Raw genomic sequence first — 57,671 nt, forward strand, 5'->3', positions numbered from 1 at the left:
GGTTTTCAAGGGTTAGCTCCAGATAACCGGATTTCTACCTTAGGGCGTGGGGGATCAGATACAAGTGCTGTTGCTATAGCCGCGGCTGTACAAGCTGATCGCTGTGATATTTATACGGATGTAGATGGTGTTTATACAACGGATCCACGTATAGAACCGAAAGCGCGTCGTTTACCAAAAGTAGCTTTTGAAGAAATGCTGGAAATGGCTTCTCTTGGTGCAAAGGTTTTACAGGTTCGTTCTGTTGAATTGGCAATGGTTCATAAGGTTCGTACCTTTGTGCGTTCAAGTTTTGAGGATCCTGATGCGTTAGGTATGGAGGATCCAATGAGTTCTTCTGGAACACTTATTTGCGATGAGGATGAAATCGTGGAACAACAAAATGTTACTGGTATTGCTTTTGCTAAGGATGAAGCGCAAATTTCCCTTCGTCGGCTTGCCGATCGTCCAGGGATTTCGGCAGCAATTTTTGGTCCCTTGGCTGAAGAGCGCATTAATGTTGATATGATTGTGCAAAATATTTCTGAAGATGGCTCAAAAACTGATATGACTTTTACTGTACCATCATCAGATGTAGAAAAAGCCGTTGCACTTCTTGAGAAGAATCGCAAAGAAATTGGATTTGATGTTCTCCAATTTGAAAGTGATCTTGCCAAGGTATCTGTGATTGGTATTGGAATGCGTAGCCATGCAGGTGTTGCCGCTACAGCATTTAAGGCTTTGGCTGAAAAGGGTATTAACATTCAAGCAATTACGACCTCAGAAATTAAAATTTCTATTTTGATTGATAGTGCTTACACTGAACTTGCGGTTAGAACATTACATGCTGTTTATGCACTTGATAAGGGATGAGCATTTTTTAGTTTTAACAAAGTTTCAATAACATAAAGCTTTAATATATATTAATAATTTTTGTTAAGGATAATTTATATTTTTAACTTAAATAGAATATTTAATACAGCAAAACTCTCTTATTTTAAATTTGTTCATGATGAATTTAAAAATGATTACTTATACATGACAAGAGAAAGATGTTTGGGTAAAAACTGTTTAAGAAGGGATATAAAATATGCCGTCTATAAACGTTTAGAGCCTATAGAGAGTGATGGAGAAGTCTTTACAATAAGCTTATAGAATAAGGAACAATGCACTGCGTTTATTCAAAGGATGCATGTGCATGAGGGACAGCCTCGTGCATACAGATTTGATATTATAAATCTTAGAGAAATTTGAGCTCATTGGATTAGTGATGTAATTACCAAAAATAGAATCGAAGATGTATTTTCTAGAGATATTTAACTTGACTCAAATGGTTTTTTATGGCTTTATATATACCTTGTAAATTTAGTTTTTCCGTATTATGAGGCAATAAAAAATATATCTCTGTAGACAATATTTGTGTTACGCTATAAGTTATAAAATTACTATATCTTATGCGTTTACGGCTTATAGCTCTTCAGAAGCATTTTTCATAAAATCATGTAACGATAGATCAAAATTAAATGATAATGTCATAGCGTGTTGCTTGCATGATTTCATTACTTAAATTTTTTCTCATGTCTATTTATCTTTTTTTCAATTATGATTAAGATTTTCAGAGTTTTCGGTACCTCCATATTGTTCTTTAGGTTAACTTTCTTCCCTTGACTACTCTATTAAAAGTATTTTCTTTGTCATCCTGCCAATCACGCATGAAATACATTATTTCTTTTGTGCTGTATATTGTGCTAGTTTCTTATCATGTTTACATATTTTTCAAATGGTTGTTTTTGTAAGTAAAACTCTTCTTGTAAGAAATATAGCCATTTTTATTATTCTAATTTTGTTAAATATTTTTTCCCACAATTTGTTTTTATTATATGAATGCGAAACGTATTCTCTTGTTTTGTAATTGCTTTTTAATAGCATAATGCATTCGAATGAGGATATCCATTTGAGGTGAATATAAGATATGTTATCAAAGTGCAATAATTAATACACTTATTCCCAATAATGCTATTTTTATAAATATTATTTTCTATAGTCTTTTGTATTTTTTTTAGTTTGTGCTTGTCTGGTATCTTTTATTACTCAATTTTTTCTACATATCTCAGTTTTTCAGTATTCTGCAGGTAGAGTGACTCCTTCAACTTGTTTCTTTTGTGCATCTTTGTACGCTTTACCACTGGGAATATTTACGATTCTATATTTTATGTATCTAGGCAGAATAATTGGTTCTTCTATCAATCTTCCACTATATTATTTCAAATATCTTGACTATTAACTTAATATTAGCTGCGATAATAGCAAGCATCTTGAGTACTACAAACTTTAAATTGTAAATATTCTATAGCATTTCATTATATACTTCATCACTAAGGATAAGATAATACGCTTGAGTAACCAGTACATAGAGGTAGTTTAAAATTTCTCTGCCATTATTGGCTGTATTAAATTGCCTACTATTAATTTGTTTCTTTAATAATTCAGAATTATGCGAAATGAAAAAATTATCTTGAGTAGTATAGTCTATAGTTTTTAGATGGTTTACGATTTTTTTAGTTGTAAAGATCTTTTTTGATATACGTATATCTTTGATTTTACAACTTTTGTTATCTGTACCTGTGTAGTATTATGTTCACAAGAAGCAACAAATATTCCTCTGGAGATTACAGCTGGTAGAATAAGGTTTTTAAATATGAGGTGGCTTACTAAATTTTCTTTATAATTTATTTTTATATAATGCGTGTTAATTTTACTTGATTAATATATAAAGATTTTAGTTGAAATATTATTTTACTCTTATTGTATTTAATTTAGCGTTGTATAATTCGAAAGTCTCGGAAATATTGTTTTTTTAATTATCTGTAAAGAGTATTTTATGGTATCAAGAAATATAAAGCTAGCTCTGTAAACAAAAAGAAAATGAATATCAAATAAGGGCGGGAAAAGGGGAGAGCAACGATATATATGCTCTATTTTTCCACTGATCATATGTTTTAGAATAGTCTAAATGACTATGGTTTTCTTTTTTCCCGCGAGTTAATTACGTAAACTAGAGTGCTCTCTATGGAAGCATGCTTCAAGTTTAATTCTTTCATGGGGGGAGAGACAAGCGATGTGTCTATGATAAAAAACGATGATATTTTTCCTCTCCATTGTCAATCTAGTGGTGATTTTATAACGTTGTTATTCCAAATAAATCTTTTGTTTCTTGTTACCTATATCAATATCTAATGTCAGCGCAGATGCATGTTTGACGATATATTGAGATGGATAAGGGGACTACGAGCAACTCCTGTTTTTGTATGCCAGATAGGGACAAGGATGTTGCGTATAACTTGTTGGAGGAATCTCTGAAATGGAGATAAAACCTAATTGGGGAGAATATGAAGCCATAAAAGTGAAAACCAGCTTCCATTTTACAACTTCCTTTTAATTCTGCTTTACAACGTTCAAAGGCATTGACAGCAATATCTTTTAAATAATGGATATTACATATTGATTCACGTTTTTGTTTATCGCGTTATTTAAATCGTATATGCCTTTCACGTAAAACAAAACGCTATTTATTACCAATTTACGCGCTTGTTTTAAAGAAATATTTCTCCCCAAACCCATTACAGCGCCTGTGGATGGCGTAACGTAAAATTTATTGGGAACCATCTCCTTTACTGAAATCAGAGGTGTCAGTTGGTCGTCATCATTTTATTTTTAGTTTTCGTGTTGAACAGCTCTTGTGTTGACATGATGAAGCATTCTTATTTCTTTCTTCGAATAATTTTACTCCATACTCCTCCTCGGTTTGTGACGTGTAAGCGAATAGTCTTGATTGATTGATCATGTACAGATTTGAAATGAGAAAATCTTACGATATTGGGACTCCATTCAAGATTTATAATGATAAATCAAATATTTTTGCAAAAAAATAATGAGCCTTTTAAGAAGATGAAAATTAAAGTTTTTTAGAATACCGGCAATAAAATCAGTAACGAGGAAGGTGGTTTATTGGGAAAAAATAAGCCATGGAATTACTTAACTGATTACGGAATTTTGCTTATTCTTATCTGTTTCGTATAATTAAAGATAAGATATTGATTTATAATAATTAAATTTTTCTTTATAGTGAATAACTTCCCGACGAAAGGCAGCTTCTCTGAAACCACGAAGCCTTTTATATTGAAACAATTAAAATCATTCTTGTGTATATCACGATTGGAGTTAGTGTATGAATAAAAGATTATTGAAGAAAGGAATAAAAATATTTCTTATGAATCTTCTTAAGTATCAAAGGTGTTGCGACATTAGAGACTAGTAAATAGTATGATGATATTAGTTTTCTCCTTCATAAGTGTAAAGATGAGGTGAGACAACGGATTTCACATTAAATATTGTCCGAATCCAACAAATGAGCAAAATCACTTTTTAAGAGTTTTGCATAAAAATGTATTTTCAGTTAGTTTGTTAGGAACTATGAGAAATTCCTTTATTGCGCTTAATATAAATAAATCCATATCCCAGACCGATAAGAGCAGATAAACCAGAGCCACAAAGGACGCCAATTTTTGCAGCATCAAGCAGAATAATATCTTTAAAAGCGAGCATTGAAACAAAGATAGACATTGTAAAGCCAATTCCTGCTAAAAAACCAATGAGTAAAACACCTGTCCATGTCATATGAGGGGGTAGGCGGCATAGCCCTGATTTTACGGCTATATAACTGGCTGTGATAATACCAAGAGGCTTACCAACGAAAAGACCAATGACAACACCCAAAACAATCAAGAATGATTTGTCAGAAGAAAGATCAAAGTTTGCAAAACTTACTCCTGCATTTGCGAAGGCAAAGACCGGCATGATACCGTATGCAACCCATGGATGCAACGCTTTTTGAACGCGTGTTACTGGAGCAATCATGGCCCGTTGTCCTTTGCGCATTTTTTTCAATGCGGTTGAAATATGATGCAGATCTGTTTTTGTATTTTTTTCTTGAAGAATTTGCATAGCGTTACTGAGCATGGTGAGTGGCGCCACAAGAGTACGGGTAGGAAGAACGGGAGTCATCATTCCTAAGATTACACCAGCAAGTGATGGGTGAACACCTGTTACCATTAAACCCCACCAGATGATTGCACCGGGTAAAATGTAAAGCCATGCTGATGCAAGTCCGATCCACTGAAAAAATAGCACCAAAGCAATACCTGCTCCTGCAATCATTAAACCGCTAGGATCAATGTTTGTTGAGTAGAAAAAAGCAATAATAAGAACAGCGATAATATCATCAATAATCGCTAATGATAGAAGAATAATATGAAGATTAGAAGGAATTTTTTTTCCAAGAAGAGCAAGAATACCTAGAGCAAAGGCAATATCTGTTGCTGTTGGCACAGCCCAACCGCGTATATGCCCCTCGTTAAAGTTGAAGATAAAGTAAATAATTGCGGGAACACAAACGCCTCCTATTGCGGCAACAATTGGTAAGATTGCTTGTCTAAAATCGGCAAGAGCACCTTCATGAATTTCGCGTCGAATTTCCATTCCTGCGACGAGAAAGAAAATAGTCATAAGAGCATCATTAACCCAGAAATGTAAATCCCATGAAAGAGTGAAATGACCCAAATTAAAGCCAAGAGGTGTATGCCAAAAAGATTCATAGAAAGCAGCATATTTAGAATTGGCAAAAATAAGTGCAGAAGCAGCAGCTAATAAAAGAACAATACCACTAAGAGCTTCAATATGGAGAAAACGCTCGATAGCAGAAAGCGCTTGATTGGTGACACGAGAAGCGCGATTAGGCAGGCGATTTGAAGATAAATCAGACATGAACAACTCCAAGCATCGACATTTTAGATTCTATATTCTCTGTGTAAATGACTCCGTATGGTACCTTCTGTATCATATAAAAGCAAAAAGAGGAATAAAGTTCTTAATTTATAGACAAGATCATCATATTTAAAGCACAAAATGTTTAAGGTGATGCTTCATTTTTTATAGTGAGATGTACTTTGCTTAAAGCCTTAGATAGATCATTTTGTAGAGCAGATTCGAGATCAACCATTGTGAGCCCCTTATTATCTTTTGCTTTAATTTTAACAATTAATGTTTGTGGATTTTTAGCAAATTCCCCTAAGGATTTTGAAATTTTTTCTGCTTCGTCATGATTTTTTAGCAGCATTTTTGGGGTCTGCGTCATCATTAGATAGAAATCGTCATAGAGTTCTTTTTTAAGATCATGTTGGCTGTCATTAAGATTTTGCGCAAGATAAGAAAAAAGCTTATCAATAAAACCGGCATCCCTATATTGCACATCAATTTCATTGATGCCAAAGTCTTTAGAAGCAGCAATCATTACATTTTTCTGACCAGAAAAAAGCTTTTCATCAACATCAATAACTTTAGCCGATATGTTCCCAGATCCAACGTCTTTCATATTAAAAGACATTGCATCAAGAAGGAGCATACGTTTTTTTTCATCGTAAGAAATATCAATTTTTCCTGAAATGTCAAAGCGCTCAAAGTTCAGATTTTTGAAGAAATCTAAGTCTTTTTCATTCATTTTTTTAGGTAAAACAGAAAGGTTATTGAGAGAAAGAAAAAGCTTTTTGGGGATAGGTTGTTTCCACAAGGTTGGTTTAAATTGGAGTGATTCGAGTGTTGCTTTCAACTGCGGTATATCAACGGTGATATTATCAATTTTGGCATCCGCTGAGGTAATGGCGAGCAGTATGTTTAGAAGAAGACCATTTTGTGCTATTTTTTCAGCGATTTTATTATTCTCTTTTCTTGCATTAAGATAAGCTTTGATCAATTTTTCAGGAGTTTGTTCAAGCGGCTTCATTTTTAAACCAGATGTTTTAAACTGTCCGAGGAAGAAAGAACTGCTTTTTTCCGTTTCTTCAAAAACATCGATACTTACATTATTCAGAGAAATGGGACCAGTAACGGTTTTGCCTTTGTTGAGAGCGTTGTTTTTTCCAAAAATGATAGAATAGGCATAGTTGATGTCGATATCATGGGCTTTTATTTTATCACTTTTAGCCATAAGCTGTATCTGTTTGGCACCATTTACTGCAACTGTTTTAAGATCTATATTTTTAATACTAACTGAACGGATATGGCCATTTTTAAAATCAGAAAGCTGGAAATTCTTGACTTCAACCGTTTCTATTCGGTTATTTTTATTTTCTATAGAAAGTTGTATATTGGGAGCAATAATTGAAGAAAGCTCAATACGCATCATTGATTGTAAAAGCCGTGATGTTATCGTTCTATCTTTTTCTTTTAAGGATACACTCCGAAGAGAAATTTGGGGAATTGTCACATGAATATTATTATGCTTTAAATCAACATTATAAAATGTAAAAGTTCCGGGAATAAAGGAAAGAGGAGGACGGGCAGAAATGGCACCAATTCTAAGTGATGTACCAGTTGGAACGGGTAATGTCACATTCTTCAAATTGACTCTACCTAGAATGCTTACTTCAGATGTTCGGGCTTTTATACCACGACGGGCTATTTCTTGTTTTACAAAACTGTCAAGATAGGGTTTTGCGATATAAAATCCACCAACAATTATAATTGCTAAGATAGCAACAAATCCAATGATGCAAGTGAGCCAATATCTGAGGTTATTTTGATACCCACTATTAAGATTGACCATTCTTTCTTCTTTCATTTTTATCACTCTTTGAATTGAGAGTGAAGATAAATTCTTTTAAGCAACGACAAAGGTTTAAATATAGCGTGTACCAGTTTCAACAATTATCTACTCTCTATATTAGAGTTATTCTCATCTTTTTTGCAATATAGCTTTATCAACTTTTATCAATTTTCTTTGGGTTTAGGTCTTTATAGAAAAGAACGCATAATAAGGAGAGGTAACTTTATGCGCATCATAATTTTTTGTCACTTTAAAACTATCCTAAAATATTCCGATGTCTGTTTTTATCTTGCTGCTGTTTATAGGAATATTTAAAACATAAAAAATATGTTTTTGTGCATTATAATTTAATGGGGAGAGGTGAGTGTTATGACAGAAAATCAAATAATGGCTTTTTCGATCATTGGTCTCATGATGGTTGTTTTTATTTGGGATCGATTTCGTTATGATCTTGTTGCTATTTGTACGTTATTAATAGCTTGTGCTCTTGGTCTTGTCAGTCCGAAGGAAGCTTTTAGCGGTTTTAGTAATGATATTGTTATTATCGTGGGGAGTGTGTTTGTTGTTAGTACGGCCGTATCGCGCTCTGGTATAATGGAATTTATTATTCAACGGATATGGCCAGACGTGAAATCTGTGCGTTTTCAATTAGCTTTTTTAGTTCTTTCTGTTGTCGTATTATCAATGTTTGTTAAAAACATTGGTGCTTTGGCTATTATGCTTCCGATAGCTTTTCAGTTTGCACGTCGTTCTCAGGTTTCTCCTTCTGTCTTTTTGATGCCCATGGCCTTTGGTTCTTTGTTGGGGGGGCTTATGACACAGATAGGAACATCTCCTAATGTTGTTATTTCAGCGATGCAAGAACGTTTAGCAGGAACACCTTTTACTATGTTTGATTTTACACCAGTTGGTGCGGTTATTGCGGCGGCTGGTGTTGTATATTTAGTCTTTTTTTATTGGCTTTTGCCTGTACGTGTGCGTTCAGGTGTATCATTTGATGATGCCATTGATATTCGTAATTATGTTGCAGAAGTGCGTATTCCAATAAATTCACCGATTATAGGGAAAAATATTGTTGATTTGGTTAAGCCATCAAGTGGTGACGTTATGGTAATTCAAATCATCAGAAACAAAGTATCTATTTCACCGTTACCAGATTTTGTTTTGTCTGAAAATGATATTATTTTGCTGGAAGGGTCGCATACAGGGTTAGATAGCGTGATGAACTCTGCTCGTTTAGAGTTTTCTAAGGGGCGAACTATTGCTGCAGGTGATAAGGATAGTGACATCGATATTATTGAAGCAGTCATCACCCATAATTCACCTCTTATTGGTATTAGTGCGAAAGAGTTTTCCCTATTTGATCACTATAATGTAAATTTGCTTGCATTAAGTCGTCAACATGAAAGGGTGCGGGGAAGACTTGATGATATTATTTTCCATCTTGGCGATGTGATTGTTTTGCAAGGACAGGATGCAGTTATTCCAAATTTATTAAGAGAATTGAAATGCCTGCCCCTAGCAAAACGAAATATTGTGTTTGGAAATTTACGACATGGTTTCATCTCTTTAGCTGTTTTATTTATAGCAATTATTTTTACAGCTTTTCATATTGTTCCCGTTGCGTTTGCTTTTTTTTCTGCTGCTGCTGCAATGGTTATCTTTCGCGTTTTGCCCGCGCGTGATCTGTATCAGGCATTAGATGGCCAAATATTAGTACTATTAGCGGCTCTTATTCCAGTGAGTGAAGCGTTAGAAAAAACAGGATGTACGGATCTCATTGGTCAATGGCTGAGCCAATTGGCAATATTTTTCCCACCATCTGGTGCCTTAGCACTTATGTTGGTGACAGCTATGTTGGTCACGCCATTTTTGAATAATGCAGCAACAGTGATGATGGTAGCACCAATTGCGTCAAGTTTTGCTCATTCCCTACATTATAAGCCTGAAGCTTTTTTGATGGCTGTTGCAATTGGTGCGGGCTGTGAGTTTCTTACACCTATTGGACATCAAAGTAATATGCTCGTGATGGCACCAGGAGGATATCGTTTTAGTGATTATCCACGTTTGGGTGCTCCATTGGCGGTGTTGATCGTTATTATTGCTGTCCCAATGCTTATGTGGGTCTGGCCCTTACAATAGGATATTTTTAGAAACTTTAAGGATCAATTACAAAAGGTTGTTAATCGTATAAAGATAAGTTGAAGGGATACATTTTGTATAAAAAGCTTTAACTGAAGATTTGAAATTATACCACACTTTAATTATGGCACTTCGGTATTTTTGATAAAGATAAGATTTATCTATTTGGTTTTAGTAGGTATTCGTGGAAATTTATTTTTTGTTCAAGTTTTTAAAAGAATTGTCTTTTCTACTATAATCCAATATTATCAACGATTGCGTTGAAGACTCTAAAAGATTATCTCCCTATATAATGGGGAGAAAGTCCGTTTGAGATGATAGGCAATCATGATAAATATTAAAACAGTGAATTTTTTATAAGACTCAAGACAATATATAAAAGCTATATAAAAGCTGTAATGTGAACAAACAGGGCCTTTATATCATTTTCGATTAAGACTGTTACAAAAATCCGATTGATTTGGCTACATGTTGATTTAAAATAAATAAACGAGCAATTTAAAGATTTTTAGTTAATTAGGACTACCATCTTTGTGCATTTATGCGTAAAAGCACAGGTAAAGTAACTTTTTTCAAGGTATGAATATATGTCGTATGATAGTTTTATTGCTGAAGTGAATGCAGAATTTCGTCAGGAAAAGGCGCTTGCTTTTTGGAGACGGTATGGTTTTTCAATTATTGGAGCAGCTATTCTTTTTATACTCATGATAGTTGCTTATCAAATTTACCATCATCAGCAAATAAAGAAAGCCGGTTATATTGGTGATGCATTTGTAAAAAGTCTTGATTTTGCGGATACACGTCATTTTGATAAAGCGATAAAGCAATTAGAAACTGTTAAAACCTCTCATTTTGGAGGGTATCCTTTTCTTGCTCGTTTACGTGAGGCTTCTTTACTCATGGAGAAGGGTGACATTATTAAGTCAGTGGAGATTTTTGATTCTGTTGCAGCGGATGAGAAAGCACCAGAGGTTTTGCAGAAAGTTGCAAAAATTCGGGCGGCTTATATCCTAGTTGATACAGGGACATTAGCTGATGTTGAAAAGCGTATCAAAGATATGACAAGTGATACCGATCCTATGCGTATGTCTGCAAGAGAGGCTTTAGGTTTAGCTGCTTATAAGGCGGATAAAATGGATGAGGCGGTTTATTATTTTAAGAAAATTTCTGAAAAAGGTGCTTCGGGTTCAAAAATAACAGATCGGGCTCGAATAATGCTTGAGCTGATACAAGCTGAGGGCAAGGCAAATAAGGAATAAATCGATGAGCCTTACCATTGCTATCGTTGGTCGTCCCAATGTTGGGAAGTCAACACTATTTAATCGTTTGGTTGGGCAAAAATTGGCTTTGGTTGATGATAAGCCTGGTGTAACACGTGATCGACGTATTCATGCGGCAAAACTTCAAGATCTACGTTTTGATGTGATTGATACGGCTGGGCTGGAAGAAGCAGGTGATCATACACTTGAGGGGCGTATGCGTTCTCATACAAAAGCTGCAATTGATGAAGCGGATCTTATTTTATTTGTATTTGATGCAAAGAGCGGGATAACACCAAGTGATTTAAATTTTGCTTCATTGGTTCGCAAATCAGGAAAGCCAATTGTGCTTATTGCTAATAAGTCTGAGTCAAGAGCGGCAACAGGAGGAGAGTATGAGGCGTGGTCATTAGGTTTGGGGGAGCCGTGCCTAATATCGGCTGAACATGGTTTGGGACTTAGTGATCTGCGTGATGCAATTATAGATGCTGTGGGGTCAGAGCGTGCTTTTGGCAACAACAAAGAAGAAGATATTACGATACAGCCTGCATCTGTTGGTGATGATGTAAACGATTTGGAAGAAGAGGAGCTTATTTACGATGAAAGTAAGCCCATTAGGATTGCAATTGCAGGGCGTCCCAATACAGGAAAATCCACTCTTATCAATAGCATGTTGAAACAAGAGCGCTTGTTAACAGGACCAGAAGCAGGACTTACGCGTGATTCTATTTCTGTAGATTGGGAATGGCGTGGTCGTCATATTAAACTTTTTGATACTGCAGGTTTACGTCGAAAATCGAAAATTCAAGAAAAATTAGAAAAACTATCTGTTGCAGATACTTTGCGTGCTATTCGTTTTGCAGAAGTGGTGGTCATTGTTTTTGATGCAACGATACCTTTTGAAAAGCAAGATTTACAAATTGCTGATCTCGTGATTCGTGAAGGGCGTGTTCCAGTTATTGCTTTCAATAAGTGGGACCTTATTGAAAATAGTCAGACCACATTGATTGATTTGCATGAAAAATGTGCGCGATTTCTTCCTCAAGTTCGTGGTTTGAGAGCTGTTCCTTTATCAGGACAATATGGTCAAGGGATTGATAAGCTGATGGAAAATGTCATGATGATGCACCGTGTATGGAATCGTCGCATTTCGACGGCTAAATTGAACCAATGGCTTGGAACTGTTGTTGCACATCATCCACCTCCTGCGGTTTCTGGGCGTCGACTTAAGGTTAAATACATCACACAGGTTAAGACACGTCCTCCTGGATTTATGATTTCTTGCTCGCGCCCCCAAAGTATGCCACAGTCGTATTTGCGCTATCTTGTCAATGGGTTACGTGAAAAATTTGATATGTCTGGTATACCGGTTCGCATATCATTACGAGCCTCTGATAATCCTTTTGCGACACGTCCCAAAAAGAAATGATAACTCTTTAATTTTTTAAATGAATGAAATTTATACTTAAGAATATTAAAAATAAGTTTTTCAATGGTCTTTCTTTTCATAAAAGAAGAAATTTTTATTTGCTAAAGTTTTAATTTTATCGATAATTGTTTACCATGAAGTGCTATTAAATAGAGTTCTCTCATCTTGATAAAGATCATTTATTTGCATGTTATGAGAAGAGTTTAATAGGGAGTATTTAAGAAAGAGTACATCATCCTCTCAATGGGTTATTTAAATGCAAGAATAGATGCAAATATGAGGGTAGGGGAATATAATTATGATGCTCGTTTGAAAAGAAGCATTAAATTATCGTTTCATAAAAACAAAGGTTATGAATAAGCGCTTTTGCTTACAATAGTTTTTTTAAATAAAAAGCAAAAATATTTCCTGAATCTACTGATATTCAATTGTAAAGGGCAAAATTCAAAAAAGTGGATTAAAATTGTATAAAGTGGTATGGTGATCTTATTTAAATTTTATTGTGTTCTATTGGCTTGATCTATTTGAAATTTTAGATTTATTAATATCTCGTATTTACAGAAACCTCTCTTAATACCCTCAAGCTCATTATGTGATGGGTTCTGTGATGGCATATGTAAAATACTTTGCGAATAGGGTCATATAAAAACCATTGATTATTATCATTTTCATAAAATAAAAAGTGCAAGTTTATTTGAATAAAAGGAGCAAACCAACGCTCTCATACTGTTTTTTAGTTTTTTATGTTCTCTTTCAAAGCGAGGATTGATATAATATTGGGAGCCGGAAAATAAGATGGTATCAGTTTACACCTTTTGTTAAGCGTAAAAATGGCTGTTCTATGAGTTTTATATCATTCACGGGAACTTTTCGTTATATATTCACGGGTGCTGTCGTGAAATCGGTTTAGGTGCTCAGAATATCTTTTTAAGAAAGATGTAAATTAAAAAATACGTTATTTATACAATAAAATTTATACGATAATTTGTGATAGATTTCTTTTAGTATCTTGACGAATAAATTCGGGAACAATATGATGCACATGGTTTTATGAAATGCATTCTTACTTTGCTTTTTAATTAAGGAGCCAATGATGGCGATGGGCGAGAAACCCGTTATAAGCCGTAAGGAGGCTGAAGAGGAAAAGCAAGGAGAGTGTCTTCATTCAGAGGATTTGGAATGTCGTAGTAGGAACTTAAGCGTAGCTTTAGTGCGCAAGCAGGCGTTAAAGAAGCGGGAGCATGAGAATAAGCGAGAAAAATCACAAGGAGGGATGGCAAATGCAATTAAGCTTTCCAGTGAATTTCTGGCGAGTGTTATAGTTGGTGTTATTTTAGGGTTAGGGTTTGATAAGTTAGCAGGTTCGTATCCTTGGGGATTGGTATTTTTTCTCTTCTTTGGATTTGCTGCTGGTGTAGTGAGTATTCTTCGGTCTGTAGGGTATGTTTCCTCCAGTCAATTAGGAAAAAAAGGCGTATTGCGCCAAGATAAACAAGATAAAGGGGCCAATAAGAGGTCCGATAAATGAGGTTGAAGTGACAGCGCACGCTCCAGATCCTATTCATCAGTTTGAGGTTTCAAGGCTGATTAAGATTTCCATAGGAAATATGGATTTATCGTTTACAAATGTATCATTGTTTACAGTCCTCACGGTTGTTGTAACTTCTATTTTTCTCTTCATTTCATCATCAAGTCGTGGATTGGTTCCAACGCGGATGCAGTCTCTTTCGGAAATGGCATATGAGTTTGTAGCATCGACTCTGCGGGAATCATCTGGTGTACAGGGAATGCAGTTTTTTCCTTTAGTTTTTTCTCTGTTTACTTTTATTTTGGTTGCTAACTTTATTGGTCTTTTTCCTTATTTTTATACGGTTACATCGCAGATCATGATCACGTTTTCGTTAGCAATGGTGGTAATTTTGACGGTGATTGGTTATGGCTTTTATAAGCATGGGGTCAGTTTTTTGAAACTTTTTGTTCCCAGTGGAGTTCCTGTTGTGGTTTTGCCTCTGGTGACAATGATTGAGGTTATTTCTTTTCTCTCCCGTCCAATTAGTCTTTCTCTTCGTCTTTTTGCGAATATGCTTGCTGGTCATATTACGCTCAAAGTGTTTTCTGGGTTTGTTGTTTCAATGATTGGGGTAGGACTCGTAGGTGTGGGTGGTTCGGTTTTACCGCTTATTATGACTGTAGCGATTACTGCTCTTGAGTTTTTGGTCGCATTTCTTCAGGCTTACGTCTTTACGGTTTTAACTTGTATGTATCTTAATGATGCAATTCATCCAGGACATTAATAGAACTGGCGGTTTTCCGTCGAATAATGCAATTTCGCTTTAAAGGAGAATAACATGGAAATGGTGCTTGCAGCAAAATATATTGGCGCTGGTCTTGCTTGCTTTGGTATGGCTGGAACAGCTTTAGGACTTGGTAATATTTTTGGTAGCTATCTTTCTGGTGCATTACGAAATCCATCAGCAGCAGATAGTCAGTTTGGACGTCTTGTCTTTGGTTTTGCTGTAACAGAAGCTTTGGGAATTTTTTCACTGCTCATTGCTTTACTACTTCTTTTTGGGGTTTAATCATCATCAAAAGGGTATATCATGTTCTTGCATGAGGAAAGATTTACCCTTTTAGCTCTTAACCAGAGAGATGTCAGTCAGTTATCATCGGTTATAGAGGGCTTTAATAAGCTATTTAAAGGATGAAAGAAGATGTTTGTTTCAAGCGCTTATGCACAGAACACTGAAACGTCGATAGAACATATTAAAAAGGTGGCAGAACATGCAAATCGCGTGTTTCCGCCTTTTGATTTTGTACATTTTGGTTCGCATTTTTTCTGGTTGGCGATTTCTTTCGGACTTTTTTATCTTTTTATCTCTCGTGTAATTGTACCACGTATTGGTGGTGTTATTGAAACGCGGCGAGATCGAATCGCATCTGATTTAGATCAGGCAATGCGCATGAAGCAGGAAGCAGACATTGTTGTTGAAACTTATGAGCGGAAATTAGCAGAAGCGCGTTTGAAAGCGCATGCTATAGCGCAGGTAGCTAGTGAAGAATTAAAAGAAAAAGCAGAGCTTGAACGGAAAGAAATTGAAGAGAGTTTAGAAAAAAAACTCGCAGATGCTGAAAAACAGATAGCAAAAATTCGGGATAAAGCGATGCAAAATGTTGGTTCTATCGCTGAAGAAGTGGCTCTTGAAATTGTGAAAAAATTGATTGACGTTGATATTAGCAAAGAGGCTGTTCGTTCAGTTGTTAAAACTGCGGATTATTGAGGAAGACAAAAATGACTGATACTTTTTGGGCATTTGTTGGGTTAGTTCTTTTTTTAGCTCTTTTAGTCTATTTCCAAATTCCACAGAGGGTTATGCACCATCTTGATGCGCGCGCGAAGCGCATCAAAGATGAGCTGGATGAGGCTCTGCGTCTTCGTGAAGAGGCACAGGAAATATTGGCTGAATATCAACGCAAACATGCAGAAGCAGAAAAAGATGCGCAAGAAATTATTGCAGCAGCAAAACATGAAGTTGAATCTGTTATTGCTGAGGCTCGTACAAAAGCAGAAGAATATGTAAAAAACCGCAATAAATTGGCAGAGCAAAAAATTGCTCAAGCAGAAGCGGATGCGATACGCATGGTTTCTTCATCGGCTATTGATTTGGCAATTTCTACAGCACGTATCCTTATTGCAAAGGAATTAGATTCTAACAAGGCAGACGAACTTATTAAAGAGTCTCTTGAGAAAGAATCATTTATCAAAATGAAAACATATCTTAATTAATGATATTTGAGAGATAAAAAATGTCCTCTTTGATTGCATAATTTTCTCAAGATTCATTAATAAAAGTCATAAAAAAAGAAAAGTTTATCTTCATTATTTTTATCAATTAATAGGACATTTTGATTCTAAATGACAAGTTTTGAAAAGTCTGCAACCGATTGTGTAATAATGTGAATACGTTTGAGAAGAGCAAGACGGTTAGCACGAACATCAGGTTTTTTATCATTCACCAATACCTTTTCGAAAAATATATCAATCAATTTTCCAAGTGGCACTAGCACACTGAGTGCAAATGATAAATTTGTCGCATTGATGGGAGCAAGAACCTGTTTTTCTACTTCACATATTGCATGATAGAGCTGCTTTTCTTCTTTCTCGACAAAGAGCTCAGGATTAATTTCATTCGCTATTGTTGTGCTTTTTTGAAATTCATTTTCAAGAATATTGGCAGTACGTTTTACAGAGGCTACAAAGTTCATTCCATCATGGGTATTGATAAAAGCGATAAGCGATTCGACACGACGTGCAACCAATAAAAAATCATCAGAATCCTTATTTAAAACGGCTTCAAGGGCATCGTAACGAGCACCTTCCTCTTTTAGATAGATTTTCAAACGGTCATGAAAAAAGAATAACAGGTCTGATAAAATATATTCTGTTTTTTCTGGAAGCAGATTCAGCAATTGTGAATTTTCTTTTTGAGAGATTTCATATTTATTTTTTTGTTGTAAGAAAAGATCCATTGCTAACTGAAACAGTGGCATAAGATTGATTTTCCAATCTCGCGAAAGTACAAGCCTAATAACTCCCAGTGCTGCTCGTCTTAACGCATAGGGATCTTTTGAGCCCGTTGGTTTTTCATTAATGAGCCAAAAGCCAACGAGCATGTCAATTTTGTCGGCGAGCATAACGGTTATAGCAAGCGGTTCTTGTGGAAGACGATCTGTTGGTCCTTGAGGTTTATAATGGTCCTTGATTGCTACAGCTACGCGAGGATCTTCCCCTTGAAGAAGGGCATATTTTTGCCCCATAACTCCTTGTAGTTCAGGAAATTCTCCGACAATTTCTGTTTGCAAATCAGCTTTTGCAAGGATTGCTGCACGTTTTGCTAAAAGAGGATCTGTTTGTATCAAAGGTGCAATTTCTTGTGCGAGTGTAGCAATGCGTTCTACTCTTGCACCTTGCGTACCTAATTTAGCATGAAAAGTTACATTTAAATGATCAAGTCGCGCCATTCTTTGATCGAGAGGTTTTTTTATATCAAGATCAAATTTTTTTATAGAAGATTCCAATTGTTGAATATCAGGCAAATCACGCTGATCGGTTTGCCAAAAATAAAGTGCATCAGAAAGACGGGCACGGACAACTTTACTATTTCCTTTTGAAATTTCTTTGCCTTCATCATTTGAAAGAATATTAGAAACGAGAATAAAATGATGAGAAAGTTTTACTTTTTCTCCTTGTTTACGGGTAACAAAACATTTTTGATTGGCTCGAATGGTCAAGCGAATAATTTCTGGAGGAATATCAAGGAATGATTGGTCAAAATCACCCATCAGGATAACAGGCCATTCAACAAGACCAGCAACTTCTTCTAGGAGGGGATTGTCTTGAACCAGTTCTAACCCATTGGCAAAGCAGAGGTTTTGGGCATCAGCTAAAATAATATTCTTTCGTCTCTCGGCATCCAGAATGACTTTATGGGTTTCAAGTTGAGTAACATAATCATCAAAGCGGCGCACTTGAAATGGCTTTCCATCACTTAAGAAACGATGACCATAAGTTAAATTATTGCTTTTAAGAGAACCAATTGTAAAGGGAATAACATGTGTTTCACCAATTTCTGGTCCGAAGACGCAAAGAATGTTTTGTAAAGGTCGAATCCATTTCAGAGCACCACTTTGTGCTGAATCTTTTCCCCAACGCATAGATTTCGGCCACGGAAAGTTGCGGATAATATTCGGTAAAATATCGGCAATAATTTCTTCTGCAGCTCGACCTTTTTTAACAATTTTAGCAATATAAAAATGACCTTTTTTATCATCATGTCCAATATGTGCTTCAGAAATATCGTTTAATCCTGTTGCACGTAGAAAACCATCAATTACATGCTGTGGTGATTTTATACTAGGACCTCTTCGTTCTTCATGGATATCTTTTGAGCGTATGGAAAGTCCGCGTATGTCCAATGTTAGCCGACGAGGTGTCCAATATTCACGAGCAGCTTCATAGATCAATCCAGCATTCACAAGTTGATTTGTAACAGATTTTTTGAGATCAGCAGCAGCTTTTCGTTGCATATGTGCGGGGATTTCTTCACTGAAAAGTTCGAGAAGAAGATCAGACATTAGGCTTCTCCAGTATATATTTGTCCAGCTTCTGTGAGTAAGAAGGCTTCCCCACAACGGCGCGCGAGATCACGAACGCGAAGAATGTAATTTTGTCGTTCGGTTACAGAAATAACGCCACGTGCTTGCAAAAGATTAAAGATATGGCTCGCTTTAATACATTGATCATAGGCAGGAAAAACACAGCGATGTAATATATTTTCTTTATTTGGTTTTCCAGCATCAAGAAGTGCGCTGCATTCGCGTTCTGCATCGATAAAGTGCTGATGTAGCAGTTTTGTATCAGCAAATTCGAAGTTGTAGTATGAGTATTCCTGTTCTGCCTGAAAAAAAATATCTCTATAACTTATTTTGTTTTCTGCCTCCAAACCATTAAAGTTAAGGTCATAGACGTTATCAACCCCTTGGATATACATCGCTAGACGCTCAAGACCGTATGTGAGTTCCCCTGAAACTGGAGCGCATTCAATGCCACAAACTTGTTGAAAATAAGTAAATTGAGAGACTTCCATCCCATCGCACCAGCATTCCCATCCAAGCCCCCAAGCACCAAGGGTAGGACTTTCCCAATCATCTTCAACAAAGCGAATATCATGCAGTTTTGTATCAAGTCCGATAGCTTGTAGCGACTTTATATAAAGTTCTTGTAGATTGAGCGGAGAGGGTTTGAGAAGCACTTGGAATTGATAATAGTGTTGTAAACGATTTGGATTCTTACCATATCGGCCATCTGTTGGACGTCGAGAGGGTTGGACATAAGCAACTTGCCAAGGATGTGGACCTAGAGAGCGTAATGTTGTCGCGGGATGAAAAGTCCCAGCTCCGACTTCCATATCGTAAGGTTGCAAAATTGCACATCCGTAGTGTGCCCAATAATTTTGCAAAGTTAAGATTAGTCCCTGAAAAGAACGTTTGGGGTTAAGATATTCAGGCAGTTTCACGCTTTATACTCTTTATATTGGACTAAACAAAAAACAAAAGTAATTTTAGTTTCTCTGTTTATTATTTCATGTGGTTTATGGTTAAGCATTGTTTATTGCAAACCAAATTTCAACTTTTCTTGAATTTGTTCAGAATTTTCTGGTTTTCCGTCAATTGCGTGGTTCCATTGAAAGATTGCTTCACGTTTACGTCCAACTTTCCAATAGGCATCACCTAAATGATCATTCAGTGTTGGGTCCTCAGGTTGTAATCTGACAGCATTTTCTAATATTTGCACTGCTTTATTATATTCTTTTAGTTTATAATAAGCCCACCCTAAAGAATCGAGGATATGACTGTTGTGAGCTTGCAAAGCAGAAGCTTTTTGCAGCATACGGAGCGATTCTTCAAGCTTCTCACCACGTTCTACAAGGGAATAGGCTAAATAATTAAGAACTTGCGGTTGGTTTGGAAAAAATTCAAGCGATTTTCTCAAGTCAATTTCTGCTTTTGGCCATTGCTTTAAACGTTCAAAAGCAATACCACGTTGATAAAAGAGTTTCCAATCGTCCTGCTGAAAGTTTTTTATTTGGGCAATAGCGTAGTCTAGAGTCTTAATGGCCTCAAGAAATTTATTGTCCTGCATATAAAAAGCAACGAGCGTTATCAAAATATTACGATCATTGGGAAATTTTTCATTTAACAATGTGAGTAATTTTATTGCTTCTTTGTAATTGTTGTTATTGGCAAGAAGGAATGCAAGATGAAGTTGTCCATCTTTATAATAAGGAGATTTAGGGGATAAAGCGCGATAAAGTTTAATTGCTTGATGAGGATCACTCAATTTAGCAGAAATGTGTGCGAGCTGAAACAGTGTTGCGTCATTTTGAGGGTATAAGGCGAAAGATAATTGCTTAAAAATACGTGCAATTCGCCCTGAGTTTTTGTGGTTGAGGGCTGTTCCAAAATTATATAATACCTCAGCTGCTCCTTGTTGAGGTGTTTTAATAATTCTCTCTAAGAAAGAATTTTTTTCAATTTTTTCTCGAAAGTTTTTAAGGACTTCTCGACCTGACAACATTTGTTCGCCATGTTGGATTGTTTGAAGAGCTTGGTTACGCATATTATGGCGCAATTGGAATGAGGCATAGGCTATGATAATACGTTCATAGGTATTAGGAGCGATAAGAGTCCCTTGTTTGTTACTAAGTGCTTTAATGAAATATTTTTTTGCATCCTTTGGCTGGTCTGCAAGATCGCTCATAAGTGCTAGATGATAAGATATAAAAAGGTCATACCAGACAGGACCTTTGAGTTTCTTAAGATCAGCGATTGCCTGAGATTTTTGTCCAGATCCAAATGTAATCCAAGCACCGATGAGTTCAGGTATTGGATTATTGGATTTCGGAGGTTCTTTTGATTGCAGAAGAAAATTGGCATTCTTATAGTCTTTTTTGATGAGACTGTCTACTGACAAGGTTAAGGAAACAAAGGGAGTTATAACATCTTGCTCTTTGAGTTTTTGGGCTTGTTGGACAGCTTCTTTAAAGTTTCCGACCGAGAGCATAGCTTCAAGGAGCTCTTTTTGTGTTTCAATGTTATCAGGTTGATAAACGAGTGCTTGTTTAAAGTAATTGATAGCAAGTTCTGTTTTATTTTCATGATTTGCAACCATTCCAGCTAAATAAGCACCTGTAAATGAGTTTGTATGAATTGCGGTGCTAGTTTTACTGTAGGTGGGGAATGGCATCAGCATGATACCCACGATAAAGAGGGTCAAAAGTCGGGATACCGTTGCAAAGCACATGGAGCTAATCCTTTTCAAGATAATCAATCGATGGTGTTGTTTATAGATCATATCTCATTACTTTATTGAGAAATACTGCGATTCTTGCAAAGAATTCAGCTTACGCGCGTAATACAAAATTCAACAGTCTCAACGAGAGCATTGTAAGCAAGATTTTCGTTCATGGGAACAAGAGAATCAATTGCATGTTTTCCGTAGATGCGTGCTTGTTCTATTGTATCTGTGATACTATCATACTTTTCTATTAAGTGTTGCGCGTATGCGAAGGCTTCATTATTGTTATTGCCATCTTCAAGTGCTTGTTTCCAGAATTTTTTTTCTACTATATCTCCACGTTCATATGCGATAATAACAGGCATTGTTATTTTTCCTTCTCTAAAATCATCCCCTGTATTTTTTCCTAAGTTTTGAGCACTACCGCTATAGTCAAGTGCATCATCAATCAATTGGAAAGCTAAACCTAAAGATGCTCCATATTCACGTAATGAAGAACGCTCTTTATGTCCATACCCAGCAACAATCGGTCCTACTTCAGCGGCTGCTGAAAAAAGTGCGGCTGTTTTGGCATTGATGATTTTGAGATAGTCTGAAGGGCTGGTTTTGATATTTTTTGCAGCAGAAAGTTGCATAACTTCTCCTTCAGCAATAATTGCAGCAGCGCTTGCTAGGACAGAGAGCGCTTCTATGGAACCAACATCGACCATCATTTTAAAAGCCTGACCCAACAGGAAATCACCAACAAGTACACTTGCTTGATTTCCCCAAATCATCCGTGCCGTGGATTTTCCACGTCGCAAATTACTTTCATCAATTACATCATCGTGTAGTAATGTTGCTGTATGCATAAATTCAACAGCTGTTGCAAGTTTTATATGCCCGTCACTTTGATAACCGAACATATGAGCAGAAGCGAGCGTAATCATTGGGCGTAATCGCTTTCCACCTGATGAAATAAGATGGTTAGAAATTTCAGGGATCATCTCAACCTCTGATTTTGCCATAGAGAGAATAAATTGATTTACGCGATCCATATCTTTTTGAGTAAGATTGACAAGAGATTGAAGAGAAATTTGATTATTTCTTATTTGTTCTGGTTTGATAGCTGCGCTCAATGTGTTTACTCCTAGAGTATTGCAATGGACATATATAAAATTTACTTTATTTACTAGCATAAAGGGGGTTTGGTTTTGACTCAAGCTTTTGATGGCGCTTTGAAGTGTAAGCTTGGAATGTTATTGGCAAGAAATGTTCTTTAGCGAGTGTAATCTTGTTGTTATGAAATAATAAAAAAAATTAAAATAGCAGCTGAATGGCAAAAATGCAGTTTATAAAGGTGAACATTAGGCTTTTAAATGGATAAAATAACGAATCAGAGTGGTGAAACAATTGACAGTTTTCACCGCGGGAAGTTTTATTTGGTGCAACCCCATAAATATGGTCATCGTTCTGGAATAGATGCGATGTTATTAGCTAGTTTGGTTCCAAGTAATTTAAAGGGCAAGGTTGTTGATTTAGGTGCAGGTGCTGGAGCTGCAGGGTTGGCTGTTGCTTCGCGTTGTCTGAAAGTTCATGTTACCTTAGTTGAACGTTCAGCTTTTATGGTATCTTACGCTCAAAAAACGCTTATGCTAAAACAAAATAAACAATTTGCTAGCCGAGTTTGTTTGCTAGAAGCAGATGTTACCTTCAAAGGGAACGCCCGTATAAAAGCAGGTTTGATAGATAATAGCTTTGATTTTGCGATTATGAATCCACCTTTTAATAATCCTACTGATCGCAAGACACCTGATAAACAAAAATCTGAAGCACATGTTATGTCTGAAGCGATGTTTGATAACTGGTTGCGGAGTGCAGCAGCCATTGTTAAGCCAGGTGGATACTTAGGGCTCATTGCGCGTCCACAATCGCTGACAGATATCTTACGTGCTTTAGAAGGGCGTTTTGGTGGTATTTGTATAATTCCTGTGCAAGCACGTGCCAAAACAGCAGCAATTCGTCTTTTATTTTACGCAAAACGAGGAAGCAGAGCAGCTTTATCTATTTTACCGGCATTGGTTATACATGAAGGTAATGACCATACTTTTTCACCCCGAGTTGATGCAATTAATAATGGATATATAAGTTTGTGGGAACTTTTCTAATAGTATCTTGTGTTTTTTAGTTTATTATTTAAAGTCCAAACTTTGTTATTAGGGAGGCTTGACTTTGGGTGAAGTTATATTTCTGCTAGTAATGTGGGGATTGATTGGCGCTTTTGGATATTATAGCGTTCTTCCTTTTTGTTGTCCTTTCCTATTTAATTGTTCTTAATTTATAAGGAGATTTTGTTTTGATGGATTTTATTAAAAGTTTTATTCCACGCCGTTTTTCTTCCGATAAACTTGAAATTCCTGTGGTGCGCCTTCAAGGAGCAATTATGGATTCATCAGCGTCTATATCTCGTACCCTTTCCCTCAGTAGGTGTGCAAATCTTTTAGAGAAGGCTTTCGCATACAAAAAGTCACCGGCTGTTGCACTTATTATTAATTCTCCTGGTGGTTCACCTGTACAATCGCGTCTTATCTTCAAGCGCATTCGTGACTTGTCAGAAGAAAAAAATAAAAAGGTTCTTGTGTTTATTGAAGATATTGCAGCATCCGGTGGTTATATGATTGCTTGTGCGGGGGATGAAATTTTTGCAGATCCTTCTTCAATTGTTGGTTCCATTGGAGTGGTTTCAGCTTCCTTTGGTTTTCCTGAACTTTTGAAGAAAATTGGTATCGAACGGCGTGTATACACAGCAGGAAAGAACAAAGTTACATTAGATCCATTTCAGCCAGAAAAAAAGGCGGATATTGAGCATTTGAAATCTCTCCAACTTGAAGTGCATCAAACTTTTATCGATTTGGTTAAAGAACGGCGTGCTGAAAAATTATCAGATGATTCGAATCTCTTTACAGGAATGTTTTGGAGTGGAAAACAAAGCGTTGAGCTTGGTCTGGTTGATGGATTGAATGATGTAGGTTCTGTTATTAAGGAGCGCTTTGGTAATGATGCAAAACTTCGACTTATTATGCCTCCAAAAAGTTTTTTAGGACCTAAAACGCCTTCAGGAGTGACGGCACATACGGTTTATACAGTCATTGACAGTGCATTGATGGCAGCAGAAGAGCGAGCACTTTGGCAGCGTTATGGTTTGTAATGGAAAGGATCATTTAAGCCAGAGAGATTTTTATCTAAAAACAGATTCTAGAAGAAAAAAGGCTTGAAATGATGCGAGTGAGAACATGTCGTTTATTTTGTATGAGTGTTCTTTATATTTATTTTTTGTTTAGAAAACGATTAAGAATATTCCAAGCTGTTTATAGGGTTTGTGCTAACAAAAGTATGGATAAAAGGGGGAATTTGTAAAAGAGCCCTATGTAGGTGAATATTACGTCATATGATATCAAATGTGCAAGCTTCGTTCCAAAGACATTCCTATTTATTTACGCCTATTAAATTGAATTTAGCTCTACATGTTGTGGGGCAACGTGCTGATGGGTATCATTTAATAGAAAGTTTGGTTTATTTTAGTCTTAGCGGTGATTGTCTACACTATGCACCTTGCGAAAATAATCAGTTTGTTTTGACGGGACCGTTTGCAAAAGGACTTGTGTCTCATTTAGATAATTTGGTTATTCGCGCACGGGATTTTATGCATAAGACTTTTCCTGAATGTGCTCAACCTGCTTTTTTTCGGCTTGTAAAAACATTACCTGTTGCTTCAGGCATTGGTGGTGGCTCAGGTGATGCAGCTGGGGTTATAAGCATGTTGCGTCAACAGTGGAATCTTGATTGCTCTTACGAAGAATTAGCAAAAATGAGCTTAGTTCTTGGTGCTGATGTTCCCATGTGCCTTTATGCATTAGAATATCGGCAGCCGCTTTTGGTCAAAGGAATTGGTCAAGAGATGATACAACTAAAAAGAGCCTGTTCTCTTGCAATAGTATTGGTTAATCATGGACAAGAGATTTCAACACAAACTGTTTTTAAAGCGTTAGAGAAGCGTCATAATCCTTCTTTAAAAATTAATACAGACGCTTTAAAGAGTGTTGATTCATTGGTTGAAGCTTTACAAGAAACGCGTAATGATCTTTTTTCTTCTGCATTAAAAATAGCACCTCAGTTAGCTGAAGTGTTATCTATATTAGATGAATGTGGGGCTCTTTTTTCCCGTATGTCTGGAACGGGAGCAACTTGCTTTGGCATTTTTAAAAATAAACAAACAGCGCAACAAGCAGCTCTTTTTATCAAATCAATGCACCCAAATTGGTTTGTAAAATCTATCATGACTTTAGGAAATATCTGATAAATAAATATAAAAGCTTTTATTTCGTCATGATTTTATTATACACAATGAAAGAGGAGAACCAAAGAAATGTGTTTTTTATCTTTTGTGCAAGAATTTGCAGAATGTTTGGAGAGCCATTTAAAACTGTAATGCTTGCAAAAAATGATCAGGCTACAGAAATAAATGTATGTTTGTTGTATTTGTGATTTATCAAAGATGTTTAATTTTCCGCTTCAACCAAATTTTTCGTGCGAATTGGATTTGCAAAAACAGGGTTTTTTTCATATAGCAGGTGTTGATGAAGTAGGACGGGGGCCTCTCGCTGGACCTGTGGTAACGGCAGCAGTTATCTTGGATAAAGACCATATTCCTAATGGGTTAAATGATTCAAAAAAACTTTCTTTTCTCCAACGAGATAGACTTTATCATGAAATTTTGCAAAGTGCATTAGCGGTTTCAGTCGCTAGTCTTTGTGCTCGTACAATTGATCAATCTAATATTAGAAAAGCAACTTTAGAAGCAATGCGTCGCTGTATTATAGGGTTAGCTATTCCAGCCCACTATGTCCTTGTTGATGGACGTGATATTCCTTCTGAGTTGTCCTGTCCTGCAATGGCGTTGATTAAGGGCGATCAGCGTTCGGTTTCAATTGCAGCCGCATCTATTATTGCGAAAGTAACGCGTGACCGGATGATGGAATGTGCAGGACAAGTTTATAAAAGGTATGGTTTAGAGAAGCATGTAGGTTATGCAACGCTAGCGCATCGTACAGCTCTTAATAAATATGGACCAATTATAGGATTACATCGTTATAGTTTTGCACCACTAAAAGATGTGTTATAGAAATGATGTGTCATGACGATTCTACCACTTAATAGTGCTTCGATAAGAGAGGCAATAGCGCTTCTTAAACAAGGGAAGTTAGTAGCGTTACCAACGGAAACTGTTTATGGATTAGCGGGCGATGCAACCAATGGGAGGGCAATTTCTTCTATTTTTTCTACAAAGAGTCGTCCACAAATTAATCCTCTTATTGTGCATGTCAGCGGCATCGAAATGGCGGAACGTTATGTTAAAATTGACTTTCTTTCACGACAATTAATGGAGGAGTTTTGGCCCGGGCCTTTGACATTGGTTTTGCCTTTAAAGGAACAGCATAATATCCATCCTTTAACAACCGCTGGTTTGAATACTTTGGCTGTTCGTTTTCCAGACAGTCGTTTTGCGGAAGTAGTAGAATATTTTGGCCGCCCACTTGCTGCTCCTAGTGCGAATCAATCGGGGTGTCTTAGCCCTACTTCAGCTGAGGCTGTTTTTGCATCTTTGGGGGAATCTGTTCCTTTGATATTGGACGGAGGACCCGCTAAAATAGGGCTTGAATCAACGATTATTAAAATTTGTAATGAAAATATTTATCTTTTGCGTCCAGGGGGGCTTGCGGCTGATAAAATTGAAGAAGTTGTGGGGAAGTCTTTAAAACGGATAGATCAAAGGGCGGCGATTGAAGCTCCAGGGATGTTAAAGTCGCATTATGCTCCCAATGCCACGATTCGTTTGAATGTAGAAAAGGTGGAAAATGGTGAAGCGCTTTTAGCATTTGGTTCAAAGCGCGTTATTGGGGCTGAAAATGCCGTTTCTATTTTAAACCTTAGCGAAGATGGAAAGTTGGAAGAGGCAGCCTCTCATTTATTTCAATATATGAAGGAATTAGATTCATTTAAAGTGAGATGTATCGCAGTAGAACCTATTCCATTATACGGATTAGGGGAGGCGATCAATGATCGTCTTATACGGGCTGCGGCTCCAAAGGAGAAATGAACATGGAGCAGAAACTAATTGAGGGGTTTAGAGAAATTGTTGGTGCTAAGCATGCTATAACAGATCAAGCGTTGATTGCACCGTATTTGCTTGAAGAGCGTGGCCTTTTTCATGGAAAAACACCTTTACTTTTACGTCCATCTTCTTGCGCAGAGGTCTCATTGATTATGCAGCTAGCGAGCAAAACACGCACACCGATTGTGCCACAGGGTGGAAATACAGGGCTTGTGGGGGGACAACAACCAGATGAAAGAGGAGGGAGCGTTCTTTTATCCATGGAACGATTAAATAAGATTAGAACTATAAATCTTGAGGGAAATTTTATTGTTGTAGAGGCTGGTGTTATTTTACAGGATTTACAGAAAAAAGTGGATGAATCAGGTCGTTTTTTCCCTCTTTCTTTGGCATCTGAAGGTTCTTGTCAAGTAGGAGGAAATCTTTCGTCGAATGCTGGAGGGACAGCTGTTTTAGCCTATGGCAATATGCGTGATCTTTGTCTTGGTTTGGAAGTTGTTTTACCGGATGGCCGTATTTTAGATGATTTGCGTTTTGTTAAAAAAGATAATAGCGGTTACGATTTGAAAAATCTTTTTATTGGTGCAGAAGGCACATTGGGTGTTATAACCGCAGCCGTTTTGAAGATGTTTCCAAAAATAAAAGGAAAAGCTGTTGCTTTGGTGGGATTATATAGTCCGGCGAAGGCTTTAGAATTTTTATCTCTGGCTCAAGAATATGGAGGAGGGATGTTGACAGGTTTTGAGCTTATGGGAAATCTCAGTTTGCAAATGGCTTTAGATTATAAGATGTGTGAGAAGCCTCCTCTCCAGCGGAAGCATGAATGGTATGTATTAATGAACATTTCATCTTTGCAAGGCAATGATGAGGCGTTATCAGTACTGAGTATTATTTTAGAAGAAGCTTTAAAGAATGCGGTGATAGAAGATGCAATTGTTGCACAATCTTTAAAACAGCAAGATTTTTTTTGGCAGTTGCGTGAAAGTATATCCTATGCACAAAAGTTAGCAGGAGGGTCCATTAAGCATGATATTGCGGTTCCACTTGCTTCTATTCCTGATTTTATTGCTGAGGCAGCACTTATTGTTGAAGATATTGCTCCAGGAGCACGGGTGATTTGTTTTGGACACATGGGCGATGGAAATTTACATTATAATATTACACAACCTGTAGGAGCTGATACGACGGTGTTCTTGCAGTTATGGTCAAAAATGAATCATCGCATTCATAGTTTAGTTATGGACTATAGAGGTGCATTTTCTGCTGAGCATGGAATTGGTCAACTTAAGCGCGAAGAACTTCGTTCTTTTAAATCGCCTGTCGCATTGGATATTATGCAAGGGATTAAAAAAACACTCGATCCTTTAGGGATAATGAATCCCGGAAAAGTATTATAATTCAAGAATAGTGATCATGTATTTTTGTTTAGATTTTAATAACCAAAAAAGAAACCAGTTGTTTTTTATTCAAACTTTTAATAATCCAATGAGAAAAAGCTGCTAAAGGGTGTATCTTATTTAAGATAAATTGGGATAATGTATATGGCTAATCAATGCTTTAATCAGGCAAAAGCGGTGCTTGAATTTCGGTTAGATCCGTGCCATTTGCCACAAACGACGACATATTTTTCATCCAAAACGGGTAATCAGGTTATTTGTTCATTAAATGAGCGTGGTGTTTCTTTTAAAACGGATATGCCTTCAAGCTTATCGCATTTAATACCCCCTTATCATTTCCAAGGAATTGCAGCACGTACCGTAAAAACGCGTTCAGGAGAAAGAGCTGTTGCACTAGAATTACTTCATGCTGATGAGGAAGCTTGTATACCGCTTTTGGTTTCCAGAGATTTGAATAATGTTCTTCTGGATTGGCGATTATGGGCGGATACTTATGGCCTCCCCATGCTTATGATCAATGAAGATAATCGCATTCTGGTTGTAAAAGATCGTTCTGATTTACATCGTTTTTTTGGTACAACAGCACATTCTAAACAAAAGCGTTTCTTACTTCGTTATAGTAATCCGTTAGGCTTGCGTTTGGTGATTGCGAATCGAGTTGCACTCCAGTAATATTAATATGCATTCATTTTTGTACTACCGTAAGCATTTATCTTGTTGTGCCGTAAAACATCGTTGTTTGGGGCGGTAGTATAAGGCATGTAAACTTCACACATGAAGTATTTTTAGAGGATATGGCGAATATTCTTAAGTTTGCTTGCCGATCTTTGTGTAATTGAAGCATATGAGTGGGAATCAAGAGGAACCTGCTCAATGAGAATCCAGACGTTTACAGATGGGATTTGGTGTGATTTCTGGTTCTTTAAGGCAAAGAGGAAATCAATGATTGTAAATGAGAATTTTTTGACACCATATATTGGCAGCAGGAATCGGTTATGTTAAACGCTTTTCTCGGAGAGGTAAAACGGCTTTCATAACAATAGAAACCGTTTTTTGGCGGTGTAATTTTTAGTTTTCGCCACATCATTAAAACGCGAGCAGATTGCTGGAAGTGTTTTTTACTTTTTTTATAAATCATTTCTCTATGTTGAATGAGAGCTTTGAATATTGCAAAATATTCTTACTTCATCTCTCTCCTATAATCAAAATCATTTTTTTGCACGTTATAAGAAGGGTTAGAGTGTGGATAAAAATCATTAAAAAAGAGTAAACACTCTCTGATAAAGCATTTAGATAGAAAGGGTTATCATAATATTGAGAGTTGGAAAATACAATAATGGTATCGGTTTTTATCTTTATTCCAGAAAGATGGCAGAATGGGTTTATACTATTTGCAGGTAGTATCGTAAAATGGGAGCGACGAGCATGAGAGATATTGTTTAAGAATTTGTACGTGAATAACATCAAGATCTTTTTTTGGCATTTTATTTTTCGTAAAAGCGGAATTTCATTAAAAAACGTAATAAATAAAAGAAATGATACTATATATGTTTTTCTTCAGGGTTTTATAAGAAAGAAAGTGTTTATAAAAGTGATGAGAAAATACGTTTAAAGTAAATACAACAGTAAAATGATCAGTTTATATTACAGTGTCATATTCAGAAAAATTTCCTATTTTATCATGAGTAGATATCCTATTTACAATATTTGATTGTTCAAAGGAAAGCACACTCATTTTTTCAAAATTATAGTCAACGTAAAACAGTAAGAAAATTTGTGTATCATGCTCTTATATAAAATAATCAAATCGTAAAAAAGAATATTCAAAGAATTTAGTTTTCTCGCGCAATGGCTCTCCATCCGATATCACGACGAACAAAACCTTCTGGCCAATCAATACAATCAACAGCTTCATAAGCACGTTTTTGTGCGTGCGTAATCGTTTTTCCTGTTGCTGTTATATTGAGAACACGTCCACCATTTGCAATGAGTTCTCCATCACACAATACTGTACCAGCTTGAAAAACTTTCACATTGGGAAGATTGTTTACTTTATCAACGTTACGGATAACAGTACCTTTTTGGGGAGAGTCTGGATAACCATTAGCAGCCATAACAACGGTGAGAGCAGTTTTTTCAGACCACTGAAGAGGCTTATTTTCAAGTTTTCCTTGAGCTGCAGCAAGAAAAATTGGCAAGATGTCATCTTTGAGGCGCATCATTAAAACTTGACATTCAGGATCACCGAATCGTACGTTAAATTCAATTAATTCGGGTCCTTTTTGCGTTATCATTAATCCGACGAAGAGAATACCTTTAAAGGGGGCACCCATTTCTTTCATGCTTTTTAAAGCTGGTTCAACAATTTCTTTGAGGGTACGATTCACTATATCTTGGGTCATGATGGGCGCTGGTGAATAAGCACCCATACCACCGGTGTTTGCTCCAATATCCCCATCACCTACACGTTTATGATCTTGAGCAGATCCAAAAGGAAGAGCAACTTTACCATCACAAAGGCAGAAGAAGCTTGCTTCTTCACCTTCAAGAAAAGATTCTACAACAATTTTATTTCCTGCATCTCCAAATGCACTTTTGAAGCAGGCATCGACTGCGTTAAATGCTTCTTCCATAGTTGTTGCAACCACGACACCTTTGCCAGCTGCTAAGCCATCAGCTTTAATAACAATGGGAACACCTTGTTGATGAATGTAAGCTTTAGCTTTAGAAGCATCATTAAAGCATTGGTAACTTCCTGTAGGAATGTTATTCTTACGACATAAATCTTTCGTAAAAGCTTTTGAACCTTCTAGTTGAGCAGCTTTTTGAGTAGGACCAAATACACAGATGTTAGCGCTATTAAGAGAGTCTGTTATACCCGCAACCAATGGTGCTTCTGGTCCTACAATCACAAGATCAATAGAATGTTTTTTACAAAAATCAATAACAAGGGGATGGTCATCAATGTCTAAATTAATATTTTCACCAAATTCTGTTGTTGCAGGGTTTCCAGGAGCACAATATAACTTTGTTAGCAGTGGTGATGCTGCTATTTTCCATGCTAAAGCATGTTCTCGTCCACCTGAGCCAATAAGAAGAATATTCATTGCTTGCTCCTCTCATAAAAGATGATTAATCTTATCTCCTTCTCATAAGAATGAAATGTCTCTATCGCAAGACCAAAGGTAAATCATTTGATGAAAAAAAATAAAAATATCGCGCATGTTCAATCCTGTGAGAGTCAGGGACGGGTTATGGATGCATCTTCCAAACAATGGGTCTACAATTTTCTTCCCTGTTCTTTATGGTTTTATGCGCAATTGGCGCGTTGGGATCGGCCTATCGGATGGCAATTGTTGATGTGGCCTTGTTTTTGGTCAACAACAATGGCTTTTTTCTCTTATAACATGCATTACGATACTCTTTTATCAATGTTTCTTCATTGGGTTTGGTATCTTTTTCTTTTTTTTCTGGGATCTATTGCTATGCGAGGGGCAGGATGTACTTGGAATGATCTTATTGACCATAAAATTGATGCTCAGGTAGAAAGGACACGTTCTCGTCCATTGCCGACAGGTCATGTGAGTCGGTTTCAAGCAAGAGTTTTTATACTTATACAATGTTTGGTTGGTTTAGTCATTTTATCACAATTTAATAGGTTTAGTTTTTTTCTAGGTATTTCGTCATTGATAGCTGTTGCATTTTATCCTTTTATGAAACGCGTAACATATTGGCCGCAGTTTTTTTTAGGCGTTGCGTTTAATTGGGGGGCATTAATGGGGTGGGCTGTTGTCTTTGGAAGTTTAAGCTGGGCACCAATCTTGCTTTATGTGGGATCAATCTTGTGGACCATAGGATACGATACAATCTATGCACATCAAGATAAAGAAGATGATGCTACTGTTGGTGTTCGTTCTACGGCTCTTCTCTTTGGTAAAGGAACCAAGCGTGCTTTAGTATTTTTGTATGGTGGTTTTGTGGTGTTTGTTAGTCTAGCATTTTATTTAGCTGGAGTCCCTGTTCTTAGCTTTTTGGGGATTTTTATGGCAAGCATCCATATGTTTATTCAAATTAAAGTCATTGATATAGATGACAGTTCACAATGCCTCAGGCTTTTCAAATCTAATTCGCTTATTGGTTTTGTGATTTTTGCTGGTTTGGTATTTGGGGGTATATGGACGATATTTTATCCTGCTGTCTAAAAATAAGTTAGCTAAAATCATAGTTTCTGCTGAATACAGTATTTTCTTTTAAATTAGCTTGTTGCTAATCTGTTTTAAGCGATACAGTAGGAAATATTACCAATGAACTTTTACAGTGAAAATGAAATTCTTCTATTTAAATAAAATGAATCATCTTCTTTTAGAATTTTTCAAATAAAAAATATTTGTTTAACTGTTGGGAAGAAAAAATCTTTATAACGATGAAGTTTGAAGGATTAGGGATAAAGTTTTTGTCTTTTCCAATCGCTGTGTTCAACACAATCGCGTGTAAAAAGCAGACGATCATGTAAACGAAATGGGCGATCGCACCAGAACTCTATAGAAAGGGGTTTAACACGAAATCCAGACCAATAAGGTGGTCGTGGAATATTGCCTAGAGCATAACGCGCAGTATATTGAGCAATTGCTTTTTCGAGCACAAAACGATTGTCTAAAGGTTGAGATTGTTTAGATGCCCATGCACCAATTCGACTACCACGTGGTCGCGATTGGAAATAGGCATCGGCTTCCTGTTGACTTACTTTTTCAACAATTCCTCTAATTCTGACCTGACGACGGAGTGATTTCCAATGAAAACCTAAGGATGCTTTCATTGATTTTAAAATTTCTTGTCCTTTACAGCTTTCATAATTGGTATAGAAGACGAAGCCTTGGGGACTGTAGTCTTTGAGGAGAACCATACGAACATTAGGGAGTCCTGTTTCGTCAACTGTTGCTAATGCCATAGCATTTGGATCATTTATTTCACTTATCGTTGCCTCTTCAAGCCACTTTGCGAAAAGTTCAAAAGGTTTTTGCATTTTCATAAAATGATCATCTGTTGGTATTTTGTTGCTCATAGTTTCTCCAAATATCAGTGAGCATGGGTGAGGCATTTTCTCATTTACTTTACCATCAAAAAGTTACAGTACTATTTTTTCTTATTTTCAAAAAGCCAATGCTATTGTGTATTTCTATGATAGTTTAATCATTTTTACTTTAGCATAGACTACAATGAGCTATATTAAATAAATGTCTCATTTTATCTGGTATTTTAGTTTATTGATAGACATATAAAGAGGAAAGAAGAAATTATTCTCTAGAATAGACTGATGAAGATATAAGGGATATTGAACAACGGATCAGTTGATATTTTAAAAACGAAAAAATTGAAAAGAGGGCAATATGCGTGATCCCTACACGATTTTGGGTGTGGCACGTACCGCAAAATCGCAAGAGATTAAATCGGCATTTAGAAGATTAGCAAAGAAGTATCATCCAGACCATAATAAAGATGATACAAAGGCTAAAGAAAAATTTGCTGAAATTAATCAAGCTTATGAAATTATAGGTGATAAGGATAAAAAGGCACAATTTGACCGCGGTGAAATTGATATGGAAGGAAAACCGCTTTATCAAGCCTATAGTACTGGTGAAAATTTTAGCAATAAACAAAATCCCTTTTCAGGAAGAGCAAAGGGATTTGATTTTTCCTCTTCAGGTGGTGCAGGTTTTGATGCAAGTGATATTTTTCGGGATCTGTTTGGAGGAGGTGGTAGCTTTTCGAATTCCACACACTATAACCGTCCCCAACAAGGAGCACATGTTCGTGCTAATCTTGCTGTAACATTAGAGCAGATGGTTGGCGCAGAAAAGGTGGAAGCTGTTTTTCCAAATGGAAAAAAGTTAAAAATTAAACTTCCAGATTATATTGAAGACGGACAGACTATTCGATTAAAAGGTCAGGGAGAAGAGGTACCTCTTGGGCAAGCAGGAGATGCGTTGATAACCATTCAGATTCAAAAACATCCTCATTTTCGGGTTGAAGGAAGAGCACTCCATCTTGATTTACCAGTTTCTCTTAAACATGCTGTTTTGGGAGCAAAAGAAGAAGTTGAGACGTTGGAGGGACGTGTGGTTTTAACGATTCCTGCTTGGTCAAGTTCTGATCGCGTTTTACGGTTGAAAGGGAAAGGGCTTCGTTTAAAAAATGGTACAAGAGATGATCTTTATGTGCATGTTCGCATTATGTTACCGGAAGGTGAAAATGCCGCGCTAGAACAGTTTTTGCAAATGCAACAAGATTAATTTTAAAATTTTTTATATATAAAAGCGTAGTTTTTGTTTGATTTTAAACCAATTGCTTGAAGAAAAAGTTGACCTGTGTCATAGGCAGATGAATAATATTAATTTTAAGTAACAATGGGGCAGTGCTGATGGCTAAGGGTAATGGTTTATTGTACGGTAAGCGTGGTTTAATTTTGGGGTTGGCCAATAATCGCTCCATCGCTTGGGGAATCGCTAAAGCGGCAAGTGGCGCAGGGGCAGAGCTTGCTTTTACCTATCAGGGTGAAGCAATGAAAAAGCGTGTTGAGCCTTTGGCTGAAGAATTAAAGGGGTTTGTTTGTGGACATTGTGATGTTTCTGACAGTGTCTCTATTGATACGGTCTTTAGAGAAATAGAGAAGAAATGGGGAAAACTCGATTTTTTAGTTCATGCTATTGGTTTTTCTGATAAGGATGAATTAAGTGGTCGTTATATTGATATCAGCGAATCAAATTTTATGATGACCATGAATATTTCCGTTTATTCCCTAACAGCTCTCACGAAGCGTGCAGAGAAATTGATGCCAGATGGTGGTTCAATTTTGACACTGACTTATTATGGTGCAGAAAAGGTTGTTCCCAATTATAATGTAATGGGGGTTGCCAAAGCAGCTCTTGAAGCGAGCGTGAAATATTTAGCGGTAGATTTAGGTCCTCAAAATATTCGTGTTAATGCTATATCTGCTGGACCAATTAAAACGCTAGCGGCTTCTGGTATTGGTGATTTTCGTTATATTTTAAAATGGAATGAATATAATGCTCCATTACGTCGTACGGTAACAATTGAAGAGGTTGGTGATTCTGCGCTTTATTTTCTTTCAGATTTGTCTCGTTCTGTTACTGGTGAAGTCCATCATGTCGATTCGGGTTATAATATCATAGGTATGAAAGCAGTTGATGCACCAGACATTTCTGTCGTTAAAGAATAAAGTTTGGTTTATAGGATTTTATTGAACAACAGTAATTTGACCAAATTCAAAGTGGCTAAGAGTATTTTGGAGCAAAGAGCTACCTTATATATAGCACACAACATACGTTGTCGTTGTATATATTTGACAGAGAAACGGATCTTTTTTCATGTCGCATAATACATTTGGTCATTTGTTTCGTGTAACAACATGGGGTGAAAGTCATGGTGCTGCTCTTGGTTGTGTCATTGATGGTTGTCCACCTGGAATCATTTTTACTCTTGCAGAAGTTCAAGCTTATCTTGATAAACGCAAACCAGGACAATCAAAATATACAACGCAGCGCCAAGAATCAGATCAAGTAGAGGTTCTTTCAGGGGTTATTGTTCAAGATGATGGCACGACATTGGTGACAACGGGTACGCCAATTTCTCTGTTTATTCGAAACACAGATCAACGCTCGAAAGATTATAGCTCCATTGTTCATCAGTATCGTCCAAGTCATGCGGACTACACTTATGATGTTAAATATGGCATTCGTGATTTCCGAGGTGGAGGGCGTGCTTCAGCACGTGAGACGGCGGCACGCGTTGCGGCAGGTGCTCTTGCGCGTAAAATCGTTCCTAGCCTGATTGTACGGGGCGCTGTGATAGCTATTGGTCCTCATACTATTAATCGCGATCGTTGGGATTGGTCAGAGGTTGATAACAATCCTTTTTTTATACCTGATGCAGAGATGGTGCCTGTTTTTAGTGATTATATCAATAAACTCCGTAAAGATGGTTCATCTGTTGGTGCTGTTGTTGAGATTGTTGCAGAAAATGTTCCGGCGGGTTTAGGAGCACCTATTTACGCAAAACTTGATCAGGATATTGCATCATTACTCATGTCAATTAATGCAGTTAAAGGGGTTGAAATTGGTGATGGTTTTGCAGCAGCTCGCTTGAGGGGAGAAGAAAATGCAGATGAAATGCGGATGGGAAGTGATGGAGAACCACTCTTTCTTTCCAATCATGCTGGTGGTATTTTAGGTGGAATATCGAGCGGACAGCCAATTATTGCACGTTTCGCCGTGAAGCCTACTTCATCAATTTTGATTCCACGTCGTTCAATTGATGTTGATGGTAACAATGTAGATGTTATAACGAAGGGACGCCATGATCCGTGTGTTGGAATTCGTGCTGTTCCTGTTGGTGAAGCGATGGTCGCTTGTGCTCTTGCTGATCATTATTTAAGGCATCGCGGTCAGGTGGGTTGATTGGAAAGGTAAGTGATGACTTATGATCAGAAGAAAATTATTTCTGCGCTTCGAGCTTTTGAACGCGGTGAAATTGTTGTGGTTACGGATGATGATGGCCGTGAAAACGAGGGTGATTTAACTGTTGCCGCTGTCCATTGTACAGAGGAAAAGATGGCGTTTATCATTCGCCACACAACAGGAATTGTTTGTGCTCCTATGCCAAAAGAAGAAGCGCAACGATTTCATCTTGCTCCTATGGTGCCAGATAATAATTCAGCGCACAGGACTCAATTTACTGTTACTGTGGATTTTAAACATGGGATAACGACGGGGATTTCCGCGCACGATCGCACATTGGCAGTTCGTAATCTTGCTAATCCAAATGCCAGTGCTCATGATTTCGTTCGTCCAGGACACATTTTCCCTTTGATTGCGCATGAAGGGGGGGTTCTTATGCGTTCAGGTCACACGGAGGCGGCTGTCGATTTATGTAAATTAGCTGGTTTGCCGCCAGTTGGTGTTATTGGCGAATTGGTCAATGATGATGGCAGCGTTAAACACGGAGATGAAGTTACAAAATTTGCCCAAGATAATCGATTGCATATGATAACGGTTGCAGATTTAATTGCTTATCGTCAGCGTAAGGAAATGTTAATCAGGCATGTTGGAGAAATGCATATTGAAACACCGGTAGGACCTGCTATTGTTCAGAGTTATCAACTTCCGTGGGAAGCAGTTCAGCATGTTGCAATCATTTTTGGTGATATTCGTGATGGTGAGGATATTCCGGTGCGTTTGCATCGTGAAAACATTATGAATGATGTTTTTGGTCAATCATCAGATATTACCGCTATCATGCGGCGTATGATGGAAAAGGAAAAACGTGGTGTTTTTGTTTATTTGCGTGAAGGATCGGTTGGTGTTGGTCACCAACCAGCTATTAGCATCCAGGAAATGGCAAAAGAAGGTTCAGAAAACCATGTACAGGCAATTGAGCGCGAAGAAGAATGGCGCCAAATTGGTTTAGGGTCACAAATTTTGAAACATTTAGGAATTAGTTCTGTTATTGTTTACGCTTATAAAGAGCGTCATTATGTAGGTTTAGAAGGTTTTGGGATTCGTATATCCAAAACCGATATCTTGTGAGGGTTGCATGAAACAAGAGATAAAAAAGGGGGATATTACAGCGTTAAGTTTTGAGGAAGCACTTAAGCAGCTTGAAGTGATTGTTGAGAATTTGGAACGCGGTGATGTTCCTTTAGAACAATCAATTGATATTTATGAGCGTGGTGAGGCTCTTAAAAAGCATTGCGAGAAACTCTTGAAAGTAGCTGAAGCTAAAGTTGAGAAAATTCAGTTTTCAGAGGGAGGTTCTCCAGAAGGTGTAGAGCCACTTGATCCTGAATAATATTAAATATTTTGGATATTTATTATGAAACTAGGAGATATAATAACCTTTTTTATAGAAAATTAAATTTATTGATTTCTTTTTTATAAAATAAGTTAAAAATGAGGAAATTATAGCTTATCTTAAATAGGAAAGAATATTTTTCAGTAAAAAAGATGCAAACTGTAAATAAGAGTAGAGAAGATATATTTTATCGTTGCGTTTTTTTGAGTTAAGATAATAGAAAGGTTTTTTTTTGTCTCAGGTCTTAACACCATTACTTGACCGTGTTTGTTTTCCGCAAGATTTGCGGGCATTGCCTGAGTCTGATTTGGTACAGTTGGCTGATGAGTTGCGGACCGCAACAATTGATGCGGTATCTGTAACAGGTGGTCATCTTGGGGCGGGACTTGGTGTTGTTGAGCTCACTGTTGCATTACATTATATTTTTAATACACCAGAGGATAGGATTATTTGGGATGTTGGTCATCAAACCTATCCACACAAGATTTTAACGGGGCGTAGAGAAAAAATTCGCACATTACGTCAAGAGGGTGGATTATCAGGTTTTACAAAACGTTCAGAAAGTGTGTATGATCCATTTGGAGCGGGTCATTCGTCTACTTCTATTTCAGCGGGGCTTGGTATGGCGGTGGCAAGTGCTTTGAAAGCAGAGACAAGACGTAATATCATAGCTGTCATTGGTGATGGTGCAATGTCTGCGGGCATGGCTTATGAAGCAATGAACAACGCTGGTGCTTTGGATGCCCGCTTGATTGTTGTTCTTAATGATAACGATATGTCTATCGCACCACCTACAGGTGCTATGAGTGCACATCTTGCACGATTAGTATCTCGTCCTTCTTATCGTCATTTGCGTGAACGCGTAAAGATGTTGAGCGAAAAATTGCCAAAGTTTTTTTTGGATAAGGCACGTCGTTCAGAGGAATTTGCGCGTGGCCTTTTGGTTGGGGGAACTTTATTTGATGAGCTTGGTTTCTACTATGTTGGACCAATAGATGGTCACAATTTAGGGCATTTATTGCCTGTTTTGAAAAATGTTCGTGAATATCCTGATGGTCCTGTTTTAGTGCATGTAGTAACCCATAAAGGCAAAGGTTATGCACCTGCCGAAGCATCATCTGATAAATATCATGGGGTTAATCGTTTTGATGTCACGACAGGAAAACAGGTTAAAGCATCAAGTAATATTCTACCCTATACCAAGGTATTTTCTAAAGCTTTAATAGAAGAAGCTCACCATGATGATAAGATTGTTGGCATAACAGCGGCAATGCCAACAGGAACGGGTCTTGATTCTTTCGCTGAAAAATTTCCTGAAAGAATGTTTGATGTTGGTATTGCTGAGCAGCATGCCGTAACTTTTGCTGCCGGCATTGCTTGTGAAGGCTACAAGCCTTTTGTCGCGATTTATTCCACTTTTTTACAGCGCGCTTATGATCAGATTATTCACGATGTGTCGATTCAAAAGTTACCGGTGCGTTTTGCGATTGATCGAGCAGGTTTTGTGGGTGCAGATGGTGCGACGCACGCTGGCAGTTTTGATATTGTTTTTTTGACCACTCTTCCTGAATTTGTTGTTATGGCGCCTTCTGATGAAGTCGAGCTGATGCATATGGTACGCACTGCTGCAGCTTATGATCAAGGGCCAATTTCTTTTCGTTATCCACGTGGTGAGGGTATTGGTATGGATTTGCCACAGCGCGGAGAGTTACTAGAGATTGGAAAAGGACGTGTTTTGCGTGAGGGAAACAGGGTAGCTTTGGTTTGTTTTGGAGCGCGGATGTCAGAAGTGCTGATGGCTGCTGATGCGTTAAGTGCAGAAGGATTGTCTACCACGGTTGCGGATGCACGGTTTGCTAAACCTTTGGATAAGGATTTGATGCGTCGTTTGGCACGTGAACATGAAGTATTGGTAACAATTGAAGAAGGCGCAATGGGTGGATTTGGAGCACACTTGCTACAGTTTTTGGCACAAGAAGGGCTTTTGGAGCATGGTTTAAAAGTTCGCACATTAACACTTCCTGATAAATATTTGAATCACGGTTCACCAGAGACAGTTCTTGCGCGTATTGGACTTGATGCTGTTGGTATTATTAACACTGTCTTTACTGCTTTAGGACGAAAAATGCGGACAATGCAGAAAATTCGAGTATGAAATGGGCGTTAAGAAAAGGCTTGATGTTTTTTTAGTTGAAAAAAACTTTTTTACGACGCGTTCACGGGCACGCGACGCCATTATACGCCAAACTATTAAAGTTGATGGCGAAATAGTTTTTAAAGCTGGGCAAATCATTTCTAATGACGCAGACATTGTAGTTTGTGATCCTGCACAAAATTATGTTTCACGTGCGGCGTTAAAATTGATCAGTGCACTTGATACATTTCCGATTATAACAGATAAAGTAACTGCCATTGATATTGGTGCATCGACAGGTGGTTTTACACAAGTTCTTTTAGAGCGTGGAGCAGCACATATTATTGCTGTTGATGTTGGTAATAATCAGTTTGATGCACGTTTATTTGGGAACAGTGCGATAACTTTATTAGAAGGCTTAAATGCTAGAGATTTAAAACAGAAACATTTAGAAGGTCGGGAAATTGATCTCATAGTATCAGATGTTAGTTTTATTTCTCTCAAACTTGCATTACCTCCCGTTTTGTCTTTAGCTAGGAAAGGAGCTCAAGCGGTTTTATTGGTAAAGCCACAATTTGAAATTGGTCGAGAAGCTATCGGTAAGGGCGGGGTATTGAGAAATCCATCAATAGCAAAACAAACTGCTGAAGATCTTTTTGATTGGCTAAACACTCAAAGAGAGTGGACCGCGAAAGGTTTGCTTCCTTCACCCATAGCAGGTGGTGATGGCAATATAGAATATTTGTTATTCGGGGAAAAAAAGAGTGAATAACAGAGTTATAATCGACCATATCGGACCTAACGGTTATGCTATTTCAAATACACCGTATGGCTCTATCTATGTTCCTTTTACTTTACCAGGAGAGGTTGCTCTAGTTTCTCTTCGTGGGAAATATGGAAAACTTATTACATTAGAAGAAAAATCACCAGAACGTATTGAAGCTAATTGCCAACATTTTGAGCATTGTGGAGGGTGCATGCTTCAGCATTGGCGTAGCGATTTTTATAGCTCTTGGAAACGCCAACTGGTTGTTGATGCGCTTAAAAGGCATGGGATTGATGTCTCTGTTTCTCCTTTAATTGAATGTGGACATCACACTCGCCGACGAGTTACTTTAACAGCGCTTGCCACTCAGAAAGGTCATATTATTGGTTTTAACCGTTATTTATCTCATGATGTTATCGCCCTCAAGGAATGTCCAGTCACACGTTTAGAGATTATGTCTAAATTAGATGATATCAAGGTTCTTTGTGGTCTTGTAAGTAATCATAACAAACGGTTTCATATTACGATAACGTCTGTTGAAAATGGCTTAGACGTTGCTTTGAATGGGTGTGTTGTGCGGGATGAGCACATTCGTCAGAAAATGGTGCATGCAGCCCTTTCATGTGGAATTACGCGTCTGTCTGTTGAAGGTGAGGTTTTGATTGAACGAGAAAAACCATTGGTTTGCTTTGGAGATGTTCGTATTGAACTTCCTCCTGGAGGTTTTCTTCAAGCCACTTTTGAAGCAGAAAATATTATGAGTAATATTATTTTATCTCATTTAAAAAAGGCAAAGAATGCTGTTGATTTGTTTTCCGGAGTGGGAACATTTGCGTTGCGTATGGCAAAAAAAGTAAATGTTCACGCGGTTGAGAATGATGGGGTAGCGTTAGAGAATCTAAATCGGGCAGCACGTTTTGCGACCGGTTTAAAAACAGTAACTTGTGAAAAACGTGATCTCTTTCGTCGTCCACTTTCTGGGAAGGAACTTGAGTGTTTTGAGTGCGTTGTTTTTGACCCTCCACGCGCTGGTGCGCAAGAGCAGGTGCGTGAATTAGCGAAGGCGACAATCCCATGTGTAGTGGCAATTTCATGCAATCCTGTTACGTTTGCTCGTGATTTATCTCTTCTTGTTGCGAGTGGTTATACAATAGAACAGATCATACCGATTGATCAATTTTTATGGTCACCACATGTCGAAATTGTTGCTTTTTTAAGCAAAAAGAAAAAAAAGAAAGCTTGGAAGCTTTAGCCTAAAATTTTTTTAATGCCATGAAGATTTTTTTAAAAGTTTACTTGAGTATTATTATAAAATCTCTCCAAAATTCATCTATAATAATAACCTTTTTCTCGTTGAATTAAGAGCACTGAATGTAGAAAGTGTTTTTTATTTTAAACTTTTTATTATAAATATATAAAAGGTAAATTACCCCACACAAAAGACTAATGTATTACGAAGAAGATGTGTCTGAACAAGCCGGTGCCAGTGTTATATTTGCCATCTCCCAATGTGGCTACAACTTTTGGTATTTGAGAGGGGACATAAGAGAAATCTTTGGTCCTGTCTTTTACAGTTTTTATTCATATAACTCCCCCCACCTGTAACGTACAAACGAAAGGTTTTGATTGATTCAATATGGAACGAATTTGAAATGAGAGAATCTTATGGTATTCAAGGTTCTAATTCAATATGAACAACGATAGATTATCTTTATAGATCAATGCATTTTACCTCCCCCCTCACAAAGTGGTCGTGATAGATGAGGAGGAGGCAATATTGAGAAGGAATGAGAAAGCTTATTCCTTTATAAGCGCAGTTCCACCGATTGTCATATTATTGATTCGAAGATGAGGTTGCCCAACACCAACAGGGACATTTTGTCCAGCTTTTCCACAGATACCAATACCATTATCAAGTTTACTGTCATTGCCAATCATTGTAATACGTTTCATAGCATCCGGTCCATTTCCAATAAGAGTTGCGCCTTTGATTGGTGCACCAATTTTACCATTTTCGACTCGGTATGCTTCAGTACATTCAAAGACGAATTTTCCAGAAGTAATATCAACCTGTCCTCCACCAAATGAAACAGCATAGATACCATGTTTGAGTGAAGAAAGGATTTCTTCAGGTGTTTTATCTCCTCCTAGCATGATTGTATTGGTCATTCGTGGCATTGGTACATGAGCATAAGATTCACGCCGTCCATTTCCAGTTGATTTACCTCCCATAAGCCGTGCATTAAGCCTGTCTTGCATAAAACCAACGAGCTTTCCATCTTCAATAAGAACGTTATATCCTGAAGGGGTCCCCTCATCATCGACAGTGAGAGAGCCACGGCATTGTGGAATTGTTCCATCATCAACAACTGTAACACCTTTTGCCGCAACTTGTTGTCCTAAAAGTCCAGCAAAAGCAGATGTTTTTTTACGGTTAAAGTCACCTTCTAAACCATGACCTACGGCTTCATGGAGCATAACGCCAGGCCATCCATTGGCTAAGACAACATCAAAAGACCCTGCAGGTGCTGCTTCTGCTTCTAAATTTGTTAAAGCCATACGTAAGGCTTCATCCGCAGCTTTTTTCCAATTGTCTTCATGAATAAATTTGTCAAATGCTTGTCGCCCTCCACATCCATAAAAACCATTTTCACGTCGATTGCCTTCAGCTACGACCACAGATATAGAAAGTCGCACAAGGGGACGAATATCACGAACCAAATAACCATCTGCACGTAAAATTTCAACATGTTGTAGCGAGCCGGAAAGAGAAGCAGTCACTTGATGCAATTTATCATTTTTAGCACGTAAATAGGCATCAATTTTTTGCAAAAGAGCACTTTTTTCTTCAAATGATGGAGCATCAAGGGGATTATGCGGTTGATAAAGTCTTTTGTTTGTTTGTTGAGGTGCTATGCTATAAGTCCCTGGATGATTATTATAGGTAATAGCTTTAGCTGCTTCACTGGCACGTTTAAGTGCAGCAGCTGATAATTCACTAGAATATGCATATCCGGTAGCTTCTCCAGCAACGACACGCAGACCAAATCCCATATCTTGATGGAAAGAGCCGTTTTTAAGCTGTCCATTATCAAATAAAAGAGCTTCGCTTTCTGTATACTCAAGGTAAAGCTCACCATCATCAGCATGATGAAGCGTTTCCTGTACAAGTGATTGCACTTTAGAGGAATTAATATCAAAATGATCAATCAGCGATTTCATAAGAATTATCCTATTTTTATGGAGACTTAGAAGATTTTTATTAATCTAATTTAAGAAGCTTTCAAAATATACAATGAGATTTTAATCGTCTAAAGTGTATCGATTTCATTCATGTAGGTAAGGTTGCATAGGCGTCGCCAAGACCATGAAGGTCAACGAAACCTCCAATTCCTTGTTCAGGAGTTGTAAAGATAAAATAGGTTGCCATTTTTCCTTTTAAAAAGAGCTGCAATATATCTTCTTTAAGAAAGGCTTCAGCAACACAATTATCACCAAGACAACGACGATATTCCATTCTGCCCATATTTTTATCGTCAATTTTAATTCCAACGCCAGGACGTAATTCAACGCGAATCGGAACAAAAACACGCATCAAAGCACCTTGCTTTTGAGGAAGTTTATAAAATGTAACACGCAAGGTAATATCATGACGACCTTGTGTATGAACGTTTTGTACAACTTCACACTGCATGTTAGGTGTACCTGGCGGTAGAGTACAAACTTTTGTCCATGCACCATAAGTTTGTGGAGCAGGGACATTTTGCGCATAGGGTGTTTGTGCAAATGCATGATTGATAAAACTACTATAAAGTGTGTAAAGAACAGAACCAATAAAAAAATTTTTTTTAAGTAATTTATAAAGTATCACAGAAAATCCTATCCGACTCAACACACACAACCATGCATAGATTTACATAAAAAAATGAATTCCCCACATAAAAACTATAACACAAAATCAGTATTTACCAAAATATATTAATCCATAGGATATATTTTTATGATACATTTGTAATGTAGGAGAGAATGTTGATTGAAAAAATGTATTTTTGTTGCCAATATTTCCATCTATTTTTAGGGGATACGTGCGAACGAGGTATTTCATATTTTCTCAAAAATACGATTGGTCTTAATTGATCATTTCCATACGCTAGATAATATTGGTTTTTGAACGATAGAAATGGAAAAGGGCTTTGAGCGGAATGTCAGTTTCAGGAGAGTTATCGGTTGTGAATGGTAAATCAACGCCACCAAAATCCGGTATTGGTGATTATATCACATTATTAAAGCCACGTGTTATGTCTCTTGTGGTTTTTACGGCTCTGGTTGGTTTGCTTGTATCGCCTGTTCCTATCAATCCGTTGTATGGTTTTTTAGCGATTTTATGTATTGCAATCGGTGGTGGCGGTGCGGGAGCACTGAATATGTGGTATGATGCTGACATTGATGCCATGATGGAACGTACCAAAACTCGCCCTATTCCTAGCGGTAAAATCAGTTCCCGAAAAGCATTTATTTTTGGCATGGTTCTTTCTATGCTTTCGGTATTGGTTATGGGGAGCTTCATTAATTGGTTTGCGGCATTTTTTCTTGCGTTTACGATTTTCTTTTATGTCGTTATCTATACAATTTGGTTAAAGCGTATTACACCACAAAATATTGTTATTGGTGGTGCTTCTGGGGCTTTTCCACCAATGATTGGATGGGCTGCAGCCACGGGTACGGTGAATATTGAGAGTTTTTTGTTATTTTTAATCATTTTTATGTGGACCCCCCCACATTTTTGGTCCCTTTCTTTATTTTCATCTCTTGATTATGGTGCAGCGGGTATTCCTATGATGCCTAATGTACGAGGTGAATATTCAACAAAAAAGCAGATTTTATTTTATACTATCCTTATGGCAATATGCGCCGCTGGGCCTTTTATGAGTGGTTTTGCGGGAATTTCTTATGGTATTTTTTCGACAATTTTAAGCATGATCTTTATTTATTTTGCCTATCGTTTATGGAAAGCCAATACGTATGATGCAACTATTTTAATGGCAAAAAAGACGTTTTTCTTTTCGTTATTTTATTTGGCTACTATATTCGGAGCTCTTTTAATTGAATCTCTAGTTTGGAGGTTTTTCATCTCTTAAATTTGATGTAATCAAGCAGCGGAAATTGAAAAACGTGTCTTAATAAAGTACCATCTTAACCTAAAAAAGGTTAAAATGCTGTTCCATAAAGGAGATAACATTTCAGAATTTTTTTCTGCCTGATATATAGCAATAGTATGTTGAGGTATGTAATAAAAGCATAGATATTAAGGGATAAATTATGTTAAAATTCTCTCCTTTAACAATGCGACTTTGTAGTCCGCGGGGGTTTTGTGCTGGGGTTGATCGTGCGATTCAGATTGTTATTCTCGCGTTAAAAAAATATGGCGCCCCAGTCTATGTTCGTCATGAGATTGTGCACAATCGTTATGTAGTTGAGGGCTTGCAGCAGCGTGGAGCTATTTTTGTTGAAGAGCTTGATGAGATTCCAGAAGAGCATCGTGGTCAACCCGTTGTATTTTCTGCCCATGGGGTACCAAAATCCGTACCAGAAGAAGCACGTCGATATAATTTGCTATATCTTGATGCAACATGTCCTTTGGTTTCTAAGGTTCATAAACAAGCGATAAGACATCAACGGCATGGCCGTCATGTCATATTGATTGGTCATTCTGGTCATCCAGAGGTAATAGGAACAATGGGACAGCTTGAAAAAGGGGCTGTTACATTAATTGAGACAGTAAAGGATGCTTTACATTATCAACCAGATGATCCCCAAAAGTTGGGATTTGTTACGCAAACAACACTTTCTGTTGAAGATACAGCGGAGATTCTTGATGTGTTGCAACGGCGTTTTCCTATGTTAGAGTCACCGGCAGCTGAATCAATTTGCTATGCTACAACGAATCGGCAAGAAGCTGTTAAAGCCGCAGCGTTGGGAAGTGATCTATTTTTAATTGTCGGTGCACCAAATTCTTCTAATTCACGACGTTTAGTAGAAGTTGCTGAGAGGTTTGGTGCGCGCCAAGCTATTTTAGTGCAAGGTGTTAACGAAATTGATTTTGATCGTCTTGGAGCACTTTCTGTTGTGAGTCTCTCAGCTGGTGCATCTGCTCCTGAAGTTATTGTTAATGAAATTATTACAGCTTTTCGTAAGCGTTATGACGTTAAAATAGAATTAACTGAGACTGCAGTAGAAACGGAGACATTTTTAGTTAATCGGGAATTGCGTGATGTCATTTTAACCCCTAAAGATATGGCTTTCGTTAATGGTCGAACTGAGTCGTTAACAAATGCAAATGATGATACATAAAAGGCTTAAAACGAAAGCAAAATAATGGCAGTTTATACTGATATTCATCAGAATGATTTGAAGGCATTTTTGACACGTTATTCGATAGGTTCACTTCTGTCCTATCAAGGCATAGCGGAGGGTATCGAGAATTCTAATTTTATGCTTTATACAACGGAAGGGAAGTTTATTCTAACGCTTTATGAAAAACGTATTTCAAAAGATGATTTGCCTTTTTTTTGTAGTCTTATGCAATACTTAGGGCGACGTGGAATCCCTTGCCCTCAACCAGTAATTCAAAGTGATGGGACAACAATTGGGGAATTAGCAGGACGTCCTGCTGCTATTATTACATTTCTGGAAGGAATGTGGGTTCGTCAAGCCGATATATATCATTGCTGTGAAGTGGGTAATAATCTAGCGCAATTGCATTTAGCAGGACAGGATTTTTCGCTTAACCGTAGGAATACTCTTTCTCTCGTCGATTGGAAACTATTATGGAAAAGTTGCCAAACAAGTGAAGATACGTTGCTTAAAGAGTTTGGAAGAAAAATTGATACTGAGTTGGCTTTTTTAGAAAAAAATTGGCCATCGAATTTGCCAACAGGTATTATTCATGCCGATTTATTTAATGATAATGTGTTTTTTTTGAATCGTCGTCTTTCTGGTATTATAGACTTCTATTTCGCTTGTACTGATTTTTGGGCTTATGATTTAGCTATCTGTTTGAATGCTTGGTGTTTTGAACAGGACCATTCCTATAACCTTACCAAAGCACGTGGACTATTGGAAAATTATCAAAAGATAAGGCCATTGGTGCCCTTAGAATTGAACGCAATTATTTTTTTGGTGCGTGGTGCAGCTTTACGCTTTTTACTTACGCGCCTTTATGATTGGTTTAATACACCACCCGGTAGTTTTGTCGTTAAGAAAGATCCGTGGGAATATTGGCACAAGCTTTGTTTTTTCAGTAATGTAAATTCGCTAAGTGAATTAGGTTTTTGAATTTTATGTTAAATAAGCAAAAAATCGTCGAAATTTATACAGATGGTGCTTGCTCAGGTAATCCTGGAGTTGGAGGGTGGGGAGCAATTTTACGCTGGAATGGTCATGAACGTGAGCTTTATGGTGGAGAAGTACAAACAACTAACAATCAAATGGAACTGATGGCGGCAATTTGTGCGTTGAAAGCACTTAAAGAATCTTGTTCTGTTGATCTTTATACGGATTCTGTTTATGTGCGCAACGGTATATCTTTATGGCTTGAAGGATGGAAGAAGAATAATTGGCGTACTGTATCAAAAAAAGCTGTTAAAAATAGAGAGTTATGGCAAGCTCTTGAGGATGTTTGTTCTCGTCATACTATCAGATGGCACTGGGTAAAAGGGCATGCGGGACATCCAGAAAATGAACGCGCAGATGCGCTTGCTCGCAAAGCAATTACTCAATATCGTGAAAATGGACGTTTTCCAGCATAATTGCTGTTTGAGAGCTTTTTTCTTTTATCACGGAGTCGTAAGAGGGGTTGGCGGCGTATGGAATATGAATGTTCCACTTAAGGCGTGATCTTTAAAAGAAACTGTATAAAAAATTTTTTGGTTTATTTCTTCTGGTGCGAAATAGAGTGGAGCACTGAAGAGTGTATATTCTGCGTTATCACTGATTTTTCTTGCTGCTCCAATTTGCATTTCTCCTCCATCTAAAAAGAGAGAGGAAGGTGTAGTTTTGTTGTTATTTTGTATTTTTATAAGAAGGGTACTGTTATTTTTTTCGGCACTTATTTTTAGTGCATTCTGCATCATGCGGGGCAAAGAATCTTGCGCCTTTTTTAAGAAGGAAGCAGGAAGATGTTTATTTTTAAGAGCAGATGGCGAAAAATCAAAGTTAACAGTAAATGGAAGACAGATCTTATTACATAATCCAAGAGTGAAAGCACCGCTTAAATTTTTGCTTGAACCAGAAAGATTGAAGGGCAATATTACTTTATCTTTATAACCTAATGACCAATCATTTTCTGTTTCAAAAAGCTGTGGAGTAGGATAAAAGATTTCATAAGAAATCTGTTGGTTGAAATTAAAAAATGGTGCCATGCCAGAATTACCTGGATTACGCCAGTAAGTTTTCCATCCTGGTTTAAGCTCAATTTCAATAATGCCTTCTCTTATTCCAGAAAGAGAAGGTTCTGTGATTGCTAATCGGATACGACCACCATCTGATTTATACCAAGATGTTGCGAAAAGCTGGAGTTTTTGTTTTGTTTGAGCATTTACAGGAATGTTAAGTAATTCTAAAACTATGAATGTTAAGCTTAAAGTAACTAAAAGCTTTTTATAAAAGAAAGTTGCGATATTTTGTAAATTTGTAAATATATGACTTTTTTTCATTGGAGTTTTATTTTCCTAGTATGCTAAATGAACGAACTTTTATCATGTAAATTATGGAGAATAACAGATTAATGAAGCGGTGTAATGGCTTTTTAGGTGGACAATTACTCATAGCAATGCCTGGGATGAATGACAAACGCTTTATTCGTTCTGTTATTTATATTTGTGCGCATTCTGATGCCGGTGCGATGGGCATCATTCTTAATCAATTGCATCATATTGATTTTCCAGAGCTTTTGCTTCACTTGGGAGTCATAGACAGTGACCAAAAAAAAAGCCTTTCTGAACCAATAAAACAGTTTCCAGTTCGCTATGGTGGTCCTGTTGATCCTTCGCGTGGTTTTGTCCTTCATTCAGATGATTATGCTTGTGAAGAAACTGTTTTTATTGCAGATAAGGTCTGTTTTACTGCGACAATTGATATATTAAAAGCGATCAGTTGCGAACAAGGTCCGCAACATGCACTGATAGCATTAGGTTATGCTGGATGGAAAGCGGGACAACTTGAGGCAGAAATTTCTACAAATGGTTGGCTAATCAGTTCTACATCACCTAGTTTTCTTTTTGAAAGCGATTTAAGCTGCAAGTATGATAAAAGTTTAATACGCATGGGTATCGATCCAACTTATCTTGCTTCTGAAATGGGACACGCGTAGAGTTTTTTCTAAGCTTTTTAACTTTACACGTTATTTTATCCCTTATGTTTTTATTTTATAAGGGAAATGGCTCTGAACGAGCGTAATTAATTCTTCTATGGCAATCGGTTTCGTTACAAGTGTGCTTTGAACATATTTACAGCCTTCTTGACGGAGGAAGATTGCTTCTTTTTCATTTTCAACACCTTCTGCGATAATTTGCAAATTAAGATCTGTTGCCATATTAATGATAGACTTGAGAACAATTTTCTTCTTAAGAGAGTCGATTGAGATAAGTGAACGATCAAGTTTAACCATATCAAATGGATAACGTACGAGATAGGTCAGAGACGAATAACCTGTTCCAAAATTATCGAGTGCAAGATTCATTCCAAGTGTTTTAATTTGTTCGAGAAAGTGCGCTGATTGTTCAGGATTATTTCTTAAGACGAATTCAGATATTTCAATCATCAAACGCCCCTTGTGGAGCGGATGACGAAGCAAAGCGGCGCGCAATTGACTGATAAAACGAGGATGAATCATTTCTGCGCTTGGTAAATTAATTGAAATAAAGAAAGATTGTTGGGAAAACTTTTCTTGTACATTTATAAGATCGATAATGGCATTATCGATGATAAATTGTGACAAATTCATAACAATTTGTTCGTTTTCTACGATTTTTATGAAATCAGAGACATTTAAATTTCCATAAGTGGGATGATGCCATTCTACAATTGTTTCAAAACCAATAATATGTCCGTCTGATAAATTAAGAATAGGATGGTAGAGGATTTTTATCTCATTACGTTTTATGGCATAATGAACATCTTTCTCCAGAGTATTATGTTCGAGACCCAAAGTGCGAAAATTAGGACGGAAAGGTTCAATATGGTTTCCACCCATTTGTTTTGCGCGAATCATCGCTAATTCACTATCATTAAAAATATCTTTAGCCGTCGATCGGCTTTCACTCCATGTAACCAATCCGATAGACGTTGAAAGGATTATTTTGTTTTCTGAAAGTGAAATAGGTGCTGAAATTGTTTTGTGCAAATGATCTGCAAATGCTGCAATTTTTTGTGGTTCAGTTTCACTGAGTAAAATAATTGCAAAGCGGTCTGCTGAAAGGCGCGATAAGGTGTCTTGAAAATTAATGAGACGGTTTAAACGACGTGCAATTATAAGCAGTACAGTATCCCCAACTGCTATGCCTAATTTGCGATTAATTTGGCGAAAATTGTCAAAATCAATCATAAAGACAGTCGGTCTAATTTTGATATTTGCTTTCGCCAAAGAGGTATAATTTTGTAGTCTATCAAAGAAAATTTGTTGATTAGGAAGGCCGGTTAAGCTGTCGTGGATTGCATCATGCAATAAGCGTTCTTCGGATTTTTTGTGGTTAGTAATATTGACAATGGTTCCAATGACACGTGTGATTTTCCCATCTTTTTGCATAGCCGGACGTGCACGAAGAGAAAACCAATGATAATAACCACCACCAGAAGAAAGCCGAAAAATTTGATCAATGCGTCCTTTTTTATTTTTAAGAATGATATCTAATACGGCTTGAAAGCGTTCACGATCATCATGGTGCAAGGCTGAAATCCAGTTGCGCATAGGTCCATTGAGGTTATGAATTTCAGTACCAAAAAGGGTTGCCATGTTTGGATGTACAACAATACGGTCACGCTCAATATTCCAATCCCAAATAATATTTCCAGCTCCCTTTGCTGCGAGTACTTGTTGTTCAAGGTCGGAAAATATTCCTTCATGGAAAGCATCATTAGAAAAAGTTTGTTGCAGGACAGTAAAGCTGATGAGAAGAACAATGAGCACTAATCCTCCCGCTAATGCTGGCTGGATAATATCATTGTTTAAATATCCAGCTATGCAGGCATAGGCTCCAACACACCAAAAGCTAAGGAGCAACCATGTTGGGATAAGCATAATGGCACGGTCATAGCTTCTGATTGAGAAATAGATGATTAATATTATACCAAGCACAGCGGTAAGACCACAAGACAAACGCGCAATTCCAGCTGCTCTGATTGGATCATAAATAGCAAAGGCTCCTAGACTGCAAAAGGCAATGGTCCAAGCGATAGCACCGTAACTAAAATGATAATGCCAGCGGTTAAGGCTGAGATAGGTAAAAAGAAAAATGAAGAGTGTAGCAGTAAGTGCTACTTCTGTACCAGAACGCCAGATTGGTTGTGTTGTGAGTGTAACTGCAAAGAATTTATTTAAAAAGTTGAAGTCAATACCAATATAAAAAAGCACAGCCCAGGCAACAGCTGCTGTTGCAGGAAACAGCCCTGTTCCACGGACGACAAAGAGAACAGTTAACAAAAGTGCTAAGAGACCAGATATACCAAGGAGAATACCATGATAAAGCGTATAAGAATTAATTGCATCTTTATAAGCTTCAGGTTGCCATAAATAGATTTGCGGTAGATTTGCAGAGTTAAGTTCGGCCACAAATGTAACAACAGCACCAGGGTTAAGAGTAATATGAAAGATATCAGAGTTTGCACTAAGTTGACGATCGAGGGAAAAACCTTCGCTTGGCGTTATGGATTGTATCCTTGCTGATCCAAGGTCTGGCCAAAAAAATCCAGAACGCGCCATGCGGTAATGGGGGGCAACAATGAGACGATCGACTTGTTCATCTGTTGGATTTGCAAGAGAAAAAACTGCCCAATTTCCGGAAAATTTTTCATTTTTTGCCTGCACTTCAATACGCCAAACAATACCATCTGGTCCTGGTGCTGTACTTGTTTGAAAAATAGAGCTGTTTGTATGGTGAATTTCAATTGCTTGTGAGAGATCAAGAGCAGCATCCTGAGAAGAAATTTTAACTGGCTCAATTGCTTGTGCTGATGTAAGATGGACAAGAGAACTAACGACTACAATGAAAATGATGTCAATTATTTTACGCAAACTCTTCACAATGTCCCACTCTCAATATTTTAGGATGTTTAACTTTCATTTCGATTTTTGAGAAAAAACGTCCACCTTTTATAATTTATTTACATAATAAATTGTTATCACTTTTTCTTAAGTTATGTGGTTTTATATACAAATAGACCACATGTTCATTTTCTTCAATGGAACTTGAAGCAAATGAAATTCTGTATTTTAAAAGGGCAAAGTTAAACCATGAATTTCCAGATTTCACGGATATAGCTTCACTCATTAGAATCTTTATCACATGAAGTATGAATTGGGTAGTTTTGTACGCTTCTTTGCCCAATATTTCCAAAACTTATTTAATGAGAAGAGCTTTTGTGGTAAATTTTGCGATAAAATATGTGTATGTTATTGTGATGCTGTTTTGAAAAGAAGTTTTTTACTTTAGCTTGTATGAAAGAGTTGACGTTAAATCATCAAAATTTATGAGGGGTCCTACAGGTCCGACAGCAGTTAATGTTGGAGTGGAATTTGTAAAAAGACTATGTGCTAAATCAGTTAATCTTTTAGGCGTGATGAGATTGAGGCGTTCAATTGTTTCCGACATTGGAATTGGTCGACCATAAAGGAGTATTTGGCGAGCAATGAGATGTGCTTGACTAGAGGGATTTTCCTGTGACATTGTCAGATTCGCACGATATTGCGTTTGTGCTCGTTGCAGTTCATTGGCGTGAATATTTTTGCTGACCTTGGAAAGTTCATCAAGAATCACGGGAATAAGTTCTTTGAGCCCTTCTTGTCCGGTAGCTGCGTGAACACCAAAAAGCCCAGTATCTGAAAATCCCCAATGAAAAGCGTAAATAGAATAGCATAATCCACGTTTCTCTCTTACCTCTTGAAAAAGACGTGAAGACATACCACCACCAAGAATAATTGAAAGAATTTGGGCAGCATAAAAATCACGCGCATGATAAGCACGCCCTTCAAACCCTAGAACAACTTGTGTATCCATTAAATCGCGATATTCACGAAAGTCGCCACCGACATAATTTGCAAGATTAGTAAGAGGTGCGGTTGAATGGGAGCGAAAAGTACCAAGACGACTTTCAACTTCTCGCAAGAAACTTTCGTGTTTTACAGCTCCTGCAGCAACGACAATCATACGATCTGCACTATATTGTTTATTGATGAAATTATGGAGATCAGTAGATGTAAATGATTGAATAGTTTTAGCTGTTCCTAAAATAGAGCGTCCAAGGGATTGATGACGAAAGGCTGTTTCTGTAAAGTGATCAAAAACAATATCATCAGGAGTGTCATGAGCGGCACCAATTTCCTGAAATATTACTTGTTTTTCTCGTTCTAGTTCATTGTCGTCAAATTTTGAATGCATTAAAATATCGGCTAAAATGTCTATAGCAAGTGGGATATCGCTTTTAAGTACACGTGCAAAGTAAGCTGTTGTTTCAATACTGGTTGTGGCATTGATTTCACCGCCAACATCTTCAATATCGGTTGCAATTTGAAAAGCAGTGCGGTTTTCGGTTCCTTTAAAAGCCATATGCTCAAGAAGATGAGCAATACCATGCTGTGTGGAGGTTTCATTGCGTGAGCCTACTTTAACCCATATTCCGAGGGCAACACTATTAATTTGTTGCATTGTATGTGTGGCGATAGTCAAGCCATTGCTAAGGCGACATATATCTACATCCATGTATTTACAACTCCATTAAATAAACTAAATACCTCATTGTAAGGGTATTAGAATATTCTTGATTTAAGTTAATGCAGCTAACTTTAATAAGATGCACGCGATTTTAAAGAGATATAATCTTTTACTATTTTTTCATCATTAGCAAGACTTACAAAGTGTTCTTCGCGTTTCATTACATCATTGAGATGAGATGGCCATGGGGCATGAAGTCCACAAGCACTTTTAATAGTACCAGGAAATTTAGCTGGATGAGCTGTGGCAAGGACGATCATTGGAATATGGTTTTTTTTGTTTTTACGCGCTACTTGAAGAGCGACGGCTGTATGTGGATCAACAAGATAGCCACTTTCCTTATAGACACTATCAATTGTTTGAGCTGTTGCTGCCATGTTGCTTTTCCCAGCGGAAAATATGGAACGAATATTTTTGAGTTGCTTTTCATCAAGAGTAAAACGTCCTGATTGTTTCAAGTTTTCCATTGCATTGCGAATCCACATTGGATCACGATTGCCACTTTCAAAGAGCAAACGTTCAAAATTAGAAGAGACCTGAATATCCATAGAAGGTGATGTTGTATGGACTATTGGTTGTGTTTCGTAAGTACCAGTGGTCAATGTACGTGCAAGGATGTCGTTATCATTCGTTGCGATGACCAGTTGAGCAATAGGTAATCCCATACGGGCTGCGACATAACCTGCAAAAATATCACCAAAATTTCCAGTAGGAACAGTAAATGAAATAGCTCTATCAGGAGCTCCTAAGGAAAGTGCAGATGAAAAATAGTAAACAATTTGCGCCATGATACGTGCCCAATTTATAGAATTAACACCTGAAAGCGCTCTTTTTTTACGAAAATTGTGGTCATTAAACATTGCTTTGACAAGAGCTTGGCAATCATCAAAATTTCCTTCAATGGCAATGGCATGAACATTTGAACATTGATTGGTTGTCATTTGCCGTTGTTGAACAGGTGATACACGTCCTTTAGGAAATAAAATAAAAATATCTGAGTGTTCTTTTCCAGCAAAAGCCTGTATCGCAGCCCCTCCTGTATCACCTGATGTTGCAGCAATAATCGTTGCACATCTATTTTTTTTAGTCAAAACATAATCCATCAGTCGAGAAAGAAACTGCATTGCTACATCTTTAAAAGCTAAAGTAGGACCATGAAAGAGTTCGAGGATAAATTCATCTGCTCCAGTTTGTCGTAATGGACAGATTGCTGGATGGTGAAAGGTTGCATAAGATTCAGCGATCATATTTTCAAAAGCTGTATATTCGATTTCGTTATTCACAAAGGGCCACAGAATAGTTTTAGCAATTGTTGTATAGGACTGACCACGAAGTGCTCGTAATGCATCAAATGATAGCTGAGGAAATTTATCTGGCAGATAAAGCCCCCCATCACTTGCCAATCCCGTCATGATCGTTTCCGTAAAGCTTAAAGCAGGGGCTTCACCTCTCGTGCTGATATATTCCATAAGTCTTATCCTTTTTTTATTTCTGGAAAATTGGTGAAGTTATTTATTTCACGTTTTTCATAATATTTAAATTATTAAATGGATAGAGTTTTTAACCCAATAATGAAAGGAAATAGTCTTAAGCATTTTTATTTTGAGATATAAACGTCAAATTTTCACAGAAAATCTGTTAAAGTCGAAAATTTTCTCTCTATTATTCACTCACTTAAATTTTGCAACGTATCTTCATTTGTGCACCTTCTTAAATAATAAAGTCAAATAGATAGAATGGTATTTATTGAAGAACTTTTTTGTAAAACTCAATCATTCATCGTTATTTTATGCTCTTATACTTTGTAACAATTAAATCTGCTAAAATGAATGTTGAAATGATACAACTCAAAATTCACACTGGAAAATTTATAAGGTAATTTTATGGCATTTCGTGCGCAAATCTATACTGTGAATAATTTTTGTTTAGCTTAATTTATTATTTTGTATACTAATAGATATTATATTTGTTCTATACAATATGGGAACCTAAAGTTTATCCATAGAAAACATACGACAGCCTGCTAAATGATGTGAAGCAGGCTGTAA

General features: G+C 37.2%; 44 protein-coding genes (1 of these 44 only partly in view). 30 read left to right on the plus strand and 14 right to left on the minus strand.

The window, feature by feature from the left end; translation table 11 throughout:
• Positions 1-852: the 3' portion of an aspartate kinase gene (locus ACFIKO_RS04260; protein ID WP_012754793.1), read on the plus strand. Its footprint begins 405 nt before the window's first position; the window shows 852 of its 1,257 coding nt (coding positions 406-1,257); its start codon lies beyond the left edge, outside the window; it ends in the stop codon at positions 850-852.
• A 3,591-nt stretch (positions 853-4,443) separates the two neighbouring features.
• Here the strand turns inward: ACFIKO_RS04260 and nhaA are convergent.
• Together nhaA and ACFIKO_RS04270 are read right to left on the minus strand one after the other, a co-directional pair.
• Positions 4,444-5,802 carry a Na+/H+ antiporter NhaA gene (nhaA, locus tag ACFIKO_RS04265; protein WP_375619718.1) on the minus strand — a complete coding sequence of 453 codons (1,359 nt, stop codon included), beginning with the start codon at positions 5,800-5,802 and terminating at the stop codon, positions 4,444-4,446.
• A gap of 145 nt (positions 5,803-5,947) precedes the next feature.
• Positions 5,948-7,654 (minus strand): hypothetical protein, encoded by a 1,707-nt coding sequence (locus ACFIKO_RS04270; RefSeq protein WP_375673402.1) that lies wholly within the window; start codon positions 7,652-7,654, stop codon positions 5,948-5,950.
• 354 nt (positions 7,655-8,008) lie between these two features.
• Between ACFIKO_RS04270 and ACFIKO_RS04275 the strand changes: the two genes are divergently transcribed.
• The 8 genes from ACFIKO_RS04275 to ACFIKO_RS04310 all read left to right on the plus strand — a co-directional run bounded on the left by ACFIKO_RS04275 (position 8,009) and on the right by ACFIKO_RS04310 (position 16,253).
• Entirely contained in the window at positions 8,009-9,781 is a 1,773-nt protein-coding gene (locus ACFIKO_RS04275; RefSeq protein ID WP_375619720.1) for an SLC13 family permease, read from the plus strand.
• A gap of 587 nt (positions 9,782-10,368) precedes the next feature.
• The gene (locus tag ACFIKO_RS04280; RefSeq protein ID WP_375619721.1) at positions 10,369-11,040 is read left to right on the plus strand and encodes a tetratricopeptide repeat protein; all 672 of its coding nucleotides are present in this window, start codon (positions 10,369-10,371) and stop codon (positions 11,038-11,040) included.
• A gap of 4 nt (positions 11,041-11,044) precedes the next feature.
• On the plus strand, positions 11,045-12,469 hold the full coding sequence (gene der / locus ACFIKO_RS04285; RefSeq protein ID WP_375619722.1) for a ribosome biogenesis GTPase Der: 1,425 nt from the start codon (positions 11,045-11,047) through the stop codon (positions 12,467-12,469).
• Positions 12,470-13,562: 1,093 nt separating this feature from the next.
• The gene (locus ACFIKO_RS04290) at positions 13,563-13,997 is read left to right on the plus strand and encodes an AtpZ/AtpI family protein (protein WP_375619723.1); all 435 of its coding nucleotides are present in this window, start codon (positions 13,563-13,565) and stop codon (positions 13,995-13,997) included.
• A 7-nt stretch (positions 13,998-14,004) separates the two neighbouring features.
• Positions 14,005-14,763 carry a F0F1 ATP synthase subunit A gene (locus ACFIKO_RS04295; protein ID WP_026500261.1) on the plus strand — a complete coding sequence of 253 codons (759 nt, stop codon included), beginning with the start codon at positions 14,005-14,007 and terminating at the stop codon, positions 14,761-14,763.
• A gap of 54 nt (positions 14,764-14,817) precedes the next feature.
• Entirely contained in the window at positions 14,818-15,048 is a 231-nt protein-coding gene (locus ACFIKO_RS04300) for a F0F1 ATP synthase subunit C (protein WP_005773968.1), read from the plus strand.
• A 132-nt stretch (positions 15,049-15,180) separates the two neighbouring features.
• A complete protein-coding gene (locus tag ACFIKO_RS04305; RefSeq protein ID WP_012754801.1) occupies positions 15,181-15,747 on the plus strand; it encodes a F0F1 ATP synthase subunit B in 567 nt (188 codons plus the stop codon).
• 11 nt (positions 15,748-15,758) lie between these two features.
• Positions 15,759-16,253 carry a F0F1 ATP synthase subunit B gene (locus tag ACFIKO_RS04310; RefSeq protein WP_375619724.1) on the plus strand — a complete coding sequence of 165 codons (495 nt, stop codon included), beginning with the start codon at positions 15,759-15,761 and terminating at the stop codon, positions 16,251-16,253.
• A 125-nt stretch (positions 16,254-16,378) separates the two neighbouring features.
• On the opposite strand, the gene glyS is transcribed toward ACFIKO_RS04310, so the two are convergent.
• The 4 genes from glyS to ACFIKO_RS04330 all read right to left on the minus strand — a co-directional run bounded on the left by glyS (position 16,379) and on the right by ACFIKO_RS04330 (position 22,501).
• A complete protein-coding gene (glyS, locus tag ACFIKO_RS04315; RefSeq protein ID WP_375673405.1) occupies positions 16,379-18,601 on the minus strand; it encodes a glycine--tRNA ligase subunit beta in 2,223 nt (740 codons plus the stop codon).
• On the minus strand, positions 18,601-19,542 hold the full coding sequence (locus ACFIKO_RS04320; RefSeq protein WP_375619726.1) for a glycine--tRNA ligase subunit alpha: 942 nt from the start codon (positions 19,540-19,542) through the stop codon (positions 18,601-18,603). Before ACFIKO_RS04320 ends, glyS begins: the two co-directional genes overlap by 1 nt.
• Before the next feature lie 92 nt (positions 19,543-19,634).
• A complete protein-coding gene (locus ACFIKO_RS04325) occupies positions 19,635-21,329 on the minus strand; it encodes a tetratricopeptide repeat protein (RefSeq protein WP_375619727.1) in 1,695 nt (564 codons plus the stop codon).
• Between the two features lie 95 nt (positions 21,330-21,424).
• Positions 21,425-22,501, minus strand: coding sequence for a polyprenyl synthetase family protein (locus ACFIKO_RS04330; RefSeq protein ID WP_375619728.1), 1,077 nt, complete (start codon positions 22,499-22,501; stop codon positions 21,425-21,427).
• 180 nt (positions 22,502-22,681) lie between these two features.
• On the opposite strand from ACFIKO_RS04330, the gene ACFIKO_RS04335 reads away from it, so the two are divergent.
• From ACFIKO_RS04335 to ACFIKO_RS04365, 7 genes are all read left to right on the plus strand, one after another.
• The gene (locus tag ACFIKO_RS04335) at positions 22,682-23,470 is read left to right on the plus strand and encodes a tRNA1(Val) (adenine(37)-N6)-methyltransferase (RefSeq protein ID WP_375619729.1); all 789 of its coding nucleotides are present in this window, start codon (positions 22,682-22,684) and stop codon (positions 23,468-23,470) included.
• Between the two features lie 191 nt (positions 23,471-23,661).
• Positions 23,662-24,510 carry a S49 family peptidase gene (locus tag ACFIKO_RS04340; RefSeq protein ID WP_375673406.1) on the plus strand — a complete coding sequence of 283 codons (849 nt, stop codon included), beginning with the start codon at positions 23,662-23,664 and terminating at the stop codon, positions 24,508-24,510.
• Positions 24,511-24,750: 240 nt separating this feature from the next.
• A complete protein-coding gene (locus ACFIKO_RS04345) occupies positions 24,751-25,659 on the plus strand; it encodes a 4-(cytidine 5'-diphospho)-2-C-methyl-D-erythritol kinase (RefSeq protein ID WP_375619731.1) in 909 nt (302 codons plus the stop codon).
• A gap of 165 nt (positions 25,660-25,824) precedes the next feature.
• Entirely contained in the window at positions 25,825-26,484 is a 660-nt protein-coding gene (locus ACFIKO_RS04350) for a ribonuclease HII (protein WP_375673407.1), read from the plus strand.
• 12 nt (positions 26,485-26,496) lie between these two features.
• Positions 26,497-27,459 (plus strand): L-threonylcarbamoyladenylate synthase, encoded by a 963-nt coding sequence (locus tag ACFIKO_RS04355; protein ID WP_375673408.1) that lies wholly within the window; start codon positions 26,497-26,499, stop codon positions 27,457-27,459.
• Positions 27,460-27,461: 2 nt separating this feature from the next.
• Complete coding sequence (locus ACFIKO_RS04360) at positions 27,462-28,871, plus strand: FAD-binding oxidoreductase (protein ID WP_375673409.1); 1,410 nt, start codon at positions 27,462-27,464, stop codon at positions 28,869-28,871.
• Between the two features lie 144 nt (positions 28,872-29,015).
• A complete protein-coding gene (locus tag ACFIKO_RS04365; protein WP_273787899.1) occupies positions 29,016-29,543 on the plus strand; it encodes a DUF6101 family protein in 528 nt (175 codons plus the stop codon).
• Positions 29,544-30,703: 1,160 nt separating this feature from the next.
• Here ACFIKO_RS04365 and purD read toward each other — a convergent pair.
• Positions 30,704-31,978: a phosphoribosylamine--glycine ligase gene (purD, locus tag ACFIKO_RS04370; RefSeq protein WP_375673410.1), complete on the minus strand. Its 1,275-nt coding sequence runs from the start codon at positions 31,976-31,978 to the stop codon at positions 30,704-30,706.
• Between the two features lie 90 nt (positions 31,979-32,068).
• Between purD and ubiA the strand changes: the two genes are divergently transcribed.
• A complete protein-coding gene (gene ubiA, locus ACFIKO_RS04375; RefSeq protein ID WP_375619736.1) occupies positions 32,069-33,073 on the plus strand; it encodes a 4-hydroxybenzoate octaprenyltransferase in 1,005 nt (334 codons plus the stop codon).
• Positions 33,074-33,309: 236 nt separating this feature from the next.
• On the opposite strand, the gene pdxH is transcribed toward ubiA, so the two are convergent.
• Positions 33,310-33,933, minus strand: coding sequence for a pyridoxamine 5'-phosphate oxidase (gene pdxH, locus ACFIKO_RS04380; protein WP_273787902.1), 624 nt, complete (start codon positions 33,931-33,933; stop codon positions 33,310-33,312).
• Positions 33,934-34,258: 325 nt separating this feature from the next.
• On the opposite strand from pdxH, the gene ACFIKO_RS04385 reads away from it, so the two are divergent.
• From ACFIKO_RS04385 to ACFIKO_RS04420, 8 genes are all read left to right on the plus strand, one after another.
• Positions 34,259-35,161: a DnaJ C-terminal domain-containing protein gene (locus ACFIKO_RS04385; protein WP_375619737.1), complete on the plus strand. Its 903-nt coding sequence runs from the start codon at positions 34,259-34,261 to the stop codon at positions 35,159-35,161.
• Positions 35,162-35,289: 128 nt separating this feature from the next.
• The gene (fabI, locus tag ACFIKO_RS04390; RefSeq protein ID WP_375619738.1) at positions 35,290-36,108 is read left to right on the plus strand and encodes an enoyl-ACP reductase FabI; all 819 of its coding nucleotides are present in this window, start codon (positions 35,290-35,292) and stop codon (positions 36,106-36,108) included.
• Between the two features lie 148 nt (positions 36,109-36,256).
• Positions 36,257-37,345, plus strand: a complete 1,089-nt coding sequence (gene aroC / locus ACFIKO_RS04395) for a chorismate synthase (protein WP_375673411.1) — start codon at positions 36,257-36,259, stop codon at positions 37,343-37,345.
• 15 nt (positions 37,346-37,360) lie between these two features.
• On the plus strand, positions 37,361-38,473 hold the full coding sequence (ribB, locus tag ACFIKO_RS04400; protein WP_375619740.1) for a 3,4-dihydroxy-2-butanone-4-phosphate synthase: 1,113 nt from the start codon (positions 37,361-37,363) through the stop codon (positions 38,471-38,473).
• Positions 38,474-38,480: 7 nt separating this feature from the next.
• The gene (locus ACFIKO_RS04405) at positions 38,481-38,735 is read left to right on the plus strand and encodes an exodeoxyribonuclease VII small subunit (protein WP_375619741.1); all 255 of its coding nucleotides are present in this window, start codon (positions 38,481-38,483) and stop codon (positions 38,733-38,735) included.
• Positions 38,736-38,970: 235 nt separating this feature from the next.
• Entirely contained in the window at positions 38,971-40,893 is a 1,923-nt protein-coding gene (gene dxs, locus ACFIKO_RS04410) for a 1-deoxy-D-xylulose-5-phosphate synthase (RefSeq protein WP_375673412.1), read from the plus strand.
• Between the two features lies 1 nt (position 40,894).
• Positions 40,895-41,644, plus strand: a complete 750-nt coding sequence (locus ACFIKO_RS04415; RefSeq protein ID WP_375673413.1) for a TlyA family RNA methyltransferase — start codon at positions 40,895-40,897, stop codon at positions 41,642-41,644.
• Complete coding sequence (locus ACFIKO_RS04420) at positions 41,637-42,890, plus strand: class I SAM-dependent RNA methyltransferase (protein ID WP_375673414.1); 1,254 nt, start codon at positions 41,637-41,639, stop codon at positions 42,888-42,890. The genes ACFIKO_RS04415 and ACFIKO_RS04420 overlap by 8 nt, the downstream gene beginning before the upstream one ends.
• A gap of 545 nt (positions 42,891-43,435) precedes the next feature.
• Here the strand turns inward: ACFIKO_RS04420 and tldD are convergent.
• Together tldD and ACFIKO_RS04430 are read right to left on the minus strand one after the other, a co-directional pair.
• Entirely contained in the window at positions 43,436-44,860 is a 1,425-nt protein-coding gene (gene tldD / locus ACFIKO_RS04425) for a metalloprotease TldD (RefSeq protein ID WP_375619745.1), read from the minus strand.
• 109 nt (positions 44,861-44,969) lie between these two features.
• A complete protein-coding gene (locus tag ACFIKO_RS04430) occupies positions 44,970-45,509 on the minus strand; it encodes an invasion associated locus B family protein (RefSeq protein WP_375619746.1) in 540 nt (179 codons plus the stop codon).
• Between the two features lie 331 nt (positions 45,510-45,840).
• Here ACFIKO_RS04430 and cyoE point away from each other — a divergent pair, with 331 nt between their 5' ends.
• From cyoE to rnhA, 4 genes are all read left to right on the plus strand, one after another.
• The gene (cyoE, locus tag ACFIKO_RS04435) at positions 45,841-46,776 is read left to right on the plus strand and encodes a heme o synthase (RefSeq protein ID WP_375673415.1); all 936 of its coding nucleotides are present in this window, start codon (positions 45,841-45,843) and stop codon (positions 46,774-46,776) included.
• Positions 46,777-46,957: 181 nt separating this feature from the next.
• Positions 46,958-47,989, plus strand: a complete 1,032-nt coding sequence (ispH, locus tag ACFIKO_RS04440) for a 4-hydroxy-3-methylbut-2-enyl diphosphate reductase (RefSeq protein WP_375619748.1) — start codon at positions 46,958-46,960, stop codon at positions 47,987-47,989.
• Positions 47,990-48,013: 24 nt separating this feature from the next.
• A complete protein-coding gene (locus tag ACFIKO_RS04445; protein ID WP_375619749.1) occupies positions 48,014-48,973 on the plus strand; it encodes a homoserine kinase in 960 nt (319 codons plus the stop codon).
• Between the two features lie 5 nt (positions 48,974-48,978).
• The gene (gene rnhA, locus ACFIKO_RS04450; RefSeq protein ID WP_375619750.1) at positions 48,979-49,446 is read left to right on the plus strand and encodes a ribonuclease HI; all 468 of its coding nucleotides are present in this window, start codon (positions 48,979-48,981) and stop codon (positions 49,444-49,446) included.
• Between the two features lie 27 nt (positions 49,447-49,473).
• Here rnhA and ACFIKO_RS04455 read toward each other — a convergent pair whose 3' ends face one another.
• On the minus strand, positions 49,474-50,352 hold the full coding sequence (locus tag ACFIKO_RS04455) for a protein-disulfide reductase DsbD domain-containing protein (RefSeq protein ID WP_375619751.1): 879 nt from the start codon (positions 50,350-50,352) through the stop codon (positions 49,474-49,476).
• 71 nt (positions 50,353-50,423) lie between these two features.
• Between ACFIKO_RS04455 and ACFIKO_RS04460 the strand changes: the two genes are divergently transcribed.
• Entirely contained in the window at positions 50,424-51,008 is a 585-nt protein-coding gene (locus tag ACFIKO_RS04460; RefSeq protein WP_375619752.1) for a YqgE/AlgH family protein, read from the plus strand.
• 42 nt (positions 51,009-51,050) lie between these two features.
• Here ACFIKO_RS04460 and ACFIKO_RS04465 read toward each other — a convergent pair whose 3' ends face one another.
• The 3 genes from ACFIKO_RS04465 to thrC all read right to left on the minus strand — a co-directional run bounded on the left by ACFIKO_RS04465 (position 51,051) and on the right by thrC (position 57,092).
• On the minus strand, positions 51,051-53,936 hold the full coding sequence (locus ACFIKO_RS04465; protein ID WP_375619753.1) for an EAL domain-containing protein: 2,886 nt from the start codon (positions 53,934-53,936) through the stop codon (positions 51,051-51,053).
• Between the two features lie 400 nt (positions 53,937-54,336).
• Positions 54,337-55,611, minus strand: a complete 1,275-nt coding sequence (locus ACFIKO_RS04470) for a M16 family metallopeptidase (RefSeq protein ID WP_375619754.1) — start codon at positions 55,609-55,611, stop codon at positions 54,337-54,339.
• A gap of 83 nt (positions 55,612-55,694) precedes the next feature.
• Entirely contained in the window at positions 55,695-57,092 is a 1,398-nt protein-coding gene (gene thrC, locus ACFIKO_RS04475; protein ID WP_375619755.1) for a threonine synthase, read from the minus strand.
• Positions 57,093-57,671: the final 579 nt, after the last annotated feature.

The organism is Bartonella sp. TS82HLJMH, from assembly GCF_042193495.1.
Lineage (GTDB): Bacteria > Pseudomonadota > Alphaproteobacteria > Rhizobiales > Rhizobiaceae > Bartonella > Bartonella grahamii.

Bases quoted from the DNA above. Each gene is read 5' to 3' on its own strand.
- nhaA (WP_375619718.1), bottom strand. From the start codon at position 5,802: ATGTCTGATTTATCTTCAAATCGCCTGCCTAATCGCGCTTCTCGTGTC.
- ACFIKO_RS04270 (WP_375673402.1), bottom strand. From the start codon at position 7,654: ATGAAAGAAGAAAGAATGGTCAATCTTAATAGTGGGTATCAAAATAAC.
- ACFIKO_RS04275 (WP_375619720.1), top strand. From the start codon at position 8,009: ATGACAGAAAATCAAATAATGGCTTTTTCGATCATTGGTCTCATGATG.
- ACFIKO_RS04280 (WP_375619721.1), top strand. From the start codon at position 10,369: ATGTCGTATGATAGTTTTATTGCTGAAGTGAATGCAGAATTTCGTCAG.
- der (WP_375619722.1), top strand. From the start codon at position 11,045: ATGAGCCTTACCATTGCTATCGTTGGTCGTCCCAATGTTGGGAAGTCA.
- ACFIKO_RS04290 (WP_375619723.1), top strand. From the start codon at position 13,563: ATGGCGATGGGCGAGAAACCCGTTATAAGCCGTAAGGAGGCTGAAGAG.
- ACFIKO_RS04300 (WP_005773968.1), top strand. From the start codon at position 14,818: ATGGAAATGGTGCTTGCAGCAAAATATATTGGCGCTGGTCTTGCTTGC.
- ACFIKO_RS04305 (WP_012754801.1), top strand. From the start codon at position 15,181: ATGTTTGTTTCAAGCGCTTATGCACAGAACACTGAAACGTCGATAGAA.
- ACFIKO_RS04310 (WP_375619724.1), top strand. From the start codon at position 15,759: ATGACTGATACTTTTTGGGCATTTGTTGGGTTAGTTCTTTTTTTAGCT.
- glyS (WP_375673405.1), bottom strand. From the start codon at position 18,601: ATGTCTGATCTTCTTCTCGAACTTTTCAGTGAAGAAATCCCCGCACAT.
- ACFIKO_RS04325 (WP_375619727.1), bottom strand. From the start codon at position 21,329: ATGTGCTTTGCAACGGTATCCCGACTTTTGACCCTCTTTATCGTGGGT.
- ACFIKO_RS04330 (WP_375619728.1), bottom strand. From the start codon at position 22,501: ATGCTAGTAAATAAAGTAAATTTTATATATGTCCATTGCAATACTCTA.
- ACFIKO_RS04335 (WP_375619729.1), top strand. From the start codon at position 22,682: ATGGATAAAATAACGAATCAGAGTGGTGAAACAATTGACAGTTTTCAC.
- ACFIKO_RS04340 (WP_375673406.1), top strand. From the start codon at position 23,662: ATGGATTTTATTAAAAGTTTTATTCCACGCCGTTTTTCTTCCGATAAA.
- ACFIKO_RS04345 (WP_375619731.1), top strand. From the start codon at position 24,751: ATGATATCAAATGTGCAAGCTTCGTTCCAAAGACATTCCTATTTATTT.
- ACFIKO_RS04350 (WP_375673407.1), top strand. From the start codon at position 25,825: ATGTATGTTTGTTGTATTTGTGATTTATCAAAGATGTTTAATTTTCCG.
- ACFIKO_RS04355 (WP_375673408.1), top strand. From the start codon at position 26,497: ATGACGATTCTACCACTTAATAGTGCTTCGATAAGAGAGGCAATAGCG.
- ACFIKO_RS04360 (WP_375673409.1), top strand. From the start codon at position 27,462: ATGGAGCAGAAACTAATTGAGGGGTTTAGAGAAATTGTTGGTGCTAAG.
- ACFIKO_RS04365 (WP_273787899.1), top strand. From the start codon at position 29,016: ATGGCTAATCAATGCTTTAATCAGGCAAAAGCGGTGCTTGAATTTCGG.
- purD (WP_375673410.1), bottom strand. From the start codon at position 31,978: ATGAATATTCTTCTTATTGGCTCAGGTGGACGAGAACATGCTTTAGCA.
- ubiA (WP_375619736.1), top strand. From the start codon at position 32,069: ATGAAAAAAAATAAAAATATCGCGCATGTTCAATCCTGTGAGAGTCAG.
- pdxH (WP_273787902.1), bottom strand. From the start codon at position 33,933: ATGAGCAACAAAATACCAACAGATGATCATTTTATGAAAATGCAAAAA.
- ACFIKO_RS04385 (WP_375619737.1), top strand. From the start codon at position 34,259: ATGCGTGATCCCTACACGATTTTGGGTGTGGCACGTACCGCAAAATCG.
- fabI (WP_375619738.1), top strand. From the start codon at position 35,290: ATGGCTAAGGGTAATGGTTTATTGTACGGTAAGCGTGGTTTAATTTTG.
- aroC (WP_375673411.1), top strand. From the start codon at position 36,257: ATGTCGCATAATACATTTGGTCATTTGTTTCGTGTAACAACATGGGGT.
- ribB (WP_375619740.1), top strand. From the start codon at position 37,361: ATGACTTATGATCAGAAGAAAATTATTTCTGCGCTTCGAGCTTTTGAA.
- ACFIKO_RS04405 (WP_375619741.1), top strand. From the start codon at position 38,481: ATGAAACAAGAGATAAAAAAGGGGGATATTACAGCGTTAAGTTTTGAG.
- ACFIKO_RS04415 (WP_375673413.1), top strand. From the start codon at position 40,895: ATGGGCGTTAAGAAAAGGCTTGATGTTTTTTTAGTTGAAAAAAACTTT.
- tldD (WP_375619745.1), bottom strand. From the start codon at position 44,860: ATGAAATCGCTGATTGATCATTTTGATATTAATTCCTCTAAAGTGCAA.
- cyoE (WP_375673415.1), top strand. From the start codon at position 45,841: ATGTCAGTTTCAGGAGAGTTATCGGTTGTGAATGGTAAATCAACGCCA.
- ispH (WP_375619748.1), top strand. From the start codon at position 46,958: ATGTTAAAATTCTCTCCTTTAACAATGCGACTTTGTAGTCCGCGGGGG.
- ACFIKO_RS04445 (WP_375619749.1), top strand. From the start codon at position 48,014: ATGGCAGTTTATACTGATATTCATCAGAATGATTTGAAGGCATTTTTG.
- rnhA (WP_375619750.1), top strand. From the start codon at position 48,979: ATGTTAAATAAGCAAAAAATCGTCGAAATTTATACAGATGGTGCTTGC.
- ACFIKO_RS04455 (WP_375619751.1), bottom strand. From the start codon at position 50,352: ATGAAAAAAAGTCATATATTTACAAATTTACAAAATATCGCAACTTTC.
- ACFIKO_RS04460 (WP_375619752.1), top strand. From the start codon at position 50,424: ATGAAGCGGTGTAATGGCTTTTTAGGTGGACAATTACTCATAGCAATG.
- ACFIKO_RS04470 (WP_375619754.1), bottom strand. From the start codon at position 55,611: ATGGATGTAGATATATGTCGCCTTAGCAATGGCTTGACTATCGCCACA.
- thrC (WP_375619755.1), bottom strand. From the start codon at position 57,092: ATGGAATATATCAGCACGAGAGGTGAAGCCCCTGCTTTAAGCTTTACG.